The organism is Paraburkholderia sp. RHO2, assembly GCF_050955445.1.
In the GTDB taxonomy this organism is placed as follows: Bacteria; Actinomycetota; Actinomycetes; order Mycobacteriales; family Mycobacteriaceae; genus Prescottella; species Prescottella agglutinans_A.
Genome location: NZ_CP162617.1, coordinates 2058863 through 2116533 on the forward strand (window position 1 = coordinate 2058863; position 57671 = coordinate 2116533).

Consider the following 57671-nt stretch of genomic DNA (forward strand, 5'->3'; position numbering starts at 1 on the left):
ACGGTGCGATCGGATTCCAGCAGAAGAAGCAGTGGGCGTGGCAGGCGTGGTTCGAGCACATGCCGGTGCCGCGGTTCGGCGACGACCCGCTGCGCACCTACCGATCGCTGCGGGTGGGCCGGACGGTGGAGCTGTTCGCGCCCGACACCCGGCAGTACCGCGATCTGCAGGCCTGCGGTGACTCGCTCGATCACATCCTGTGCGCGGACGCCGATGCGCCGGGCCGCACGATGCTCGGTGACACGCAGAAGCGGTGGCTGCTCGACGGCATGACCCAGTCGGACGCGAGGTGGAAGGTGGTCGCGAACGCGAACATGATGATGGGCATGGTGGTGGCGGACAACGGCACCCGGGCGTACCTGGACACCTGGGACGGCTACGGCGCGGAGCGGACCGAGATCCTGTCCACCGCGGCCGAGTCCGTCGAGAACATGCTCCTGGTCACCGGCGACGACCACGACGGCTGGGCGGGCGAGTTGTGGGACACCGGATTCGCCCCGGGCACGTCGAGCGGTGAGCAGGTCAACGCGCCCGGCACCCGGCGGGCGGGCGTCGAGTTCGTGGTCCCGTCGGTCACGTCGACGAACACCGGGGACGGCGGGTACACCACCGGCAGCAGCAGCGACGACCCGGTCGGCGCCGCGCGGGCCGAGGAGACCAATCGGCGCGATCACAACCCGCACCTCAAGCACGCCGACATGGTGAGCCACGGCTACGGTCTGCTCGACGTCGACGCGGGGGAGGCGCGCTTCCGGTTCCGCGCGGTGGACAAGCTGGACCCGAACTCCGCTGTGACGACGTCGACGTCGTTCCGTGTCCCCTCCGGGCAGGCGGTGATCGAGCCGGCCTGACGGCGCCCGGCGCCCCAGAACAGCGAAGGCCCCGCACCTGTTCGGGTGCGGGGCCTTCGCCGTTGATCGTGGTAGCGCCTACCGGGGCTTGCGCCGCAGGATGATGTCGCGAACCAGGACCAGCACGATTGCTCCGGCGAAGCCGATGAGGAACAGATCCTCGACCTTGCCGCTGTGGTTACCGATCATCATCAGCAGCAGGAAGGCTGCGAAGAACCAGCCGGCGAAACGGAACAGTCGCGGAGCCTCGCCACTCCAGCCCCAAGCGGCCGAGGGGACCTCGGCGGTGTCGACGTGCGCGGCGACGACGGGGTCGTACGAAGTGGGGTCCAACTGGGTACCGGCCACGGCTCGATCCTCCTGATCTTACGAATGCGCTATCTCTGCATATCGTGGCATACGACCGAGTGTCGTACGAAGCGGGGTCCCGGCGTCGTCCGCGATACTGGAGTAATCCTGTGTGATCCTCTCAGCTTCGGTCAGGAACAATGGTTGCGTGGCTGACACCCAACCGACTCGCGTCCTGCTGCTGGGCAGCACCGGCTCCATCGGCACCCAGGCCCTCGAGGTCATCGCCGCCAACCCGGACAAGTTCGAGGTGGTCGGTCTGGCCGCCGGTGGCGGGAACATCGACCTGCTGGCGCGCCAGGTCCGCGAGACCGGGGTGACCCGGGTGGCGGTCGCCGATCCCGCCGCGGCCGCGCGGCTGGACCTGCCGGGTGTGCTGTCCGGTCCCGGCGCGGTCACCGATTTGGTTCGGGGGACCGAGGCCGACGTCGTACTCAACGCACTGGTCGGCTCGCTCGGCCTCGAGCCGACGCTCGCCGCGCTCGCATCCGGTGCCCGGCTCGCGCTGGCGAACAAGGAGTCCCTCGTGGCGGGTGGGCCGCTGGTGACCGCGGCCGCCGCGCCCGGGCAGATCGTGCCGGTGGACTCGGAACACTCGGCGTTGGCGCAGTGCCTGCGAGGCGGGCGCGCCGACGAGGTCGCGCGACTGGTCCTCACCGCGTCCGGTGGTCCGTTCCGTGGATGGACCGCCGCGGCCCTCGAGGACGTCACCCCGGAGCAGGCGGGCGCCCACCCGACGTGGTCGATGGGACCGATGAACACGCTCAACTCGGCGTCCCTGGTGAACAAGGGCCTCGAGCTGATCGAGACGCACCTGCTGTTCGGGATCGACTACGACCGTATCGACGTCACCGTGCACCCGCAGTCGATCGTCCATTCGATGGTGACGTTCGTCGACGGCTCGACGCTCGCGCAGGCCAGCCCACCGGACATGAAGCTGCCGATCGCGCTCGCCCTCGGCTGGCCGGACCGCGTCCCGGGTGCGGCGGCTGCATGCGACTTCTCGATGGCCTCGACGTGGACGTTCGAGCCGGTGGATGCGACCGTGTTCCCCGCCGTGGACCTGGCTCGCCAGGCCGGCAAGGCCGGCGGCTGCATGACCGCCGTCTACAACGCTGCCAACGAGGTCGCGGCCGAGGCGTTCTTGGGCGGCACGCTGCGATTCCCCGAGATCGTCCGCACCGTCGAGCGGGTTCTCGCGGCCGGAGGCGAATGGTCGGCCCCGCCCGCTACCGTGGACGACGTACTGGCGGCCGACGGTTGGGCACGCGCACGCGCGCGCGACCTCGTGAAGCAGGAGGGCTGAGCGGCATGGTCTTCGCGTTGGGTGTCCTGCTGTTCGCCCTCGGGATCGGCGCGTCCATCGCGCTGCACGAGGCCGGTCACATGTGGACCGCCAAGGCCCTCGGCATGAAGGTGCGGCGGTACTACATCGGCTTCGGACCGAAGATCTTCTCGTTCCGCCGGGGCGAGACCGAGTACGGACTCAAGGCGATCCCCGCGGGCGGTTTCTGCGACATCGCCGGCATGACCGCCGTCGACGAACTTGCACCCGACGAGGTCGACCGCGCGATGTACAAGCAGAAGGCGTGGAAGCGCATCGTCGTGATGTCGGGCGGCATCGTGATGAACTTCGTGCTCGGGATCGTGCTGGTGTTCATCCTCGCGGTCGGATGGGGACTGCCGAACACCGAGACCCGGGCCGTCGTCGCGGGGACCGTGTGCGTGTCGCCGTCGCAGGCCGGCAAGGACGGCGACTACGCGCTCTCCGGGTGTTCGGGCGTCGGCCCGGCCGAGGCCGCCGGTATCCGTGAGGGCGACGTGATCACCGCCGTCAACGGTGAGCCGACCCCGACGTTCACCGATCTGGTACGCAAGACGCAGCCGCTGACCGGAACTGCGGACTTCACAGTCGAGCGGGACGGGCAGACCCTGGTGATCCCGGTTCAGGTGCAGCAGGCGCAGCGGTACGTCAACGACCCCGACTCCACCGAGAGCGCGCCCAAGCCGCCCGTGTCTCAGAACGTCGGCGCGATCGGCATCCAGGCGCCCCCGCGCGTCGTGCAGTACTCGGCACTCGCGGCGGTGCCCGCGTCGTTCGTGTACACCGGCGACATCTTCGTGCAGACGGTGCACGCGCTCACCGAGATGCCGGGCAAGGTGGTCGATCTGTGGACCGCGGTGACCGGCGGCGAGCGCGCGCTGGACACCCCGATCAGTGTGGTCGGCGCCTCGGTGATCGGCGGCCAGGTCGCCGAGCAGGGACTGTGGGAGGTGTTCATCGGGCTTCTCGCGACGCTGAACTTCTTCCTCGGCATCTTCAACCTGCTGCCGCTGCTGCCCCTCGACGGCGGGCACATCGCCGTGACCGTCTACGAGAAGATCCGCAACTCGATCCGGCGGATGCGTGGCCTCGCGGCCGGCGGCCCCGTCGACTACATGAAACTGATGCCGATCACCTACGTGGTCGTGGTCATCGGCGGCGCGTACATGCTCCTGACCCTGACGGCCGACATCGTGAACCCGATCCAGCTGTTCCCGTGACCCGGTTCCGGCGAATGCTCGAACGATAGACTTGCCCCGTACCAACGAAAGAAGGCGAAACGTGACCAGCCCCGTCGGTTTGGGCATGCCCGAAGTTCCTGCGGTTCTCGCACCGCGACGCACGACCCGCCAGCTCATGGTCGGCAATGTGGGCGTCGGCAGCGACTACCCGGTGTCGGTGCAGTCGATGTGCACCACCAAGACCCACGACGTCAACGCGACCCTGCAGCAGATCGCCGAACTCACGGCGTCGGGCTGCGACATCGTCCGCGTCGCGTGCCCGCGTCAGGAGGACGCCGACGCGCTCGCCGCGATCGCGAAGAAGAGCCAGATCCCGGTGATCGCGGACATCCACTTCCAGCCGCGGTACATCTTCGCGGCGATCGACGCCGGTTGCGCGGCAGTCCGCGTCAACCCCGGCAACATCAAGGAGTTCGACGGCCGCGTCAAGGAGGTCGCCAAGGCGGCCGGCGACGCCGGCATCCCGATCCGGATCGGTGTCAACGCCGGTTCGCTCGATCCGCGGCTGATGCAGAAGTACGGCAAGGCCACCCCCGAAGCGCTCGTGGAGTCGGCGCTGTGGGAGGCGAGCCTGTTCGAGGAGCACGGCTTCGGCGACATCAAGATCTCCGTCAAGCACAACGACCCGGTCGTCATGGTCGAGGCGTACCGGCAGTTGGCCGCGCAGTGCGACTACCCGCTGCACCTGGGCGTCACCGAGGCCGGTCCGGCGTTCCAGGGCACGATCAAGTCGGCGGTCGCGTTCGGTGCGCTGCTCTCCGAGGGCATCGGCGATACGATCCGCGTCTCGCTGTCGGCGCCGCCGGCGGAGGAGATCAAGGTCGGCACGCAGATCCTGCAGTCGCTGAACCTGCGCCCCCGCAAGCTCGAGATCGTGTCCTGCCCTTCGTGCGGTCGTGCGCAGGTCGACGTGTACACCCTGGCGAACGAGGTGACCGCGGGCCTCGAGGGCATGGAGGTGCCGCTGCGCGTCGCGGTGATGGGCTGCGTCGTCAACGGTCCGGGTGAGGCGCGCGAGGCGGATCTCGGTGTCGCTTCCGGTAACGGCAAGGGGCAGATCTTCGTCAAGGGCAAGGTCATCAAGACCGTTCCCGAGGCCCAGATCGTCGAGACCCTCATCGAGGAAGCGATGCGTATCGCCGAGGAGATGGAAGGTGGGGAGGCGAGCGGCGCGCCGGTGGTCACCGTGAGCTGAAATCTGCCCACCCAGGCGCACCTTCATGGCAATGTGGTTCTCGAATCCGGCACTGACAGCCCGACGCTGACAGACATCACGCCGAACGGTCTCAACGACGAGACACGGGACGAAGGGGGTGTGTCGGTGCTCAAGCTCCTCGGAGCGCGACAGCTCAGTGGACGCGACACCGCCCAGGTGTTGCGCGTGCTCCAGTCCGATCCGGTCGCGGCGTGCATGGTCGCCGCCCGCATCCAGCAGTCGGGTCTCGATCCGCGCGCGCTCCAGGGCGAGATGTGGAGCCGTGGCGGGCCGACGGAGTCGCTGTGTTTCGCTGGGGCGAACCTGATTCCGTTGCTGGGCGACGTCGACGACCTCCGCTCTTTCGCCGACCGGGCCAGTCGGTTTCCACGGATGTGCTCGTCGCTCGTCGGACGCGCGGAGTTGACGTTGCCGCTGTGGGAGATGCTCGAGTCGGAGTGGGGCCCCGCGCGCGAGATCCGTTCGGAGCAGCCGTTGCTCGCGCTCGACGCCGAGCCCGGTGTGCGTCCGGATCCGCATGTGCGCCAGGTCCGGATGGACGAGATGGAGTCGTACCTACCGGCCGCAGTGGCGATGTTCATCGAAGAGGTGGGGATCGATCCCCGCGCCAACGACGGGGGACGCAGCTACCGGAGACGGGTCGCGAACCTCATCGCCTCCGGGCGGGCGTGGGCGCGTTTCGAGAACGGCGACGTGGTCTATAAGGCCGAGGTCGGGTCGATGTCGGCCGCCGTCGGACAGATCCAGGGCGTGTGGGTCGACCCGGCGCGCCGCGGCGAGGGGCTCGGGGCGGCAGGGACGGCCGCCGTCGCGGCGGCCGTCATGGCTCGCGGCCGCATCGCGAGCCTCTACGTCAACAGCTACAACGAGCGCGCCCGCCGGGCGTACGCGCGGGTCGGGTTCAGTCAGGTCGCGACGTTCGCGACCGTCCTGCTCGACTGATCAGGAGTAGACGTCCACCTTCGTGATCTCGAACGTCCGGCGGTTGAGATAGCAGAACAGGACCGCGTGGGCGCCGTCGACGGTGCAGGTGGCGGTGACGGTGTCGCCCGCGGCGATGATCTTGGTGACGTCGCGGACGGTCCGGCCGCCCAGCAGGGTCGACGCCCGCCGATCGCCGCGCTGGGCGTCGGAGACCAGTCGCCGCACCGACCGCTTGCCGCGTTCGCCGACGCTGCGCACCGCCAGACCGAACGCGAGCGATCCTCCGAGGCCCTGCAGTCGCAGCATGCGCGCACCCATCGCTGCCCCGACACCGAGCTTCGCGCGGTCGATCCCGGCGACCTGGGCGAACATCGGCGCGACCTCCCAGTGTGCGGCGATCCGGCGAATACGCGGGGCGCCGTCGTCGAGCGTCGTCTCGTACAGCAGGTGCATCGGGGCCTTCGCGACGACGCCGCCGCCCAGGCGGGTCTCGATGGTGACGTCCCGGATGACGTCGAGTCCGCACACGATGTCGTCGTTCTCGACGTGGAAGCGAATGTCGTTGGGGGCGATGAACGTGTCCCAGAACCGGGCGAGCGGTTCGCCGCCGCGCACCCGGCTGCGCCGGTCGTAGAGGCCGCCGAGGACGGGTCGCCCGCCGACCGGGTCCTCGACCACGTGCCGCTGCGAGAACAGCCCCAGCCAGGCATCTTTGTCGTGTACGGCGACGGCCGCCGGGGATCCGAGCACGACTTCGAGTAGTTCCCTCGCGGTGGCGGTGCGCGTCACGGTGGCCGATTCGAGCGGAGTCGCTGACATGGCCGCGAGTATGGCACAGCGGTGGAACGTGTTCCAGAAAATCGCGGGACTACGGCAGCAGTCCGAGCCGCCGGGCGGTGACCACCGCCTCCCGGCGCGAGCGGGCGTCGAGCTTGCTCATGGCGCTGCGCAGGTAGCTCTTGACGGTCTCGGGCTTCACCGAAAGCCGTTCGGCGATATCCGGATTGGTGCATCCGAGGGCCGCGTGGCTGAGGACGTCGATCTCGCGGGGCGAGAGAGTGATCGACGGCGCGGGGCGGGACGGCCCGTCGGGGGAGCCGACGGCTGCCAGCCGGCCGGACAGGGCCCGCAGTCGCTCCTGGAGTTCCGGCTGTTGCACCGTCTGCGCGATGCTCCGCAGTTCGGCGTAGACGTCACGGATCTCCTCGGTGTCCACCGCGTGCGCGCTGCGTTCGTCGGCTGCGGCGTCGAGCAACTGGACCCGGCGGTCCACCTCGTCGCGGATGGCGATCTCGTTCGCGAGCCGGCGCCCGGCCTGCATCATGACGTCGGCGATCCGGTCGCCCAACTGGACGCGTTCGCGGATCGCGGCGTACATGACGGCGCGCGAGTTCCCGCGGACGACCACGGGCACCGCGAGCACCGAGCAGAGTCCCTCGGCGAGGACGGGCCCGTCGTAGTGGTGGGTGATGGTCCGGGCGCGGCCGTAGTCGTGGACCGCGATGGGGTTCTTCCGCTCGATGACCCGTCCGCCCAGCCCCGAACTCTCGCGGACCGCGAGGCCGCGCAGACCGTCGGTGAAGGTGCCCACGAACTCGGCCAGGTGCAGCGTGCTGTTCTGGACTTCGCCGCCGAAGACGACGGGAACGACGCCGGTAGCGGCGATTCTGCGGAGTTCGGTGCGCAATGCGTCACGGTCACGTGGACGAAGAAGGGCCGCGGTGTCGATCGGCATCCTCTTCACCCCTTTCCGGGGGTAGTGGGTCGAGGCTGTGACTCGGATCATAGGGGGAACGAAGGCCCGATGGTGAGCTGGGCCCCGACGACGAGGAGTGACGATGACCGTCGACACCACCACCCGCGTGCGCGAGCTCTTGGCGCAGTACGACACCCCGCAGGCATGCGTCGCGGAGCTGCTGTGCGATCGGCATCCGGCCGACGCGGTGGCGTTCACGGTCGTCGAGAGCGACCTGTCGTCGACCGACCTGACGTACGGCTGGCTGCGCGAGCAGTCCATCCGTTTCGCTGCGGCGCTCGCCGACCTCGGCGTCGAACCCGGCGACTGTGTCGCGACGCTCATGGGCAAGTCCGCCGACGTCGTCGTCGCGCTCCTGGGCATCTGGCGCCGCGGTGCCGTGCACGTCCCGTTGTTCACCGCGTTCGCGCCCCCGGCGATCGCCTTCCGGCTCGACGCCAGCGGCGCCAAGGTCGTGATCGCCGACGCGAACCAGCTCGACAAGCTTGCGCCGGGCGAGGACATGCCCGCGAACCCGTCGTGGCGCGTCGTGGTGGCCGGCGGCGCCGCACCCGGCGCGTTCGCCTTCGAGGAGCTCGTCGCCCAGCACTCGGCGGACGACCCGCGCGGTGCGGCGGTGACGATGGGCGGCGACGCCCCGCTCGTTCGTTTGTTCACCAGCGGCACCACCGGCACCCCGAAGGGTGTTCCGGTGCCGATCCGCGCGCTCGCGTCGTTCCAGTCGTACATGGAGCTCGGTCTGGACGTGCGCGAGGACGACGTGTTCTGGAACGCCGCGGACCCGGGTTGGGCGTACGGGCTGTACTACGCGCTGCTCGGCCCCATGGCGTCCGGCATTCGCAGCATCCTCCTGCACGCCGGGTTCTCCGCTCCGCTGACGTGGCAGGTGATGGAGCGCTTCGGTGTCACCAACTTCGCGGCCGCGCCCACCGTCTACCGCAGCCTGCGCGCCGACGAGACGCCGGTGCCGGCGTCGGTGACGTTGCGCCGCGCGTCGTCGGCGGGTGAGCCGCTGACCCCCGACGTCATCGCGTGGTCGCAGGCGAACCTCGGCATCACGGTCCGCGACCACTACGGGCAGACCGAGCACGGCATGTTCATCATCAACGCGTGGGCCGACGACCTGCGTGAGGACGTCGTCGCCGGTTCGATGGGCCGCCCGCTGCCCGGCTGGAGCTGCGCGGTCCTGTCCGACGACGCCGACGAGATCGCCCCGCCGAATACCCCCGGCCGCGTGGTGATCGACACCACCGCCAGCCCGCTCATGTGGTTCACCGGCTACAGCGACGCCCCCGAGAAGACCGCGGCGCGCTTCACCCCGGACGGCCGCTGGTACATCACCGGCGACGCCGGCCAGGTGGACGAGCAGGGCCGGTTCTTCTTCTCGTCCCGCGACGACGACGTGATCATCATGGCCGGCTACCGCATCGGCCCGTTCGACGTCGAGAGCGTGCTGGTGATGCACGACGACGTCGTCGAGGCTGCCGTGGTGGGCATGCCGGACCAGCTGCGCGGCGAGGTGCTCGAGGCCTTCGTCGTGCTGCGCTCCGGTGCCGAGGGCACCGACGAGCTCGAGAAGGACCTGCAGCAGCTGGTCAAGAAGAAGTTCGCCGCGCACGCCTACCCGCGTACGGTGCACTTCGTGCCGCACCTGCCCAAGACCCCCAGCGGCAAGGTGCAGCGGTACATCCTGCGTCAGGGTCAGTGACGATCGGCCTGAGCGCCCATTTCTCGCCGGTTTCCGCGGTTTCCCCCTCCCGCGGTGGAGGACTGGGCGCTCAGGCTCACGTGTGTCACTTGTTCTAGGCTCGTCGCACCGTAGGAAGCAGAGGCGAAGGGGGCCCGACTGTGTTCAGTCGGTTCGTGGCGATCGGCGACAGCCAGAGCGAAGGACTCAACGACGGGGACGACCTGCGGGGCTACCGCGGTTGGGCGGACCGGCTCGCCGAGCGGCTCGCGGAGGTCAACCCGGACGTTTGTTACGCCAATCTCGCGATCCGCGGCCGGCTGGCCCGTCAGGTGCGGGAGGAGCAGTTGGCGCCGGCGTTGGCGCTGCGGCCCGATCTGGCATCCGTCGTCGCCGGCGTGAACGACCTGCTGCGACCGAAGTTCGAACCGGTCGCGATCGCAGCAGAACTGGAGATCGCGTTCGAGGCGCTGACCGCGTCGGGCGCGCGGGTGTTGACGATGGCGTTCCCCACGCTCGGCGCGGGGATGCCGGGCGGACGCGCAATCATGGCCCGGATCTCGGCGCTGAACACCGAGATCCGGACGGCCGCGGCACGACACGGCGTCGCAGTGATCGACCTCGAGGTGTACCCGGTCGCGACGGATCCCCGGCTGTGGAGCTGGGATCGATTGCACCTCAATGCGGATGGGCACGACCGTCTGGCCGCGGCCGCGGCCACGGTGCTCGGAGTCCCCGGCACCGACCTGAGCTGGCAGGACAGCCTGGGCCCGCTCCCACCCGTTACCGCACTCGGGCGCATTGGTGCGGACACCCGGTGGGCGGTCCGGTTTCTCGGGCCGTGGCTCGGGCGCCGTGTGCGCGGAACGTCGTCGGGCGCCGGCCGTGTCGCCAAGCGCCCCGAGCTCACGCCGGTCCGGCGCGAGGAGTCAGCGCGCCGCCCCGCGCCCTCGGATCCGCCCGAGGACCAGTAGGACCAGCAGCGCGATCTGGTGGCCGGCGGACCGCAGTTGGTGCGCGGCAACGGGTGTCGACGAGGAAGAGACATTGATCGTGTCCGTCGACCGGGCCCGGCTCGAGGCGGTGCACCGGGATCCCCGCCTGGAGACGCAGTTGTGCCCCCGCTGACGCCCGCCCTACCGTCGGCTCACGGCCGCATCAGCACCTTGATCGCGCGCCGCTCGTCCATTGCCCGATACGCCTGGGCCACCTGATCGAGCGGCAGCGTCAGGTCGAAGACCTTGCCCGGCTCCATCCCGCCGCTCAGCACCCGGCCGATCAGGTCGGGGAGGAAGCGGCGCACCGGCGCCGAACCGCCGCGCACCCCGATGTGGGTGTCGAACAGCTCCCGGGCAGGGAACTCGACGCCGTGCGGCACTCCCACGAACCCGACGTTGCCGCCGGGTCGCGTGCAGCGCAGCGCCTGGGCCATCGACTCCTTCGTGCCGACACACTCGAGCACCGACTCGGCCCCCACGCCGTCGGTGAGGTCGGCGATCCGGGCGATGCCGTCCGCGCCGCGCTCGGTGACGATGTCGGTGGCTCCGAACTCGAGGGCCAGCTTCTGCCGGTCCGGGTGCCTGCTCATCGCGATGATCCGCTCTGCGCCCAGTTCCTTGGCGGCGAGGACCCCGGACAGTCCGACGGCACCGTCACCGACGACGACGACCGTCGCGCCCGGGCGGACCTCGGCGGCCACCGCCGCGTACCAGCCCGTCCCCATGACATCGGAGAGTGCGAGCAGGCTCGGGACAAGTGCCTCGTCCGGACGGTCGGGAACCGTGACGAGGGTGCCGTCGGCCAGCGGGACACGGACGTACTCGGCCTGGCAGCCGTTGACGAATTCGCCTTGCCGACAGGAGGATTGATAGCCATAGTGGCAGTGCGGGCAGGTGTTGTCGGAGGCGAGGAACGATCCGATGACGAACTGTCCGGGCGTCACCGTGGTGACCGCGCCGCCGACCTCCTCGACGATGCCGACGTATTCGTGTCCGATCGGCCGAGGTTCCTCGACCGGGGTGATGCCGCGGTAGCGCCACAGGTCCGATCCGCACACGCACGTCGCGACGATTCGGATGATCGCGTCGGTGTCCGCGACGATCCGGGGGTCGGGCAGTTCCTCGAGCCGGATGTCGCGTGGTGCGTGGATGACGGTCCCTCGCATGGGCATGCTCCTCGGGTCGGGCAAACGGTGCGTCCACCCTATGCCCGGCGTGCTCACGCCGCGGCGGCGCGGCGGTCTACCCTGGACCCATGTCTGTTCGCACCGATCTCGTTCCCGGAACCGTCGCACCCGTCCTCGCTGTCCCGAAGGACATCGAGCGTCCCGAGTACGTGTGGAAGGCGACGGCTCGCGAGGGCAAGGAGCCGTGGGTCCAGACCCCGGAGACCATCGAGAAGATGCGGGTGGCCGGCAAGATCGCCGCCCAGGCGCTGCAGGAGGCGGGCAAGGCGGTCGCCCCCGGCGTCACCACCGACGAGCTGGACCGCATCGCGCACGAGTACATGTGCGACCACGGCGCCTACCCGTCCACGCTCGGCTACCGCGGATTCCCGAAGTCGTGCTGCACGTCGCTCAACGAGGTCATCTGCCACGGCATCCCCGACTCGACGGTGATCCAGGACGGCGACATCGTCAACATCGACGTCACCGCCTACATCGACGGTGTGCACGGCGACACCAACGCGACGTTCCTCGCCGGTGACGTGTCCGAGGAGAACCGCCTGCTGGTCGAGCGCACCCGCGAGGCCACGATGCGCGCGATCAAGGCCGTCAAGCCGGGCCGCGAGCTCAACGTCATCGGCCGCGTCATCGAGTCCTACGCCAACCGCTTCGGCTACGGCGTGGTGCGCGACTTCACCGGCCACGGCATCGGCGAGACGTTCCACAACGGCCTGGTGATCCTGCACTACGACCAGCCCAACGTCGACACCGTCATCGAGCCGGGCATGGTGTTCACGATCGAGCCGATGATCAACCTCGGCACCGTCGACTACGACATCTGGGAGGACGGCTGGACGGTCGTGACCAAGGACCGCAAGTGGACCGCCCAGTTCGAGCACACCATCGTGGTCACCGACGAGGGCAACGACATCCTCACGCTCCCGTGACGTCGGGTCCCGTCGCGGGCGGCGCGCTGCTGGTCGCCGGCACCACCTCCGACGCCGGCAAGAGCGTCCTCGTCGCGGGGTTGTGCCGGATGCTGGCGCGGCACGGGGTGCGCGTGGCGCCGTTCAAGGCGCAGAACATGTCGAACAACTCCGTCGTCACCCTCGACGGCGGGGAGATCGGCCGCGCCCAGGCGCTGCAGGCGCGGGCGTGCGGGCTCGAGCCCAGCGTGCGGTTCAACCCGGTGCTGCTCAAGCCCGGCGGCGACCGCACCTCGCAGCTCGTCGTCCGCGGCAAGGCCGTCACTACTGTCGGTGCCCGCGACTACATCACCCACCGGGAATGGCTGCGAGGGATCGTCGCCGACGATCTGGCGGGGCTGCGCGACGAGTTCGACGTGGTGATCTGTGAGGGCGCCGGCTCGCCCGCCGAGATCAACCTGCGGGCCACCGACCTGGCGAACATGGGGCTGGCGCAGGCTGCGCAGCTGCCGGTGATCGTGGTCGGCGACATCGACCGTGGGGGAGTGCTGGCGCACCTGTTCGGCACCGTCGCGGTGCTCTCGCCCGAGGATCAGGCGCTGATCGCCGGGTTCGTGATCAACAAGTTCCGCGGCGACGTGAATCTCCTCGAACCCGGGCTCGATCAGCTGGCGGCGCTCACCGGCCGCCCGACGCTCGGGGTGATCCCGTTCGCCGAGGGCCTGTGGCTCGACGCCGAGGACTCCCTCGGCGTCGTCGGCGACGCCCCCGTCGGCCGACCCGGCGCCCCGCTCGGGGACGAGTGGCTGCGGGTCGCGGCGATCCGGCTGCCCCGCATTTCCAACTCCACCGACGTCGAGGCACTCGCGTGCGAGCCGGGCGTCTCGGTGCACTGGGTGAGCGAGCCGTCGCGCCTGGCCGACGCCGACCTCGTTGTGGTGCCGGGCAGTAAGTCCACCGTGACCGACCTGGAGTGGTTGCGGCGCAGCGGCATTGCCGACGCCCTGACCCGCCGGGCCGCGAACGGCGGCGCGATCCTCGGGATCTGCGGCGGCTACCAGATGCTCGGCGGCGTGATCGACGACGGCGTCGAGTCCGGTGCCGGCGCGGTCCCGGGCCTGGGCCTGCTGGACCTCGAGATCGAGTTCGCCGCCGACAAGGTGCTCGCGCAGGTGGACGGCGACGTGGACGGAATCCCGGTGCGCGGCTACGAGATCCACCACGGTCGCGTCCGACGCAACGGCGACGCCCCTCTGCTGACGGCCGCCGACGGGGTCAAGGAGGGCAGTGTCCGGGGGAGCGTGCGCGGCACGCACTGGCACGGTCTGCTCGAGAACGACGAGTTCCGGCGTCGCTTCCTCGTCGAGGTGGCGGAGGCTGCCGGCCGGACCGGATTCGTCGTCGCGCCCGACACCGACGTCGCGCAGGTCCGGGAGGCGCAGCTGGACCTGCTCGCCGACCTCGTCGAACAGCACCTCGACGTTGACGCCGTCCTCGCGATCCTCGCGGGTGGAACGCCCGACGGGCTGCCGACGATCGCATCCCGCCTTCTCTGATTCGATCGACCGCGCAGGCCGGTCGTTGCGCCTAGTGTTCGTACCCGACGGCTTTCCGCCGACCGGGAGGAGACGACGTGCGTACTGCCCTGGGGAGAAACTCGACCGTCCGACTGCTCGGCGGCGCCGCGGTGGCCGCGCTCGTCATCGCGGGATGCTCGTCGAACGAGTCGCACGAGACCCACGAGTCCGGCACCGGGGCCACCACGTCGGTGACCACCGGCACCGCGACGACGACTGTGGCGTTGCAGAAGATCGACGCCACCACACTGAACGACATCGTGGCCGGCGTCGCGAAAGACCTCCAGATTCCGGGTGCCGTGGCGATTCTCAAGACCCCCGACGGCAACCAGACGGTCAAGTACGGCACCGGCGTCCGAGGGCAGGACAGCCCGGTCGACACGGTCGAACACATCCGCATCGGTTCCAACACCAAGACCATGACCGGCACGGTGATCCTGCAGCTCGCCCAGGAGGGCAAGCTGGCGCTGACCGATCCGGTGTCCAAGTACCGGCCGGACGTGCCGAACGGCGACAACATCACGATCGAGCAGCTGCTCGACATGCGCAGCGGCCTGTTCAACTACACCGAGACCGTCGAGCTCAACCAGACCCTCGACGACGACCCGCAGAAGCAGTGGAAGCCCGAGGAACTGCTGGCGCTCGGGTTCGCGAATCCGCCGTACTTCCCGCCGGGGCAGGGCTACCACTACTCCAACACCAACATCGTGCTGCTCGGCCTCATCGCCGAGAGCCTCGACGGCAAGCCGCTGGCGCAGATCTTCCGGTCGCGGCTCTTCGGTCCGCTGGGGCTGACCGGGACGTCGTTCCCCGACACCGCCGACAGCACGATCCCGGCACCCCACTCGCAGGGCTACGTGTACGGGACGAACATGGAGACGCTGACCGATCCGGCGCTGCCGCCCGCCATGCAGGCCGCCGCGAAGGACGGGTCCCTCCAGCCGAACGACGTCACCGACGTCAACCCGTCGTGGGCGTGGGCGGCCGGTGCCGGGATCTCGACCGCCGACGACCTCGTGACGTGGGTGCAGGCCCTCGTCGGAGGTCAGCTGCTCAACCCGGACCTGCAAGCCCGACGACTCGCCAGCGTGCAGCCCACGAGTCCGGACAGCGGTGCTGCTCAATACGGTTGGGGCATAGCGAAAATGGGGCCGATGTTCGGGCACACCGGCGAACTGCCCGGGTTCAACTCGTTCATGGGGCACGACCCGGTGAACAAGGTGACGTTGGTGGTGTGGGCCAATCTGGCGCCGGCCGCGAACGGTCAGGATCCGGCGACCACGATGGCCAAGGAGATCATCGGCAAGGTCTATCCCGGATAGGTGTCCGGTTTCGTGACGTGGATCGCGTACCGTTTTCAGCCATGGAGTCGACGAGCGTTGCGGTGGGAAGTGGGACCTTGACGGTCCGTATCGGGGGACCGGAGAGCCGGCACACGGTGCTGCTGTTGCCCGACGCCGGCGCTCCCGCCGACATCTTCGACGCCGTGTGCTCGCGGCTGCACGATTCGGACCTGCGGACTGTGGTGCCGGAGAGCATCGAGGGGCTCGACGAGCCGTCGGTGATCGCGATGCTCGACGAGCTGAAGCTGCCGTGGGTGAACCTCGTGGGCGCCGGGGCCGGCGCGGAACTCGCGTGGCGGCTGGCCGCCAAGACGTTCGGGCGCTTCGCGAGCCTCATCGTGGCCGACCGCGGACACCCGGCGGTGCCCGGCGCGGACGGGGCGGTGCTCGACGCCGCGTGTCCCGCCGTCGAGCTGCCGACCACGGTCGTCGTCGGCAGCTCGCTGGGCCGCCCGTGCGCCGACGCGAGCGGCCGGTACGCCTACTCCGAGTTCCGGATCGTCCAGCTGGACGGCATCGACGACGTCCCGGCGAAGGCGGCTGCGGAGCTGGCCAGCGAGATCGTTCTGCGGACCGGCTCCTGGTAGTCACGTCCGCGCACGCGTAATTGGGGGTCGGGGCGGATTCGTCTCTAGACTCCTGCGGTGCACGACACCGTCTCCACCCCGGCCGATGCCACCTCCGTCCGGGCTGCGTTCCGTTCTCCCCGCCGCCTGACGACCGAGATACTCGCGGGTCTGGTGACCTCGCTCGCGCTCATCCCCGAGGTGATTTCGTTCGCGGTGATCGCCGGCGTCGATCCCAAGGTGGCGCTGTACACCTCGTGCATCATGGCGATGACGATCGCGTTGGTCGGTGGCCGGCCCGCGATGGTGTCCGCGGCGGCGGGCGCGACCGCGCTGGTGGTGGCGCCGCTCGTTGCCGCACACGGCATCGACTACCTGATCGCGACGGTGTGGCTGGCCGGTGCGCTGCAGATCCTGTTCGCCGTCGCCGGCCTGGCGCGGTTGGTGCGGTTCATTCCGCGCTCGGTGATGATCGGATTCGTCAACGCACTCGCGATCCTCATCTTCAGCGCCCAGGTCCGGCACCTCGTCGACGTCCCGTGGCTGGTGTACCCGCTGGTCGCCGCGGGGCTCGTGATGGTGGTGTCCGTTCCGAGGCTGACGCGGGCGGTCCCGGCGCCGCTCATCGCGATCGTCGTGCTCACCGCGGTCGTCGCGCTGTTCCGCCTGGACGTGCCGGACGTCGCGGACCAGGGGGAGCTTCCGTCCGGTCTGCCGACGTGGATGATCCCGGACGTGCCGCTCACGTGGGAGACGCTGACGATCATCGCGCCGTTCGCGGTGGGGCTCGCGCTCGTCGGCCTGCTCGAGTCCCTGCTCACCGCCAAGCTCGTCGACGATCTCACCGACACCCCGTCGGACAAGACCCGCGAGGCGTGGGGCCAGGGAGTCGCGAACATGGCGGGCGCGGTCTTCGGCGGCATGGGCGGCTGCGCCATGATCGGCCAGACGATGATCAACGTGAAGGAGGGTCGGGCCCGCACCCGCATCTCCACCTTCCTCGCGGGCGCCTTCCTGCTGGTGCTGTGCGTGAGCGTCGGCGACGTCGTCGGGGCGATCCCGATGGCGGCGCTGGTCGCCGTGATGCTGGTGATCGCGGTGACGACCTTCGACTGGCGCAGCATCGCGCCCCGCACCCTGCGGTTGATGCCGCGCAGCGAAACGCTCGTCATGGTGGTCACCGTCGTCGGCACCCTCGCGACCCACAACCTGGCCGTCGGCGTCATCCTCGGCGTGCTCACCGCGATGGTCGCCTTCGCCCGACGCGTCGCCCACCTCACCCGAATCGACGTCACCGACGGCGAGCGTGACGGCTCCGCCGAGCGCACCTACCGGGTGTCCGGTGAGCTCTTCTGGGCGTCGAGCAACGACCTGGTCCACCGGTTCGACTACGTCGACGACCCGGACTCGGTGGTCATCGACCTGTCGGATGCCGACGTGTGGGACGCGTCCACCGTCGCGACACTGGACGCGGTGCAGCACCGGTACGCCGCCCGCGGGAAGACCGTCCGCGTCGTGGGCCTGGACGGGGCGAGCCTGGACCGGATCGAGAGGCTGTCCGGCCGGCTCGGCTGAGGGCAAGCCCGCGTCCCCTTGCCTGTCCGGACGTGGGGGAGCAGTCTGGGATTGCTCGGCACGACGGCGCCGTCCTCGACCGACCTCGGCTGTCGATCGTGACCGTGGCGGTGGAGGCTGTGATGGCTGAGGTGAATCCGCGGGCCTACAACAGTATGTGGCAGTTCCGGGCGGACTCGTGGTGCCGACTCGAGGGCGCGAGCGCGCACCTGGCCGGTGCGGTGGCCCGCGGGGCACCGATCGGCCCGCTGCTCGAACGAGTCGAGAGCCTGCTCGACCAGCTGCGACCACTGGAGCGATACTGGGCCTTCCCCGGGCCGCAGGTCTTCGCGCAGACCCAGCGGCTGTTCACGACCGGTGTGTACGACAAGTTCTCCCGCACCGTCGCGAGAATCAACCGGGCGCTGGTCACCGGCTCCTATCGCAGCGGCACGCCGGTCTCCCCGGTCGACGGTGACGTCGAGGCGGTCGCCGGGGACTCGCCCCGCCGGGAAGAAGGGGGCGCGGGCGGATCCCGTCCCCACTACTTCGAGGTGCTGGTGGTCGAGACCATGACCGAGGCGCAGGAGCGCGCGCTGCGCCAGGAAGTGCGCGCCTGGCGTAGGCCGGACGACCAGTTCATCTACGAACTCGTCGTCGTCGGCAGCGGCGACGACGCGGTCATCGCGGCGCGACTGAACGTGAATCTGCAGGCGTGCGTGATCCGCCGCCGCTTCTCCCACCAGTCCCGCAGGGATCTGTCGGCTCTCGCCAACTTCATCTACACGGACATCGCGGACAAGCTCGCCGGGCACACACCGGAGGAGCGGACGCGGATCCTGGCCGGCGAGCTCACCGACACCCGCCCGGAGCTCGACCTGTACCTGATGACCGAGATCGCGGTCGAGGATCTCGCCGGTGAGCTCGGTCAGTACTTCCGCCGGGTCTTCCACGCCGGGGAGGGATCGCTCGATCTGCACCTGAGCCTGCTCGAGGGGATCGCGGCGCGGTATCGCACCCCGTTCTTCAGTGCACTCCGCGAGTACAGCTACCGCCCGACCGGCGTGTTCCACGCGTTGCCGATCTCGCAGGGCAAGTCGATCGTCAACTCGCACTGGATCTCCGACATGGTCGACTTCTACGGCCTCGAGGTGTTCCTGGCCGAGACCTCGGCCACCTGTGGGGGACTGGACTCGCTGCTCGAGCCGACCGGTCCGCTGCGTGACTCCCAGCGACTGGCGGCCGAGACGTTCGGAGCGCGGCAGACCTACTTCGTGACGAATGGCACCTCGACGGCCAACAAGATCGTCGTCCAGGCGCTCGTCGCACCGGGCGACATCGTCCTGGTCGACCGCAACTGCCACCAGTCCCACCACTACGGCCTGATGCTCGCCGGCGCCCAGGTCACGTACCTCGACGCGTATCCGCTCAACGAGTATTCGATGTACGGCGCGGTGCCGCTGCGGGAGATCAAGTCGAAGCTGCTCGCGCTCCGAGAGGCCGGCAAGCTCGACCGGGTCAAGCTGCTGATGCTGACCAACTGCACCTTCGACGGTGTCATCTATGACGTCGAGCGGGTCGTCGAGGAATGCCTGGCGATCAAGCCGGACCTGGTCTTCCTGTGGGACGAGGCGTGGTTCGCCTTCGCCCGGTTCCATCCCGTCTATCGCACCCGTACCGCGATGCACGCGGCGCAGGCGGTGCGCGAGCGGTTGCGCGATCCCGGGTATCGGGCCGAGTACGCCGAGTACGCCGAGCAGGTGCGTGGCGCCGACGACGCGACGCTGCTCGACCGGCGGCTGATGCCCGACCCGGTCCGCGCCAAGGTGCGGGTCTACGCGACCCAGTCCACCCACAAGACGCTGACCTCGCTGCGCCAGGGCTCGATGATCCATGTCTTCGACCAGGAGTTCGATCAGAAGGTCGAGGAGACCTTCCATGAGGCCTATATGGCCCACACCTCCACCTCGCCCAACTATCAGATCCTCGCCTCGCTCGACATCGGCCGGCGGCAGGCCGACCTCGAGGGCGCCGAGTTGGTGCAGAAGCAGGTCGAGAACGCGATGCGGTTGCGTGACGCGGTCGACCACCATCCGCTGCTGAGCAAGTACATGCACTGCCTGTCGACGGCGGAGTTGATTCCCGAGCAGTTCCGCCCCTCACGCATCGACCAGCCGCTCCGCGGGGGCCTGCGCGCCATGGTCGCCGCCTGGCAGCGCGACGAGTTCGTCCTCGACCCGTCGCGGATCACGCTCTACATCGGATCGACCGGTATCGACGGAGACACCTTCAAACGGGCCGAGCTGATGGACCGCTACGGCGTGCAGATCAACAAGACCTCCCGCAACACGGTGCTGTTCATGACCAACATCGGCACCACCCGCAGCTCGGTCGCCTACCTCGTCGAGGTACTGGTCAAGTTCGCCCACGAGCTCGACGAGCGCCTCGCCGACATGAGCACCCTCGAACGCGGCTACCACGAGGCGGCGGTGATCCGGTTGACGAACCCGACGGCGCCGCTGCCGGACTTCAGCGGATTCCATCCGATCTTCCTCGAAAAAGATGGTGCTGCACCAACTCCCGACGGGGATGTGCGGCGGGCCTTCTTCCTCGCCTACGACGACACTCGGTGCGAGTACCTCACCGCGGACGAGGTCGAGGAGGCGACGGAGTCCGGGCGGCCGGTGGTCTCCGCCACCTTCGTCACCCCGTATCCGCCGGGCTTCCCGGTACTGGTCCCCGGGCAGGTGTTCAGCCGTCAGATCCTCTCGTTCATTCGCAGCCTCGACACCCCCGAGATCCACGGCTACCGCCCACATCGCGGCTACCGCGTCTTCACCACCAAGGCTCTCGAGATGGCCGATCCCTCGGACCGGCCGTGAACCGTCCGCGTCAGCGGGTCGAGTTCGGGGCCGGTCCTCGCAGGTCAGGCGAACAGTTCCGACCGTTCGTCTCGCAAATGTCGCCGTTCGTCGCCATGCGTATACGTACGATTTGAACTATTCACGGTGAGCGCGTTAGCCTCCTGTCACTGGCATGTCCGATCCGGCCTGCCGGTTCACGATCTCGATCGGGAAGGTCTCCGATGCGCGGCTCCGCAGCAACTGTCGCCTCCACGCGAATGCGTGGTGGTTGTTGTTGCATGCGTCGGCGCTGAGACGAGACAGCTTCGCGCGACGGCACTCGAAGGCCGTCCCGCATCCCCGTGCGAATTCCTCCCACCGGGCACCCACACGTCGCAGCGCCTGAAAGTCCTTCGGTGCCCGTGGGGAAAGGATCCTTCCATGTCCGCCCACTCGCTCCCCATCATCGATCTGGGGAACCTCGACGTCGACGCACTCCGCAAGGTGACGCACGAGATCGGCTTCTTCTACCTGACCGGTCACGGCATCGACCAGCAGCTCACCGACGACGTGATCGCGGCGGCCCGCGAGTTCTTCGCGCTGCCCGAGGCCGACAAGCTCGAGATCGAGAACAGCAACTCGCCGCACTTTCGGGGCTACACCCGGGTCGGCGGCGAGCGCACCCAGGGTTACATCGACTGGCGCGAGCAGCTGGACATCGGACCCGAGCGCGCGGCCGTTGACCCGATCGATCCGGATCGTCCGTGGGACGTGCTGCACGGGCCCAACCTGTGGCCGGCGCGCGTGCCGCGCCTGCGCGAGCTCGCACTCGAATGGTCGAGCCAGGCCCAGGCCGCCGGCCTGCGTCTGATCAGTGGCTGGGCGCGGTCGCTCGGCGCCCCGGCCGACTTCTTCGACACCGCGTTCGCCGACCCGGATCCGCTGCTGAAGATCGCTCGCTACCCGGGCCACGACGGCTCGGTCACCGACCAGGGCGTCGGCAGTCACAAGGACGTCGGTGCGCTCACGCTGCTCTACCCGGAACCCGACAGCACCGGCTTCCAGGTGGAGGCGGATGGCGGCTGGCTCGACGTCGCACCGATCCCGGGCCACCTGCTGGTCAACATCGGCGAGCTGCTCGAGGTCGCCACCGGTGGCTACCTCAAGGCCACGGTGCACCGGGTGTTGCCGCCGGCCGCCGGCACCGACCGGGTCTCGCTGCCGTTCTTCCTCAACCCCGGCTACGACCAGGCCCTGCCCACCGTCCCGCTCTCGCCCGAGCTCGCGGCGGAGGCCGCGGGCGTCGGTCCCGACCAGCACGGCGGCACCCTGCACGCCCGCTACGGACTCAACGCCCTCAAGTCGCGCCTGCGTGCGCACCCCAATGTCACCGAGCGGTACCACCGCGACCTGCTCGACCTGCCCGCCCTGCGCGGCTGACCGCCCCACCCACCGGAAGGTACCTCTCAATGTTCTTGCGCCGCACCGCTGTTCTGTCCGCCGCCGCCCTGCTCACCGCGGGCCTGGCCGCCTGCTCGTCGGGCAGCGACGGGGAGACACTGGTGATCTCCGCGTCCAGCACCCCGCACGTCGAGATCCTCGAGCACATCGCCGACTCGGGCGTCCTCGGTGACGTCAAGCTCGACATCAAGCCCGTCACCGGCGAGATCGACCCCAACGAGTTGCTGGTCGCCGGCGACGTCCAGGCCAACTACTTCCAGCACGCGCCCTACCTGGCCGACTGGCAGAAGCAGAAGGGCGTGAGCGACCTCGTCTCCGTCGCCGACGTGCACCTCGAGCCGATGGGCCTGTACTCGGAGAAGATCACCGCCGTCGACCAGCTCACGGACGGCTCGACCATCGCGCTGCCCAAGGACACCACCAACTTCGCACGCGGCCTCTACCTGCTCGAGTCGGCCGGACTGATCCAGATGGACAAGCCGTTCGCCGAGGCCGACCTGTCCGTCGTCACCCAGGCGAACATCAAGGCGAACCCGAAGAACCTGAAGTTCGTCGAGATCGAGCGCTCGCAGATCGCCCGCAACCTCGGCGACCCGCAGATCACCGCCGCGGTGATCAACTCCAACTACGCGATCGAAGCCGGTCTGACCCCGGCGAAGGACGCGCTGCTGTCGGAGAAGGTCGAGAACAACCCGTTCGCGAACCTGCTCGTCGTCCGTGCCGCCGACGAGAACGATCCCGGCGTCAAGGCGCTCGCCGCGGCGCTCGAGTCCCCGGAGACCGCCACCTGGATCCAGGAGAACTACTCCGGTTCCGTCGTCCCGGTCCACCCGGCCAGCTGATGATCAGCGTCGAGAATCTGGTCAAGACCTTCCCCGCCTCCGGCGGAGCGGGGGAGGTCTCGGCCCTGCGCGGCATCGACCTCGAGATCGCCGAGGGCGAGATCTTCGGCATCGTCGGCCCGTCCGGTGCGGGCAAGTCGACGCTGCTGCGGTGCCTGAATCTGCTCGAACAGCCCACCAGCGGGCGCATCGTGCTCCGCGGCGACGACCTGTCGCAGCTCTCCGGCGGCGGTCTGCGTCAGGCGCGGCGCCGCATCGGCACCGTCTTCCAGCAGTTCAACCTGCTGCACTCGCGGACGGTGCGGGCCAACGTAGAGTTCCCGCTCGAGCTGGCCGGGCTGGACCGCAAGCAGCGCCGGGCCCGCGCCGACGAGCTGATCCAACTCGTCGGGCTCGCCGGCAAGGAGAAGGCGTTCCCGTCGCAGCTGTCCGGAGGGCAACAGCAGCGCGTGGGCATCGCCCGCGCGCTGGCGTCCGAGCCGGACGTGCTGCTGTGCGACGAGGCGACCAGTGCTCTCGACCCCGCCACCACCGACCAGGTACTGGACCTGCTGGCCGAGCTCAATCGCTCGATCGGCGTCACCGTCGTGCTCATCACCCACGAACTGGGCGTGCTGCGCCGCATCTGCACGTCCGCGGCGCGCCTCGAGGGCGGCCGGATCGCCGAGTCCGGACGGATCATCGATCTCGTCGGCACACCCGGCTCGGTGCTGGGCGCGGCGATCGTCCCGGTAGGGGACGATCCGTCCGCCGGTGACGGCGCCGACACCGCGCTCGTCACCACGATCGGCGACGAGGCGCACGGACCGTGGCTCGCGCAGTTGGTCCGCAAGCTCGACGTCGACATCTCCGTGGTCGGCGGCAGCGTCGAACAGGTCGCCGGCGTCACCGTCGGGCGCCTGCGGCTACGGTTCGGTCCCGATGTGAACCGGGCCGACGTCGACGCGTTCGTCGCCGCCCAGCCGGGCACCACCCTGGCCTGGGGTGCAGGGCAGGAAACGACCGGCGCACTGGCGCAGGGGGTAATCGCGTGAACAAGCTGTCCTGGCAGGACTCGCTCCCCGAGGTGTGGGAGGCGACGCAGGAGACCCTCTACATGGTGGGAATCTCCTTCGTTCTCACCGTGATCGGCGGTGTGTTGCTCGGCGTGATCCTGCACGTGACCTCGCCGAGTGGGTTGTGGCCGCAGCGCGCCGTCAACGCCGTGCTCGGTGGGATCGTCAACGTCTTCCGGTCGCTGCCGTTCCTGATCCTGATGATCGCGCTGATCGGCGTGACCCGCTTGATCGTCGGCACCGCGATAGGCCCGACGGCCGCGATCGTGCCGCTGACGATCGGAGCGATCCCGTTCTACGCGCGGGTAGTCGAGTCGGCGCTGCGCGAGGTCCCCGTCGGCCGCGTCGAGGCCGCGCAGGCGATGGGTGCCAGCAACGGTCAGATCGTTCGGAAAGTCCTCCTGCCGGAATCGGTTTCGGCCCTGGTCGCGGGCGCGACGCTGACCGTGGTATTGCTGGTCGGCTACTCGGCGATGGCCGGCGTCATCGGCGGTGGCGGTCTCGGCGACTTCGCGATCGTCTACGGCTACCAGCGGTTCAACACGCCGGTGCTGCTGGTGGCGGTCGTCGTGCTCATCGTTCTGGTACAGATCCTGCAGTCGATCGGCGACGGCGTCGTCCGGGCGCTGCGGCACCGGAAGTAGTCGACCGCCGAATCGTGGAGGATTCCTCTCGCCGGGCGAGAGGAATCCTCCACGACCGGTTCGCGCGCCGCGCTCAGTTCGACCCGGCCAGCCCCAGCAGCCCGAGCGACCCGAGTAGCTCGAGCGATCCGGCCGACCCGAGTGACGCGAGCGACCCTCCGGAGGCCGGCCCACACTCGCGCTCGTCCAATCCCGGCTCGCACCGGAACACCTTCGCGACGAATTCGGCCGCGTCGGCCTCGCCGGCAAACATGCTGCCGATGTGATCGGCGGGATAGACCTTGAACTCCGGGAAGGTGCCGTCCAGGTTCATGTCCGCGACGAGTTTCAGCGTGAGGGGCAGCGGCACGGTCAGGTCCTCGGACCCCTGCTGGATCATCAGCGGCCGGTCGTATCCCGACGTCGGCACCTGGAGGTAGTCGCGCAGCGCGGCCAGCAGTGCCGGATTGTTCAGGGACCGCGAGAGCATCTGGGCCACAGAGACATTCGCGGCAAGTCGGGCGAACTCGGGATAGGGCAGCTCCGGTGCCGCGTCGACCAGCGTGCGGCCGATCGGCGTGAGGTAGCTGTTCACGTCGACCTCGGGGTGGGTGTCGCGGAGCCCGGCGATCACGAACGTCATGAAGTTGGTGAGCCCGGCGAGGCTCTGCGGCGGGAAATTCGGTCCGGCCAGCGGAGCCAACGTCTCGATGTTCGACGGCACGCCGGTCGCGACCGCGCCGCGATAGTCCAATTCGGGTGCGTACTCGGTGGCGACATGAGCGGTGAACACCGAGGCCTGCCCGCCCTCGGAAAGGCCGACCACCGCCCACTTCGGCGAGAGTCGACCGTCGACGGCACGGGCCGCACGCACCGAATCGATCACGCTGTGCGCCGCGGCCTTCCCGTCCAGATAGGGCGGGACGCCGGGGGTGCCCAGGCCGATGTAGTCAGTGGCCGCGACGGCGTAGCCGCGGGCCAGCCAGTTCGTCACATAGCCGCTGCTCTCCGAGTCGATCCCGTTGCGCGACGGGGCATCCGCGTCGGAATCGCCGATGGTTCCGTGCGCCCAGGCGACGATCGGCCAGCCGCCCGGCGGCGGCGTGCCCTCCGGGACGAACACCATGCCGGTGCAGGGAGTGCGGCCGTTGGGACCCGTGGTCACGTAGGTGATCCGGTACGCCGCCGCGGTGCCGGGCAGCCAGAACGACTGGGGGAGCGGGGAGGACTCGAGGACTGTCCCGGGATCGTCCTGCGCCCGCGTGACGACGGGGACGCCCTGGGCTGTCGGAGCGAGGATCTGCGGTGCGCCCGCGAGCAGCGCAACAGCGATCGCGGTGACGATACGGCGGCCGATCCGGTTACCGGTCATGCGCTGAATCTAGCTGAGCGCCAACGATCGTCGTTGTACTTCATCGGAACCGGTCCTGGGCGCCAGCTCAAGGCGGTGGGCTCTTGCTCTGATAGTGAAGGATTCCTCTCGGAATCCGGGAGGAATCCTTCACTGTTCCAGGAACGGAGAGTGTTTGCCCGGCTGTCCCTTTCGCGCCTTGTAGCGTCATCGTCGACGTCGGTCGAGAAGGGGAGGGCATGCTGAACGCGATCAGGGCCGGGTGGATCGTGCTGGCGTGGATCTGCGCCGGGCTGGGAGTCTTCGCCGCGACCAGTCCGATGCTCGAGATCACGTCGTGCGAGCTCGGATATCCCGACAGCGGCGTCATGCCCGGCGAGGAGTGCGAGGAGTCGATCGCACGGCACTACGGACCGTCGGTCGTCGCCGCGCTGGCCGTCCCGTCGCTGCTGTGTCTGCTCCCCGCGGCGATCCCGCGAAGGTGGCTCGCGGGAGTCGTCGCCACTGTCCTCGCCCTCGGCTCCTTCGGCGCGTTCCTCGAGCCCGCGCCACAGTTCGTGTACGGCTACTTCGTTCCGGTGGCGGTGCTCGCGGTGGTTCTGGCGGGATGGCAGGCCTGGCTGCCCGATCCCGCCGAGCGACGCTCGCCGATCGGGTGATCGGCGAGCGTGCGGACGACTACGTCAGATATCGAGACCGAGGAGCGCGTTCTCGACCACCTCAGGCAGGGCCGGATGGATCCAGTACTGGCCGGTGGCCATGTCCTGCGCCGACAGCCCGAAGCTCATCGCCTGGATCAGCGGCTGGATCACCGTCGGCGCCTGCGCACCGATGACGTGCGCGCCGAGGAGGCGTCCGGTGCCACGCTCGGCGATCACCTTGCAGAAGCCCTCGTCGTCCTCCATGGCCCAGCCGTAGGCGACGTCGCAGTAGTTCTGCATCTTCACGGTGATGTCCAGACCGGCCTCACGGGCCTGTTCCTCGGTCATCCCGACGCTCGCGATCTGCGGGTCGGTGAACACCGCGGCCGGCACGAACCGGTGGTCGGTGCGCCGCAGCCTCGCGATGGACTTCTCGGTGGCGCTCCAGGCGTTCTGCAGCAGATTGTGCTGCACGACGCGCATCTCGTGATTCGCGACGTGCTTGAGCTGGTAGGGCGACGACACATCACCGAGCGCGAACACCCCCTCCGCGGTGGTGCGCTGGTACTCGTCGACGATCACCCGTCCCGACTCGTCGACGGCGACACCGCCGAGCGCGGCGTCGAGTCGGTCGCCGTTCGGGGTGCGGCCGACCGCGACCAGCAATTCGTCGCCGGCGACGACGGTCCCGTCGGACAGCTCGATCTCGATGGAGCTGCCGACGGAGCGGGCCGCGACCACCGGGTTGCACAGGTGTACGTCCCACTTGCGCTTGGCCAGTTCGGTGAACCAGTCCGCGACGTCGCGGTCGAGGTGGCGCAGCAGGCGATCGCTGCGGCCGATGATCGACACCCGGACGCCGAGCGCCGAGAAGACGTGCGCGAACTCGGCTGCGACGAAACCGGATCCGAGAATGACGAGACGCTCGGGCAGCTCCGGCAGCCGCATGATGTCGTCGTTGGTGCGGTAATGAACACCACTGTCGCCGATTTCCTTCGGGATCGTCGGCCGCGAGCCGGCCGCGATCACCACCTGGTCCGCGGTGATCACCTCGCCGGTTCCGGTGTCGATGGTGCGTGGACCGACGAACCGGGCGTGACCGCGGAAGACCGTCACATCGGGGCAGTCGTCGGTGCGGTACCGCTCGCCGCCCGCCGAGATCGGGTCGATCCGGCCGAACACCCGCTTGACGATGTCGTGCCAGCGCACGTCGTCGAGTGTCGCGTCGATGCCGAGCTTCGACGCCTCGGTGATCGTGCGGGCCACCTCGGCGGTGTAGACGAACATCTTGGTGGGGATGCAGCCGACGTTGAGGCAGGTGCCGCCGAAGACGCCCTCCTCGAGAATCGCGACCTTCTTGCCGTCGTAACGCTGGTCGAGGATCGAGTTACCCGATCCGGTACCGATGATCGCGATGTCGAAGTGGGTCACGCGGGGGCTCCCGTCTCGGTGCCGGTGGTCGCCGCCGGCTCCGTGTCCGTCGAGGTGAGGTGGTGTGCGTCGAGCCAAGCCAACCACAGGTCCACCTCGTGGAACGCCGCCGCGAGCGGCTGCGCGGTGGACAGGAACACGTCGTGTCGCGCGCCCTCGATGGGGACGATCGTGGTGCGGTTACCGAGGCAACCGGCCCACTTGGCGATCTGGTCGACGTCGAGGACGGCGTCGGCCGCGTCCACGCTCGGGTTGTAGCGGGAGGCGAACACCGTGGCCTTCGAGCGCAGGACGAGGGACGGCACCCCGATGTCGAGCCCGCGGTGCAGCTGCGCGTGGCCACGCCGGATGGCGCGCAACCAGCCGAAGGTGATGGGGAATCCGGTGAGCGGCTTCCAGTCGAGGTTGTACTCCCACTCGCCGTTCGCGCCGACGTGCAGGCTCGAGCCGTAAGTGTCGAGCTTCTGCCCCGGAATCGGGGTCTTGCTCGACACCCGCCCCAGCGCGTCGATGGCGGCCGTGGTGCCGGCGCTGCGCAGCAGTGCCGGTCCCTGCAGGTCGAACCACGGACTGTTGAGGATGAGGCCCGCCACACCCGCGCCCGCGGATCCGCCCGGCCGGCGCTCGACGCGGTCGAGCCACAGCGGCACGATCAGCCCGCCGGTCGAGTGGGCCACCAGCAGGACCTGTCCGCCGCCGAGCTGCTCACGCACCAGGCGCAGCGCCTCGTCGAGTTCCCGGTCGTAGTACGTCAGGTCGGTCACGAAGTGCGGTGTCTGCCCGGGGCGCCGCGAGCGCCCGCATTTGCGCAGGTCGAGGGCGAAAAAGGCGTAGCCCTGCTCGGCGAAGTGTTCGGCGAGGTGCTGTTGGAAGAAGTAGTCGGTGAACCCGTGGACGTACAGCACCGCTCGGGTACCGGTCAATGCTCCGGGCTGGTAGCGGACCAGGGTCGCCTCCGCCTCGCCCTCCCCGTCGGGATCCGGACCCAAAGGGATTGTCAGCTGCTGGTATCCGTCGCCCAGGACGTCGGGAGCCCAAGTAGTCACGATCACACTCTATTGGCACAACAGAGTCGTTTGCGAGGGGCACAATTGGGGAAGGTGACGCACAGGTAACCTAAGCGCCACAGGCGCGCGAAATGCGGTCTGTGCACGTAATGTCTCGAATGGGTGCGGTCCGTGTCGGAAGGCCGGTGCCAGCGTGGGACCCGGGCAGGCGATGCGTGCAGAACAGATCGCGTGTAACAGACAAGGAAGTCGATTCTCCAGTGTCAGACCAGAACGTAGTGGCGAAGACCGATGTAGTGCTCGTGGGTGCGGGCATCATGAGCGCAACGCTCGGCGCGATCCTGCGTCAGCTGCAGCCCGACTGGTCGATCACCACCTTCGAGCGACTCGACGCGGCTGCGGCCGAGAGCAGCGACCCGTGGAACAACGCCGGCACCGGCCACTCCGCGCTCTGCGAGCTGAACTACACCCCGGCCAAGGGTGACGGCGTCGACATCAGCAAGGCGATCAACGTCAACGAGCAGTTCCAGGTCTCCCGGCAGTTCTGGGCCTACGCTGTCGACAACGGGATCCTCACCGATCCCAAGGAGTTCATCAACCCCATCCCGCACGTGAGCTTCGTGCACGGTGCCGACAACGTGAAGTACCTGCGCGCCCGCTACGACGCGCTCGCCGGCCATCCGCTGTTCGCCGGCATGGAGTACTCGGAGTCCGAGGACTTCTTCTCCGAGCGCCTGCCGCTCATGGCCAAGGGCCGCGACTTCTCCGATCCCGTCGCCCTCAACTGGACCGAGTCCGGCACGGACGTCGACTTCGGCGCCCTCACCAAGCAGCTGCTGGGCTACGTCGGCGCGTCCGGCGGCCAGGTGTTCTTCGGGCACGAGGTCCGCAACCTCACCAAGCAGTCCGACGGCAGCTGGCTGGTCAAGGTCGAGAACCTGCGCACCGGCGCGAAGAAGACCGTGAACGCCAAGTTCGTGTTCATCGGTGCCGGCGGCGGTGCCCTGCACCTGCTGCAGAAGTCCGGCATCAAGGAGGCCAAGGGATTCGGCGGCTTCCCGGTCAGCGGCCAGTTCCTGCGCTGCACCAACCCGGAGCTCATCGCGCAGCACCGCGCCAAGGTGTACGGCAAGGCCGCCGTCGGTGCGCCTCCGATGTCGGTTCCGCACCTCGACACCCGCGTCATCAACGGCCAGCAGGGCCTGCTGTTCGGCCCCTACGCCGGCTGGTCGCCCAAGTTCCTCAAGAACGGCAAGGTCACCGACCTGCCCGGCTCGGTCAAGCCCAACAACCTCGCGTCGATGCTCGGCGTCGGCCTCACCGAGATGGGGCTCACCAAGTACCTCATCGGTGAGCTCATGCAGGGGCCGGCCGACCGCATCCAGACGCTGCGTGAGTTCGTGCCGCGTGCCACCGGCGGCGACTGGGAGCTCATCACCGCCGGCCAGCGCGTGCAGGTCATCCGCAAGAAGGGCAAGGGCGGCGTCCTCGAGTTCGGCACCGCCGTCGTCAACTCCGAGGACGGCACCGTCGCCGGCCTGCTCGGTGCGTCCCCGGGCGCGTCGACCGCCGTTCCCGCGATGCTCGACGTCCTGCAGCGCTGCTTCCCGCGCGAGTTCGAGGCCTGGAAGCCGAAGCTGCAGCAGATGGTCCCGTCGCTGGGCCAGAAGCTGTCGGACAACCCGGCGCTGTTCGATCAGGTGTGGGACTGGAGCAACCGCGCGCTCGAGCTCGGTGACGCCGCCGACACCACGGTGCCCCAGGTCGACCGCCTCGCCGAGTCCGCTTCGGTCTGAGTTTCGTTCACACTGCCGCGGCCCGGGACCTGTCCCGGGCCGCGGCAGTGTGCTGTCGGGGTACTACAGGGTGCCTGAGCAGCACACTGCTGCGGCGCGGTAGGGTGCTGCAACTGAAGGAACGTCTGCGGGGAAGTCCTGTGAGAGTCAGGCGCGGTCCCGCCACTGTGACGGTTCGACCCGGTCGATCCGAAGCCAGAATGCCGCGACGTTTCGTACCGCCAAGCTCTCGGCGCGGAAACCGAGGAGTGAAGGGATTCGATCGTTGCGTCACAGTCACGAGGCAAGCTCCGGCCCGTCGGGGTTCCCGTTCAGTGCGGTCGTCGGGCAGGACCGGCTCCGCCTGGCGCTGATCCTCTGCGCCGTCCATCCCGGCATCGGCGGTGTCCTGGTGCGCGGCGAGAAGGGCACCGCGAAGTCGACAGTGGTGCGCGCGTTGGCCGCCCTGCTGCCCGACGTCGAGCATGCCGGCGAGCGCCGTCGCGCGCGGCTCGTCGAGCTGCCGGTGGGTGCGACCGAGGACCGCGTCGTCGGCTCGATCGACCTCGAGAGGGTGCTGCGGGACGGCGAGCGCGCCTTCCAGCCCGGACTCCTCGCCGACGCGCATCAGGGCGTGCTGTACGTCGACGAGGTCAACCTCCTGCACGACCACCTGGTCGACGTGCTGCTCGACGCCGCCGCCATGGGCCGCGTCCACATCGAGCGCGACGGGGTCTCACATTCGCATCCCGCCAAGTTCGTGCTGGTCGGCACCATGAACCCGGAGGAGGGCGAGCTGCGGCCGCAGCTGCTCGACCGGTTCGGCCTCGCCGTCGACGTCGCCGCGTCCCGCGACGTGGACGTCCGGATGCAGGTCGTGCGCCGCCGCCTCGACTACGAACGCGACCCCGACACCTTCGCCGCCCGATACGCCGAAGAGGACGCCGACCTGGCCCGCCGGATCGCCACAGCCCGCGCCGCCGTCGACGCGGTCGAGCTGTCCGACACCGAACTGCGGCGCATCGCGTCGGTGTGCGCCTCGTTCGACGTCGAGGGTATGCGCGCCGATCTGGTCCTGGCCCGCACGGCGAGCGCGCACGCCGCCTGGCGCGGCGCCGAGTCGGTCACCGAGGAGGATGTGCGGGTGGCCGCGGAACTGACGCTGCCGCACCGTCGTCGGCGCGATCCGTTCGACGAGCCCGGGCTCGATCCGGAGCAGCTCGACGACGCGATGGCCAAGGCCGACGCCGACATCCGCGCCGACGAGGAACCCGAGCCGGACCCGGACGGCCCCGGCGGCGGCGAGACGCCCGCCGAGTCGGATGCCCCCGCGGGCGACTCGAAAACGGAATCCACCGAGCAGAATTCGCCGAATTCGGGTGGGGGGGCGGAACGCCGGGTCGGCGCCCCCGGCTCCCAGTTCCGGGCGCGCCTGCTCGAGGTCCCCGGTGTCGGCGACGGCGCCCCCGGCCGACGCTCGCGGTCCCGCTCGACCCGCGGCCGCACCGTACGCCCCACCACCGAGCCGGGCGCCGGCCTGCATCTGGTCGGCACGCTGTTCGCGGCCGCTGAACACCAGACCGCCCGCGGTCGCATCGGCGGACCGATACGCCTGGCGCCCAGCGACATTCGCGGTGCGGTCCGGGAAGGTCGCGAAGGCAACCTGGTGCTGTTCGTCGTCGACGCATCCGGCTCCATGGCTGCGCGGGACCGACTGTCGGCGGTCACCGGCGCCGTCGTGTCGCTGCTGCGCGACGCCTACCAGCGCCGCGACAAGGTGGCCGTCGTCACCGTGCGGGGTCGGGACGCCGAACTGGTGCTCCCGCCGACGTCGTCGGTCGACGTCGCGGTGCGGCGCCTGCGCGCCATGAAGACCGGCGGCCGCACGCCGCTGGCCGAGGGATTCCTGCGGGCGCGCGACGTCGTGCTGCGGGAGCGGGTGCGCGACCCGCGGCGGCGGGCGCTGGTGGTGGCACTGACGGACGGCCGAGCCACCGGCGGCAAGGACGCCGTCGTGCGTGCCAAACGGGCCGCAGGAATGCTCGCCGACACCGGTGCCGCCGCGATCGTCGTGGACTGCGAGACCGGCATGGTCCGGCTGGGCCTGGCCGCCGAACTGGCGCGCGACCTGCGCGGCGGCTGCGTCCGCCTGGCCGAGTTGTCGGCCCAGCAGGTGGCCGGCGTCGTTCGCGCCGTCGCCTGACGAGTCGATCGAGAAGACAAGCCCGAGAAAGGGACTGCACATGCCTCAGGGCGTACCCGAGAACGTGCCCGCCGACGGGCTCACCACCCGACAGCGTCGCAACCTGCCGGTGTTGGCGGTCCACACCGGACCCGGCAAGGGGAAGTCGACCGCCGCGTTCGGTATGGCGCTGCGCGCCTGGAACCAGGGGTTCGACGTCGGCGTTTTCCAGTTCGTGAAGAGCGCCAAGTGGAAGGTGGGCGAGGAGGCCGCGTTCCGGGCACTCGGCGACCTGCACGAGACGAGCGGCGTCGGCGGCGCCGTCCAGTGGCACAAGATGGGCGAGGGCTGGTCGTGGTCGCGCAAGCACGGGACCGAGGAGGACCACGCCGCGGCCGCGCTCGAGGGCTGGCGTGAGATCGCCCGCCGCCTCGAGACCGAGACGCACCGCTTCTACGTCCTCGACGAGTTCACCTACCCGCTCAAGTGGGGCTGGGTGGACACGGAGGAAGTTGTCGAGGTGTTGCGATCACGCCCCGGCAACCAGCACGTCGTCGTCACCGGGCGAGACGCCCCGCAGGCACTGATCGACGCGGCGGACCTCGTCACCGAGATGACCAAGATCAAGCACCCGATGGATGCCGGTCGCAAGGGTCAACGCGGGATCGAGTGGTGAGCACTCCGGCCGTCGTGATCGCCGCACCCGCGTCGGGCAGCGGCAAGACGACGATCGCCACCGGTCTCGTCGGTGCGCTGCGTGCCGCCGGCGACCGGGTGGCGCCGTTCAAGGTGGGTCCCGACTACATCGACCCCGGCTACCACGCGCTCGCCGCCGGACGTCCGGGGCGCAACCTCGACACGGTGCTCGTCGGCGCCGGCCGGATCGGACCGCTGTTCTGCCACGGCAGCGACGGCTGCGACATCGCCGTCGTCGAGGGCGTGATGGGACTGTTCGACGGCCGGATCGATCCCGGATCGACGGAGCCGTCGGCCGAGGGTTCGACCGCACAGGTCGCCGCGGCCCTCGGTGCCCCGGTCGTTCTCGTCGTCGACGCGCGCGGCCACAGCCAGAGCCTCGCCGCCGTCCTGCACGGCTTCTCGACCTACGACGCGGCCGTCCGCATCGGCGGAGTGATCCTCAACCGCGTCGGCAGCGCCCGACACGAGCAGGTGCTGCGGCAGGCGTGCGAGCGGGTGGGGCTGCCGGTGCTCGGGGCGGTGCCCCGCCTGGCGGAACTCGAGGTGCCGTCGCGTCATCTCGGTCTGGTGCCCGCCGTCGAACACGGGCGAGCCGCGACCGACGCCGTCGCCGCGATGACGGAACTCGCTGCCGCGCACCTGGATCTGCCCGCGATCCGCGCGCTCGCGCGCTCGTCCGTCGACGCCGCCCCCTGGGATGCCATCGCCGAGGTCGGCCCCGCACCTGCGGGGCCGCGGCCGGTGATCGCGCTCGCCGGGGGCGTCGCCTTCACGTTCGGCTACGCCGAACACCGGGAACTACTCGACGCCGCGGGCGCCGACGTCGTCACCTTCGACCCGTTGCAGGACGAGTTGCCCTCCGGGACAGCAGGTCTGGTGCTGCCCGGGGGATTCCCGGAAGAACACGCGGTGGCGCTGTCGTCGAACACGGCTCTGCTGCAGCAGGTTCGCCGACTCGCCGCCGACGGCGCCCCGATCCACGCCGAGTGCGCGGGACTGCTGTACCTCACGCGCAGCCTCGACGGGCACCCGATGGCCGGGGTCGTGGACGTCGAGGCGCGGTTCGGATCGCGGCTGACCCTCGGATACCGGGACGCCGTCGCGATGACCGACTCGGTCCTGTTCGGCGCCGGAACCCGCGTGACGGGGCACGAGTTCCACCGCACCGCGCTCGTCGCCGACACCGCCGCCGGCCACGCACCCGCGTGGGGCTGGCGGTCCTGGGACGCCGGGGCGGTGCGGGAAGGCTTCGTGGGCGGGCCCGCCGGCTCGGTGCACGCGTCGTACCTGCACACCCACCCCGCCGGGAACCCGGAGTCCGTCCGCCGCTTCGTGCAGGCCGCCCGTGGGTGAGCTGTGCGTGGGCGTGGGCGCCGGCCGCGGGGTATGTGCCGCCGATATCGTCGCCGCCGTCCGCGAGGTGTGCGGCGACGCGCAGGTGGACGTCCTGGCGACCCTGGACCGGAAGGCGTCGCTGCCGCCGTTCGCAGACGCGGCCGCGACTCTCGGTGCGCGCTTGGTCGGGTACCCGCCGGAGCACCTGGCGGCGGTACCGGTGCCCAACCCGGCGGACGGGGTCGCCGACGCGGTCGGAACCCCCAGCGTCGCCGAGGCCGCAGCGATCCTCGCCGGCGGCGGGGGAGCACTGGCGGTGACCAAGCGCGTCACGAATGGCGTGACGGTCGCCGCCTCCATTGGCGGCACCGCCCCGGGCTCCATTGGCGGCACCGCCGCCGTCGCCCGTAGTGTTTCGAAATCTGTCGAGTGAACATCCGCATGGATAGGGAGAACGGGGAGACGAGTGTCTGCTTCCGCCGGTGACGAGACCAGCTACCTGGTCGGGCTCAACCTGACGGACCGTCGTGTCGTGGTGGTCGGTGGCGGCACCGTCGCCCAGCGCCGTCTCGGCCTGCTGGTCGCGTCCGGGGCCCGCGTCCACCTCATCGCCCGCGAGGTCACGCCCGCGGTCGAGGGCATGGCGACGTCTGGACAGATCACGCTGGATCTGCGCGACTACCGCGACGGCGACCTCGCCGGCGCCTGGTACGCGATGGCGTGCACCGATGAAGCCGCGACCAACGCGGCGATCGTCGCCGAGGCCGAGCGCAGCCGCATCTTCTGCGTCCGCGCCGACAGCGCCCGCGAGGGCACCGCGGTCACCCCGGCTACCGGCAGCTACGAGGGACTCAGCATCGGCGTGCTCGCCGGCGGCGCGCACCGCCGATCCGCGGCCGTGCGGACCGCATTGATCGAGGCCCTGCAGTCCGGCACGGTCTCGGACACCGATGAGGCGCCCGCACCCGGCGTCGCGCTCGTCGGCGGCGGACCGGGCGACCCGGACCTCATCACCGTCCGCGGCCGTCGCCTGCTCGCACGCGCCGACGTCGTCGTCGCCGACCGGCTCGCACCTCCGGAACTGCTGGCCGAGCTGGGCCCGCACGTCGAGGTGATCGACGCCGCGAAGATCCCGTACGGCCGCGCGATGGCGCAGGAGGCGATCAACTCGGCACTGATCGACGGCGCGAAGGCCGGCAAGTTCGTCGTCCGGCTCAAGGGCGGCGACCCGTACGTCTTCGGCCGCGGCTTCGAAGAGCTGGAGGCGTGCGCGGCGGCCGGTGTGCCCGTCACGGTCGTGCCCGGCATCACCAGCGCGATCTCGGTGCCGTCCGCGGCCGGGATCCCCGTCACGCACCGCGGCGTCACGCACGAGTTCGTTGTCGTCAGCGGTCACGTGGCGCCCGATCACCCGGACTCGCTGGTCGACTGGGCGGCGCTCGCGAAGCTGCGCGGGACGATCGTGCTGCTGATGGCCGTCGAACGCATCGAGCAGTTCGCGGCCGTCCTCGTCGACGGCGGCCGTGCGGCCGATACCCCGGTCACCGTGATCCAGGAGGGCACACTGCGCACGCAGCGGGTGCTGCGGGCCGACCTCGCGACCGTCGCGGCCCGGGTGCGCGAGGAGAACATTCGCCCGCCGGCGATCGTGGTGATCGGCACTGTGGCCGGATTTTCCACTGACGCTCGGTAACGTGAACTCTCGTGTCTGACTCCACCGCCGTGAAGTACCCCGTGACCACGCGGGCGTTCGGCCTCGCGATCATCGTCCTCAGCGGCATGCAGCTGATGATGGTGCTCGACGGCACCGTCGCCTCCCTCGCTCTCGCCAAGATCCAGGAGGACCTCGGTCTCAGCGATTCCGGGCGAAACTGGGTCATCACGTCGTACGCGCTCACGTATGGCGGATTGATGCTGCTCGGCGGCCGTCTCGGTGACGCGTTCGGCCGCAAACGGATCTTCATCGGTGGTGTCGCACTGTTCACGATCGCCTCGCTGCTGTGCGGACTCGCGGTCAACGAGGCCACCTTGGTTGCCGCGCGCGCCCTGCAGGGCGTCGGTGCGGCGATCGCCTCGCCGACGGCGCTGGCGCTCGTGGCAACGACGTTCGCGCCCGGGCCGGTGCGCAACCAGGCGATCGCGATCTTCGCGGCGATGACCGGCGTCGGCTCGGTGACCGGCCTGATCATCGGCGGCGCGCTCACCGAGGTGTCGTGGCGGTGGATCTTCCTCATCAATGTGCCGATCGGCCTGGTGATCCTGCTGCTCGCGTTCGGGGCGCTCGCGGAAACCGGTGGCGAGCGGCTGAAGCTCGACGTGCCGGGCGCGGTCCTCGCGACCCTCGGCTGCACCGGTGTCGTGTACGGGTTCACCGAGGGACCCGAGATGGGCTGGGGAAGTTGGCCGGTACTCGTCGGCCTGATCGGCGGACTGGTGCTGCTGGGCGTGTTCCTCGTCGTGGAGCGCCGCGCCGAGAACCCGCTGCTGCCGTTCTCGCTGTTCCGTGATCGCAGCCGTGTCGCGACGTTCATCGCGATTGCGCTCGTGGGCATGGTGATGTTCTCGCTGGCGCCGTTCGTCGCGCTGTTCGTCCAGGACATCCTCGGCTACACCCCGCTGCGCGCGGGCATGGCCTTCGTGCCGTTCGCATTCGGTCTCGGCGCCGCCGCGTTCGTCGCATCCAAGCTGGCAGTGAAGGTGCAGGCCCGATGGCTCGTCGTGGCCGGCACCATCCTGACCACCGCCGGGCTGCTGTACGGGTCGACACTCGATTCGTCGGCGACGTATGGCGGGAACCTGTTCATGCTCGTCGTCGCGGTCGGCTTCGGTGTCGGCCTCGCGGTCGTGCCACTGCCGCTGTGCGCCATCGCCGGCGTCGGGCCGCACGAGATCGGTCCGCTCGCGGCGATCGCCCAGGTGGCGCAGACTCTGTTCGGCCCGGTCGGCCTCGCGATCGTCGGCGCGATGGCCACGTCGAAGACGCTGTCGCTCGGTGGTGTTTCGGGTATAGCGGCCGCGCGTATGACGCCGGAGCAGTTGTCAGCGCTGAGCGAGGGCTACACGTTCGCGCTGCTGGGCTGCGCGATCCTCGCCGCGCTCGCGGCAGTGGCCGCACTGTTCGTGCGCTTCACCCCCGAGCAGGTCGCGCAGGCGCAGGCCGCGGAGAAGGCGGCGCAGGAGGCGTGAGCCGCGGCCGGCGCGCTGGCGAGCGGCCGCGTTTCAGTCCCGGTTGCGATCGACCACCCAGGCGGCGATCTGGGCGCGCGAGGTGAATCCGAGCTTGGCGAGGATGTGCTCGACGTGGCCCTCGGCGGTCCGCTGCGAGATGACCAGTTTGGCGGCGACGGCGCTGTTGGTCAGCCCCTCGGCCACGAGGCCGGCGACCTGCAGCTCGCGCCGTGTCAGTGTGGTCTTGTCCGCGGCGGCCGGAGGCCGAGGCGGTTCGGCGGACTCGGGAGATTCACCCAGCGCGTAGGCGACGGCCTGCGGGAAGCTCCCGGAGGCACCCTTCCGGTAGTTCGCGTCGTACGACTTGTCCCCGAGTGCCCGTCGGGTCCGCTCCGCGCACTCGTCGTGCTGCGCGCGCCAGCCGGCGATCGCGATACTCGACACGCCCCCGGTCTGCCGCATGGCCTGCGCGTAGCCGAGCAGCACCGCGGACCGCGTGTAATTCTTGTCGGCCGCGGCGATCCAGGCCAGGCACTCGAGGCACAGCGTGGAGCCGTACCCGTCATCGAAGGATCGGTAGATTCGCAACGCCTGTTCCGTCGCCGCGATCGCTCGCTGGGGATCGGTCGACCACACCGTCAGGCCGATCGTCCGCAGGGCCCACGCCCGGAACATGAGCTCGCCGCGCGGCTCGGTGACATCCAGCACCTGTTGCAGGCAGTCGGCCGCCCCGGCCGTGTGGCCGAGCATGCCGCGGGCCACGCCGAGGCCGATCAATATGAGGAGCCGCACGATGTCGTCCTCGGCCGGACAGGCTCCCAGTGCATCGGTGAAACATGTTGCTGCCGTGGAAACGTCGTTGGAACTGAGCGCCATGACGCCGGCGGCGAGGAGTGCGGCCGCCACGGCGTCCGGGTCACCCGATTCTTCCGCTGCCACGCGGAGCCGTCCGGCCCATTCGGCGCCGGTCGCGATGTCACCCCAAAATCCGATGAGTACCGCGCCGAGGCTCACGGCTCGCACCCAGCCCGCGTCACGATCGGCGCCCTCGACAGTCAACATTCTTTCGGTCCAGTGGGCGCCCTCGTCGATCTGCCCGGTGGCAAGCCAGAACGAGTACAGGGCACCGGTGATGCGCAGGCCCACCGCGACGCCGTCAGGCTCCACCATGCAGCCCTTCAACGCCTCACGGAAGTTCTGTTGGTCCAGTTTCAGGCGGGCGATCCAGTCGAGCTGGTGGGGTCCGATCCAGTCCGCCTCGGCCTGCAAGGCCAGGCGCTCGTACCAGTCCCGGTGGCGTCGTCGCATCAGCGCGTACTCGCTGGACTCGGCCAGCTTGTCGAGTCCGTACTCGCGGATGGTGTCGAGGAGCCCGTACCGGCCGGCGGTCGCGGATCCCTCGTGGATCAGGATCGATTTCTCCACCAGCGACGCGATCAGGTCGAGCAGTTCGCCCGGTGTCAGGTCGGTGCCGCACACGTGTTCCACAGCGGTGAGCTCGACGCTGCCGGCGAACACGGACAGGCGAGCCCACAGTTGCTGTTCCTGGGGCGTGCACAATTCGTAACTCCAGTCGACGCACAGCCGGAGGGTCTGCTGCCGCGTCGGGGCGGTGCGCCCGCCGCCGGTCAGGAGCGCGAAGCGGTCGGTCAGGCGTTGCAGGATCTGCTCGGGCGTCAGCGCCCGCAGGCGCCCGGCCGCCAGTTCGATCGGCAGCGGCAGCCCCTCGAGCCGGTGACAGATCCCCGCCACCGCGGCCATGTTGTCCTCGGTGACCTCGAATCCCGGAAGGACCGCGACGGCGCGCTCGGTGAACAGCGTGATCGCGTCGTAGCTCGGCAGGGCTGCCAGGTCGAGGCGATGGTCGGGGGCCGGTGCGCTGAGCGGCGGAACACGAAGTATCGCCTCCCCGCGGATCCCGAGTGCCTCGCGGCTGGTGGCGACGATACGCAGCCCGGGGCAGTGCTTGAGCAGCGTGTCGGCCAGCTCGGCGACCGCGTAGATCACCTGCTCGCAGTTGTCGAGCACCAGCAGGATCTGGCGCGGTTCGAGGAACTCCGCGAGCACAGTCGGTAGCGGCTCGCGGGAGAAGGACTTGAGCCCGAGGGCCGTGGCGACAAGGCCCGCCACCAGCGACTCGTCGTGCAGGTCGGCCAGCTCGACCAGCCACGCCCCGTCCCCGAACGCGCGCTGGACGCTGGTCGCGATCCGCAGCGCGAGGCGGGTCTTGCCGACACCACCGATTCCGGTGAGTGTCACCAGACGGGAGGACGAGAGCAGGTCCTTCGCCTCGGCCAGTTCGCTGCGGCGGTTGACGAAACTCGTCAGCTCCGCCGGCAGGTTCCCCTTCCGGCCCCGCGTCGAGGGCCCGGTCGGCGGCAGCCCGCCACCCGTCGCCGCCCGGCGATCGCCGCGCCGCGCATCGGCCGCGGGCTGCAGGGCCATCTCGTCGACCGGGAATTGGTGACGGAACTGGATCTCGCGCAGTTCGTCGCCGAGCTGTTCGGCGGTGGGGCGGGCGCCCGGATCCGCGGACATGGCGTGCTCGACGGCGGCGGCCACCTCGTCGGGAATCTCGTTCTCACGCAGGTCCGGCACGGGCTGGGAGGTGATGCGCAGGAACTGCGCGACGACCTGCTCGTCGGTGCGGCGTTCGAACGCCGCGTGGCCGGTCAGCGCGCAGAACAGCGTGGAACCGAGGCCGTAGACGTCCGCCGCGGCACTGGACGGATCCCCCCTCAGGACCTCGGGCGCGGTGAAGGCCGGGGTCGCTGTGAACGTGCCGGTGGTCGTCTCGAACCCGCCGGGAACGTGGGCGATGCCGAAGTCCGAGAGCGCCGGCTCGCCGTAGTCGGTGAGGAGCACGTTCGCCGGCTTGACGTCGCGATGCAGGATCCCGAACCGGTGCGCGGACTCCACCGCACCGGCCAGCTTCACCCCCAGTTGCAGCGCCTGTTCGAGCGGCAGCGGGCCGTGCTCACGGATCCGCACGTCGAGCGAACCCTGCGCGTGAAAGGGCATCACGATGAAGGGCAGGCCGCTCGCGGTGGTCCCGACCTGCAGGACCGTGACAATGTTGGGGTGCCCGGTGAGCCGGGCCATCGCCCGCTGTTCCCGCACGAACCGCGTCCGATTCTCCTCGTCGAGGTCGGCGGTGAGCACCTTCACCGCCACGGTCCGGTCCAGAGCGGCCTCCGTGGCGCGGTAGACGACACCGAAACCACCACGCCCGATCTCGGTCGCATCGGTGAACCCGGCGCACTCCAACTCGGAGGCCACCGAGGGAGCCGGACTGCGCTGCGTCGCGAACGGATCGTCACCGGTCATCGGTCATGCCGATCCCTCGCCGGTGTGGCGTCCTTCGATCCGGCACGGCACTCACCTCACAGACAGACCCCAGCGGCGTGGCCGACCGAGGTCACTGCCGGGCAGCTTCTGGAACCCCATCCTGCCATCCGGTTCCGCACGCGGACCACCGGGAAAAGGGTATCGACGCCAACCGGGCTGTTCCGGTTCCGCCGGGTTCGTTCCGAGTGCCTCTTGCGCCCAACCCTCAACAATTTTAAAGTCAGACTCAGATTTGCAGTCATGTTCAGAATTTGCTCGGACGATGGGATCTCGAGATGGCGAAATCGACGCGTGTGGCTGCGCTTCAGGTCGAGGCCGAGGTCGGCAACATCGATGCGAACCTCGGCATGTGCTCGGACCTGGCGGAGCGGGCGGTCCGGGAGGGGGCGCAGTGGATCGTGCTGCCGGAGTTCTTCTCCACGGGCGTGGCTAACCGGCCCGAGTTGGCGCAGAACGCCCCGGCTGCGGACGGTGCGCCCACCCGCCTGCTGCGGGCCCTCGCCCGAACGTACGGCGTCCACGTCGGAGGCTCGAGCCTTGTGCGCGACACTGACGGCCACGTCCGGAACGCCTTCTTCCTGGCCGGACCCGACGGCGACATCCTCGGCCGCCACGACAAGGACATGCCGACGATGTGGGAGAGCTCGTTGTACATCGGCGGCGGCGATCCGGGTCGAATCCGTGCCGGGGAGAACATGATCGGCACGGCAATGTGCTGGGAGCTGCTGCGCACCCAGACCGCCGAGCGCCTGGCCGGTCAGGTGGACCTCGTGCTGTCCGGGTCCGGCTGGTGGTCCATCCCGGCGTGGCCGCCCCGCCCGTTGACCCGGTGGCTGGAGCAGCGCAACAACGCCCGCGCCGTCGAGGCACCGTCGGTCTTCGCGACCTACTGCGGCGCTCCCGTCGTGCACGCCGCCCACTCCGGACCGCTGAACTGCCCGATGCCGCTCGTCGGGATGTCCTACGGTGGCCACTACCAGGGCGGAGCGTCGGTGACCGCCGCGGACGGCACGGTCCTGGCGCTCCGCCGGCGCGACGAGGGACCCGGGATCGCGGTCGCGGACATCGAGCTCGTCCGCTCGGCTCCTCGCCCGCTGCCCGACCGGTTCTGGCTGCAGAAACGCGGCGTTCTTCCGGCGCTGGCGTGGGCGTACCAGAACCCCTACGGTCGGGCCCAGTACGCCCGGACCCGCGGACATCAGACCCATCGACCCGCGGGGGCCCTCCGATGACCGGCAGGGCCGTCACTGCGGCGCCGTCGGCGCTCGTCGTCAGCGGGTTGACCGAGCTCGCCACCGGCGCGGTGTCGGGCTGGGTCGTCGCCGCGCTCCGGCGGAGGCCGGAGACGATGCGTGCGCTCGGTGTGCGTGCGCCGCAACGAATCCGGCAGTGGCACCTCGATCTGGCCATGCTCGGCGGGTTCACGGCGATCTGCGGGATGGCCGTGCCCGAGGCGCCGCGCCTGACGACGACGGCCCTCGCGGTCGGTGCCTGGACGAATGCGTTCGCGTTTCTCCCGCTCGCATTCAGGCCGGACCTCGAGGACCGGCCGGCCTACCTGGTCCCGGTCGTCGGATCCTTCGTCGCGACGTCGATCGGGTTCTGCGGCATCGCCCGAACTGCACACCGGCGTTACCGCGCGCGGTAGCGTCACCCAGAATTCAGGCATGGATTCCGAAGCGCCAGACACATCCGGCACTGCCCCCGGGCTCGGGGCCCGTCGTCCGGACCGCCGCCGTGCTCGGACTCGTCGGGCGATCATGGCGGCCGCCCGCCCGCTGTTCGCCGAGCGCGGCGTGCAGCGCACGACGATAGACGAGATCGCTGCGGCCGCTGATGTCTCGGTGGGTGCGGTGTACTTCCACTTCCAGTCCAAGGAGGGCCTCTATCTGGCGCTCGTCGACCAGGCGCTCGAGGTCAACACCGAGGCGATGGCCTCGGTGGACCGGGCACTCCCGCCGCTCGACCGCGTCCTCGCCGCCGGGCACGCGTACATGCGGTTTGCGCTCGATTACCCAGAACATTTCCGGATGGTCGCCTTGCGGGTCCTCGACCCTGTCACGGATCCGGCGCTGGCCGAGATCGAGGATCGCGTCGCCGCCCGCGTCGAGGCGCTCGTCGGGACCGTCGAGCAGGATCTGGTCGAGGCCATGGCGGACGGCAGTGTCCGCGCGGTGCCGCCGCGCGAGGTGATGCGGTTCCTCTGGGGGGCGTGGAACGGAGTGACCGCGTTGGGCTTCCGCCCGGATCGGCTTCGGCTGACGCCGGACGAGGTGCAGCGCACCCTCGAGGTCGGCCAGGGCATCCTCGAAAGCGCCCTACGGCGGCGCTGAGCCGTAAATGTCGTGATTGTCCCGGGTCGCCCTGATAGCGTCCGGACATGCTGCTCACGCTGACCGTGGAGGCCGGGGGGAACTGGTCCGACGCGTCCGATCTCGGATACGTGCTGCACAAGCACCCGGACAAGGTGCAGGACTTCGACCTGTCGGTCGGGACCGCGACAGTGCTGTACCCGGCGGTCGGCCCACAACGATGCACCGTCGCCCTGATGCTCGACGTCGATCCCGTCGAGCTGGCCCGCAGCCGGATGCGCAGGGGCAGGGACGGTTTCGCGCTGGGACAGTACGTCAACGATCGCCCGTACGCGGCATCGTCGATGCTCGCGGTCGCGCTCGGGAGGGTGTTTTCGACCGCACTCGCCGCGACCTGCCGGTCGCATCCCGAACTGGTCGACCGCCCTGCGCAGCTGACGGTGCGGGTCCCGGTACTGCCGTCGCGGGGCGGCCCGGACCTACCCGCCCGGCTGTTCGGGCCACTGGGGTGGACTGTGACAGCAGCGCCGATTCCCCTCGATGTGGAACTTCCCGACTGGGGTGCCTCCGAGTACGTCGACGTCACCATGTCGGCGACCCTGACGGTGTCGGAGGCGCTGCGACACCTGTACGTGCTGCTGCCGGTGCTCGACGACGTGAAGCACTACTGGGTCGGCCGGGAGGAGACCGAGAAGCTCGTCCGGACAGCCGGAGAGTGGCTGCCCGGGCATCCCGAGTCGGCGCTGATCAGTTCGCGTTACCTGGCACATCAGCGTGAACTCGTCCAGACCGTCGCGGATCTGCTGTCCGACGACGCCGGTGTCGAGCGGGACCGCCCGGTCCGCTCCCGCGATCCGCGACTCGCCGACCTCCGCGTCGACGCCGTTCTGGCCGCGCTCGCCGGGTCGGGCGCCGCACGCGTCGTCGATGTCGGATGCGGTGACGGCCGGTTGCTACGGGAACTGCTCGCGTCGCCACAGTTCACCCGGATCGTCGGCGTCGACGTCAGCGACGGGGAACTGCAGCGCGCTCGACGACGGCTGCGCACCGAGGAGTTCTCCGACGCGCAGCGTGAACGGCTCTCGCTGCTGCACTCGTCGGTCGTCTACCGCGACGGCCGTCTCGCCGGATTCGATGCGGCGGTCCTGATGGAGGTGATCGAGCACATCGATCCGCCCCGGCTTCCCGCCCTCGAGCGGTCGGTGTTCGGGGAGATGCGCCCCCGCACCGTCGTCGTGACGACACCGAACTGTGAGTACAACGCGCTGTATCCCTCGCTGGCTCCGGGGGAGTTCCGGCACCCCGACCACCGCTTCGAGTTCGATCGCGAGCAGTTCCGCGAGTGGGCCGAATCTGTTTCGGCCACTTACGGTTACGTCGCCGATCTCGGGGCCGTCGGACCCGCAGACGCGAGCGTCGGCGCGCCAACTCAGCTGGCGGTCTTCACCCTCGAAGGAGCGAACGCATGAGCGTGCTGGAGATACCGGACCCGAGTCTGGTCGTCCTGATCGGCGTCAGCGGATCGGGCAAGTCCACGTTCGCGGCCACCCACTTCGGGCCCTTCGAGACCATATCCAGCGATTTCTGCCGCGGACTGGTCAGCAACGATCCGAACTCGCAGGAATCCACCGCCGACGCGTTCGAGGTGCTGAACCTGGTGGTGAGCAAGCGGTTGGCCGCCGGCCGGCTCACCGTCGTCGACGCCACGAATGTGCAGCCGTCCGCGCGGAAGTCACTGATCGAACTGGCCCGACGGCACGACCAGCTGCCGGTCGCGATCGTGCTCGACCTACCCGAATCGGTGTGTGCCGAGCGCACTCTGGCGAGACCCGATCGCTCCTTCGGGCGCGACGTGGTGCGCCGTCAGCATCGGGCGCTGTCCCGTTCGATGAACGGCCTGTCCCGCGAGGGCTTCCGGTCGGTGCACGTGCTGCGCGGCGTCGAGGAGGTCGGTGCGGCCGTCATCGAACGGGTGCCGCTGCGGAGCGACCGCAGGGACCTGACCGGTCCGTTCGACGTGATCGGCGACATCCACGGCTGCCGTCGTGAACTCGAAACGCTGCTCGGCCGAATGGGTTACACGATCGATCGGGACGATCGGGGCCGGGCCGTCGACGCCCACCACCCCGACGGGCGGACGGTGGTGTTCCTCGGCGACTACGTCGACCGCGGACCCGACGCGCCGGGCGTGCTGCGACTCGTGATGGGCATGGTTGCCGCGGGTCACGCGCTGGCGGTCCCGGGCAACCACGAGAACAAGCTGGTGAAGGCGCTGCGCGGTCACAAGGTCACGCCGTCGCATGGTCTGGCCGAGACGCTCGACCAGTTGTCGGGGGAGAGCGACGAGTTCCGCAGACAGGTCGCGTCCTTCTGCGACGGCCTCGTGGCGCACCTCGTGCTCGACGGCGGACGCCTGGTCGTGGCGCATGCCGGGCTCACGGAGGAGTACCACAACCGGGCGTCGGGGCGGGTACGGTCGTTCGCGCTGTACGGCGAGACCACCGGGGAGACGGACGAATTCGGTCTGCCGGTCCGGTACCCGTGGGCGCAGGACTATCGGGGATCGGCGATGGTTCTCTACGGGCACACGCCCACGACGGAGCTGCGGTGGGTCAACAACACGTTGTGCCTGGACACGGGGTGCGTGTTCGGCGGTGAACTGTCCGCCCTCCGGTACCCGGAGAAGGAGACGGTCTCGGTCCGCGCCGAGCGGGTCTGGTACGAGCCGGCGGTGCCGTTGCATCGGCAGACCCCGGACCCGCACGGCCTCGACCTCGACGACGTCGTCGGGGTCGGCGGCGTGGAGACGGCGCTGCGGGGACGTGTGTCGATCCGCCCGGAGAACGCGGCGGGCGCGCTCGAGGTGATGAGCCGGTTCGCGGTGCCCCCGCAGTGGTTGTTCTATCTGCCGCCCACGATGGCGCCGTGCGCGACGTCCGCGTTGCCGGGACTGCTCGAGCATCCGGCCGCGGCGTTCGCCGAGTACCGCGGTGCCGGGATCGAGTTGGTCCTCTGCGAGGAGAAGCACATGGGTTCGCGCGCGGTGGCGCTCGTGTGCCGGGACGCGGATGCCGCGCAGCGGCGGTTCGGTGGCGGCGACGGACTCTCCGGGATCGTCTACACCCGGACTGGGCGCCGGGTGTTCGACGAGTCGCTCACCGAGAAGCTGGTGCGCGGGCTCGCGGACGCGGTCGACCGGGCCGGGCTGTGGGACGAACTCGGCACCGACTGGATCCTGCTCGACACCGAGCTGCTGCCGTGGTCGGCGAAGGCCGAACCCCTGTTGCGGGGGCAGTACGCGGCGGTGGGGGCGGCCGCGTCCGCGGACCTGTCGGCGCGGGCCGAGGTGCTGGCGGAGGCGGCCGGCCGCGGACTCGATGTGGCGGACGCGGAGCGGCGCACGGCGTCGAGGCGCGAAGACATCGACGGCTACGTCGCGGCCTACCGGCGGTACGTGTGGCCGACGGACGGCCTGGACGGGGTGCGAGTGGCGCCGTTCCAGGCCCTCGCCACCGAGGGGCGGACGTACGGGGACCGCGACCACGAATGGCACCTGACGGTGGCCGATCGTCTCGCGCAGGCGGCTCCGGAGCTGGTGACCACGACCCGGCGCCTGCAGGTCGATCTGAGCTCCGACGAATCGACGGCCGCGGCGACGGCGTGGTGGGAGGAGCTCACGGCGTCGGGCGGCGAGGGGATGGTCGTCAAGCCGGCGGGGAATCAGGTGCACGGCCAGAGTGGCGTCGACCGCCGCGTCCAGCCCGGTATCAAGGTGCGCGGGCGCGAGTACCTGCGGCTCATCTACGGACCGCACTACACCGAGCCCGCCAACCTCGAACGCCTGCGCGCGCGGTCGCTCGACCACAAGCGCACGATGGCCCTGCGCGAGTACGCGCTCGGCGTCGAAGCACTCGATCGCCTGGTGAGAGCGGAGCCGCTGTGGAAGATCCACCAGGCGGTGTTCGCGGTGCTGGCACTCGAATCCGAGCCCGTCGATCCCCGGCTGTAGGCCCTGGGGTGGGCACTGTCCACACCCAGGGTCGGTGGTGGCCGATTCGTCCGTCACGGAGGGTTGAAGGCGTTCACAGCGCGACGCCGGAGACGGCCGCGCCTCCCACGGAGAAAGAGTCACCGTGCACGCCACCTTCGTCGCCCACTTCCGCGCCCAGGCCGCGGTGTACGGGGGCGCCCGATCCTGCACCTACCACCGTGAAGTCGGCCTCGACCTCGTCGCCGAGACCGTCACCTACCGCGAACTCGACCGCCGGGCCCGAGCGATTGCGGCGTGGCTGGCCGCGCAACCCGAATCGCGTCGGCCGGTGCTGCTCCTGTACGCCGACGGCGCCGACTTCCTCCCGGCCTTCCTGGGCTGTCTGTACGCGGGCGTAGTCGCCGTTCCCGCCCCGGTGCCGCACGGCGCGCAGGGCACGCGGCGTGTCGCCGGCATCCTCGCCGACTCGGGGGCCCGCCTCGTGCTCACCGCCCCGGCACTCGTGCAGGCCGTCGGTGAGTGGATCCGCGACAGCGGGTGCCCGGGCACTGTGACGGTCGCGGGCACCGACGCCGACCTCGGCGACGAGGCCGCCTGGCGGACGCCGCGGATCGACGGGGGCACGGTGGCCTATCTCCAGTACACGTCAGGCTCCACCGGCAGCCCCAAGGGCGTGATCGTCACCCACGCCAACCTGATGCACAACGAGATGACGATCGCCGAGGCGGTCGGCTCCCACGACGGCGCGACGACGGTGCAGTGGCTGCCGCACTTCCACGACATGGGGCTGGTGGGGATGCTCCAGCCCCTGTTCGCGGGCGCGAACCTCGTCTTCATGTCGCCGACGGCGTTCCTCAAGCGACCCGTGCGGTGGCTCGAACTCATCTCGCGTCACCGTGCCGAGTTGACGGTGGCACCGAACTTCGCCTACGACCTGATCGCCCGCCGGGTGACCGAATCCGAGGCGGCCACGCTCGACCTGTCGTCGCTGCGGGTGGCGCTCAACGGTGCGGAGCCGATCCGGCCCCGCACCCTGACGGCGGTGATCGACCGCTTCGCGGCGGCCGGGCTCCGGGCGGACGCCCTCGTCACGGCCTACGGCATGGCGGAGACGACGCTGATGGTGACCGCCCACCCGGTCGGCTCCGCGCCCCGCCACCTGGACGTCGACCCGGTCGAACTCGAACGGCACCGCGCCGTCCCGGCCGGCGACGACGGCGCGGTGCAGTTGGTCAGCAGCGGCACACCGCGGAACTCGGAGGTCCTCGTCGTCGACCCGGACACCGGAGACGTCCTACCGGACAACCGGGTCGGCGAGATCTGGGTGCGCGGACGCAGCGTCGCGGTCGGATACTTCGGCCACGCACAGGAAACCGCTGCCAGGTTCGACGCGCGCGCCCACGGGATCGGCCCGTTTCTGCGGACCGGTGACCTCGGGCTGACGAACCGGGGGCACCTGTTCGTCACCGGACGGCTCGACGACCTGCTGATCGTGAACGGCCGCAACCTGTATCCGCAGGACATCGAGGACGTCGTGGGGCAGGTGCATCCGGCGCTCGCCGGCACCGCCGGGGTGGCCGTCGCCGTCGACTGCGACCACCGTGAGCGCCTGGTAGTGATCCAGGGCGTGCGGGACACCCTGCTGGACGGGCTCACCCTGGCGGAGCTCACCGTCCGGGTCCGCTCTGCGGTGGCGCGCGCCTTCGACCTGCCGGCCCCCGAGGTCGTGTTCGTCGAGCGACGCGGAATCCACCGCACCACCAGCGGCAAGGTGCAGCGTCGGTCGATGCGGAAATCATTCCTGGAGAACCGGATCCGTGTGCTTCACGAGTGCGTCGATCCGGCGGTGCAGCGCCTTCGGACCGCGTAGCGCCCACCACGAGACGAGGAGAGAGTAACCATGAACACCACCCCTACCCACGCGCAGGTTGCCCGCTGGCTCAGCAGCCGGGTGGCCACCTACCTCGACGTCCCGGCCGCCGCGATCGATCCGGAGATGCCGCTCGCCGAACTCGGGCTGGACTCGGTCTCCGCCGTCGGTCTGTGCGGCGACATCGAGCAGCGCTGGCGCATCCAGGCCGACCCGATCCTGGTCTACGACTACCCGACCATCGCCGAGATCGCCGGGCACGTCGTCGCCCGGCTCGTCGTCGAGGACGCGGGGACGCGATGACCGCCGTCGCGATCGTGGGGCTCGACTGCCGGTTTCCGCAGGCGCCCGACCCGGACGCGCTGTGGGCCCTGCTGACGGCCGGCGGGGACGGCATCACCGAGGTCCCCGAGCAGCGGTGGCGGGCCGACGAGATGTACGACCCCGACGGCGCCGCCGGCACCGTCAACAATCGGACCGGTGGATTCCTGTCCGACGCGGACGCGTTCGACGCCGAGTTCTTCGGAATCTCCCCGCACGAGGCGGCGGCGATGGACCCACAGCAGCGCCTGCTGCTGCAGTCCGCGTGGCGCGCCTTCGAGGACGCCGCGGTGGATCCGCGTGCCCAGGCCGGCTCGGACACCGGCGTGTTCATCGGCGTGATGGCGAACGAGTGGGCGCACCTGCACCTGCGGGACCCACGCCGGATCACGCCCCGACTGGGGGCCGGCAACGGCTATTTCATGACCGCGAACCGGATCTCCTACCACCTGGACCTGCACGGCCCGAGTGTCGCGATCGACACCGCGTGCTCGTCGTCGCTCGTCGCCGTCCACCAGGCGTGCTCGGCGCTGCGGTCCGGCGAGTGCGACCAGGCGTTGGCCGGGGGCGTCAACATCGCCCTCACCCCGACGCTCAACGTCTTCTACACGCAGGCCGGACTGTCCGCGCCGGACGGGCGGTGCAAGCCGTTCAGCGGGAACGCCGACGGCATCGGTCGCGGGGAGGGTGTCGCGGTGGTGGTCCTGCGCAGGCTCGACGACGCTGTGGCCGAGGGACTTCCGATCCACGCGGTGATCGTCGGCGGCGCCGTGAACTCCGACGGCCGCAGCAACGGGATCACCGCACCCAACCGCTGGGCGCAGCAGCGGGTCGTCGAGCAGGCCTACCGCCGGGCCGGAGTCGACGCGCACCAGATCGACTTCGTCGAGGCGCACGGCACCGGGACCGTGCTCGGCGACATGATCGAGATCAAGGCCCTCGGCCAGGTCCACGCCGTCCCGCGGCCCCGGCCCTGCGGGATCGGTTCGATCAAGGGCAACCTCGGCCATACCGAGGGCGCGGCGGGCGTCGCCGGGCTCATCAAGGTGGCGCTCAGCCTGCGCCATCGGGTGGTCCCGCCGAGCCGCTACGCCGACCAGGAGAACCTCCGGTTGCGACTGGCCGACCACGGACTCGCGCTGATCGCCGAACCCCTTGACCTGCCGGCGGACGCGGCGCACGGCGCGGTGAGCAGTTTCGGGATCGGCGGCACCAACGCCCACCTGGTGCTCAGGAGCGCGCCCGAGCGTCCGGACGCCCCCGGTGCCGCGGGACGAGGAGTGTTCACGGTGTCGTCGACGGACCGGGAAGGGCTGCGCCGCAATGCTGCCCGGGTCGCGGAGCGCATCGCCGAGCAGCCCGCCGACCGGCTGTCCCAGCTGTGCTGGTCCAGTAACGTGATCGAGGCGTCCGGTCGCCACCGTCTGGCGGTGCCGGCCACCGACCGTGACGGTGTCGTGGCTGCCCTGCGCGAACTTGCGTCGGACGAGCAGCGGTTCGCGGCAGCGACCGGGGTGGCCGCGCCGATCGACGCCGGATGGCTGTTCACCGGTCAGGGCTCGCAGTACCCCGGCATGGGTGCAGCGCTGCAGCAGTCGTCGGCCGACTTCCGCACGGCCCTCGACGAGGTGGACCGACAGATGGCACCCCACCTCGGGCATTCGGTGCGGGACGTGCTGTCCCGCAAGGATATCGATCGAACCGCACACGCGCAGCCGGCGATCTTCGCGGTCGAGTACGCGCTCGCCCGGGCGCTGCTGTCGGCCGGGGTGGAACCCGCCTGGCTGCTCGGGCACAGCGTGGGCGAGTACGCGGCCGCCGCGATCGCCGAGGTCTTCAGCGTCGCGGACGCGTGCCGACTGATCGTGGCGCGTGGGCGGCTCATGCAGTCGCTGCCCGGACGGGGTGCCATGCTCGCCGTCCGGGGGAGCGCCGACGAGGTGTCCGACCTGCTGGACGGGGAACCCCGGGTGTCGCTCGCCGCCGTGAACGGGCCGCGCGAAGTGGTCGTCTCGGGCGAGACCGCCGCGCTGGATCGGATCGAGGCGAGGCTCGCCCGGCACGGGCTGCGCGGCCGGCGTCTGGCGGTTTCGCACGCCTTCCACTCGCCGCTCATGGAGCCGATCGTCGACGCGTTCGCCGAGATTGCCGCATCGTGCTCGTTCGCGGCGCCGCGCACCCCGGTGTACTCGACGGTGCGGGGACGCCTCCTCGACGTCGACGAACCGATGGGTGCGGACTACTGGACCGAACACATCTGTGCCACAGTGCGATTCGCCGATTCGATGAACACGGCACTGGCCGCGGAGCCGACCCACCTGATCGAGGTCGGGCCGTCGAGGGTCCTCGGGCCGCTGGTCGCCCGCATCCGGCCCGGAACCGCCACCCTGTCACCGTGCCCCGGACCGGACGCGACCGGCCGGGAGCTGGCCGACGTCGTCGCGGCGCTGTACCGCGACGGCCTGGACCCGAACTGGGACACGCTGTACGAGCCGGGGCAGCGAGTGCGCCGACGACTCGGCGGCTACCGGTTCGACACCACCCAGCGCTTCTGGACGGCACCGCCCGATACCGCATCCGCATCCGCACCGGAGACAGTCTCGGCGCTCCCCGCGACCACCACCGACACCACCGGAACACCCACCATGGACAACCTGATCGCCCTCTTCCGCGAGCAGGCCGCGGTCCTCGCGGCCCACCTCGGTACGCACCCCACCGGGTCCGAGACACCCGCGCCGGACATGCCTGCACCCCCGAATCAGGCCGCTCCGGCCGCCGTCGAGACCGCTCCGGATCCGGGGGACGTCGCCGCGGTCGTCCGGCGTGAGACCGCCCGTGTCAGCGGGTATCCCGAGGATGCCGTGCGGACTACCCAGACCCTGTGCGACGACCTCGGTTTCGACTCGATCATGACCACCGACCTGTGCGCGGGTCTCGCCGCCGCATACCCCGGGCTGGTGCCCGACCGGGGATGGTTCGGCCCGGCCGGCACCGTCGGCAGCCTGATCGACCGGATCCTCGGGCACCTCGACGCCGACGACCCGGCACCGCCGAGTCCACCAGCGCCGCCTCCCGCCGATCCTGTCCCCGCCGAGCACTATCGGATCGAACAGTTCCCGGAGGTCCAGGCGCTCGCCGACCGGTTGCACACGAGCGAGGCGCTCGGCGTCACCAACCCGTACTTCCTCACCAACGACGGCGTCACCCGAGACACGTCGGTGATCGACGGGCAGGAGGTGATCAATTTCTCCAGCTACAACTACCTCGGCATGTCCGGCCACCCCGAGGTGGTGGCGTCCGTCCAGGACGCCGCCGCCCGGTACGGCAGTTCGTGCTCGGCGAGCCGGCTGTTGTCCGGGGAGAAGCCCGTGCACCGTGAACTCGAGATCGAACTCGCCGAACTGCTCGGCACCGAGGACGCCCTCGCGTTCGTCAGCGGGCACGCGACCAACGTGACCGTGATCGGGCACCTGCTCGGACCAGGTGACCTCGTCGTCCACGACAGCCTCGCGCACGACAGCATCCTGCAGGGCTGCAAGCTGTCGGGGGCCACCCGTCGGCCGTTCCCGCACAACGACGCCGCCGCACTCGACGCGATCCTCACCGACATCCGGCACCGGTACCGGCGGGTGCTCGTCGTCATCGAGGGCGTCTACAGCCAGGACGGCGACATCGCCGACCTGCCCGCGTTCATCGCGGTGAAGCGAAAGCACCGTGCGCTGTTGATGATCGACGAGGCCCACAGCATCGGCGTCCTCGGCGAGCGCGGCGGCGGAGTCGGCGAACACTTCGGTGTGGACCGCCGGGACGTCGAACTGTGGTCGGGCACGATGTCGAAGGCGCTCGCCGGGTGCGGCGGCTACGTGGCAGGTAGCCGGGCACTGATCCAGTTCCTCGGGTACACCGCCCCAGGGTTCGTCTACAGCGTGGGCATCTCGCCGCCCAACGCCGCCGCGTCGCTCGCCGCGATCCGGCAGTTGCGAACCGAACAGGACGTGCTCGGCCGCCTGCACCGCAACTCGGCCCTGTTCCTGCGGGCCGCAGTGGAGGCGGGGCTCGACACCGGTGACAGCCGTGGCACTCCGATCATCCCGTGCATCGTCGGCGACTCGCTCCGCACGCTCGAACTGTCCAACGCGCTGCTCCGGCGCGGCATCAACGTCAATCCCATCCTGTACCCGGCGGTGCCGGAGGACCGCGCTCGGCTGCGCTTCTTCGTCACCTCGTGCCACACCGAGGAGCAGATCCGTCGCGCCGTGCGGGTTACCGCCGAGGCACTCGCCCTCCTCGGATCCGGAGAGGTGGCGGCGTGACCGCCACCGGCCGCACCCCGTATCTCGACGCGCCGGCGACCGACGCGCCTCTGCGCCTGTTCTGCTTCCACCACGCCGGCGGCGCGGCGTCGGTCTACCGGCACTGGCACCGTGCGCTGAGCCCGCACGTCTCGGTGTGGCCGGTGCAGCTGCCCGGGCGGGGCCGCCGTGTCGGCGATCCGCGGTTCGTCGACCTGGATGCGCTGCTGGACGACCTGGAAGCCCATCTGTCCGAGTCGCTTTCGGTTCCGCACGCGTTCTTCGGGCACAGCATGGGAGCGCTCGTCGCGTATGGCCTGGCGCGTCGGCGGCAGGCGGCTGGGCACCCACTGCCGCGAGCGTTGCTGGTGTCGGCGTACTCGGCCCCGCATCTGGCGCCGCCGGTGCCCCCGGTCGGGGACCTCGACGATGCCGGCCTCGCCCGACTGCTCGTCGAGATCGGCGGCCTGCCCGAAGGGGCCCTCGACTGGCCGGGGTGGCTGACGCAGGCGCTCGCGGTGACCCGCGACGACCTGAACCTGTGCGCCGGTCCCCGCGACGGCGGTGAACCTCCGCTCGAGTGCCCGGTGCACGTCTACGGGGCCGACTCGGATCCCCTCGTCGGCGAACGCGACCTGCGCGCGTGGGATCGCCACACCATCGATCTGCGTGAGGTGCGGATTCTCCCCGGCGGCCACTTCTACCTCCATGACTCACCCGACGAGCTCCTGGCCCTGCTGCGATCCGCGCTGCACGCGTGCACGGCGGATCGGCCGGTGGGCGTCGGGTGAGAGCGGTCAGCGCCGCGCCGCGGCGGGCGGACGCTCCCGCACCGCACCGAACGCGAAGAAACGCGCCGGCAGTTGCGAGATGCCCGGCGTCGAGCTGATCCGCCGCAGTATCACCGACACGTCCGGGCGCGGCGCACCCGCGAGGGCGGGGGCGACGAACCGGGCGTGGGCGAGCCGTTGCAGCGCCTGCATGGCGGCCGCAGTCGGCCACCGACGCAGCTGGATCTTGCGCAGCGCCGATTCGGGTACGGCGTCGGCCGGAAGCCGGCCGGCGAGGTACCGCGCCGCTGCGACGGCGTCCTGCACCGCCAGGTTGATGCCGATCCCGAAGATCGGCGACATCGCATGCGCGGCGTCGCCGATGCACAGCAGGCCCGGCAGGTGCCAGCGCCGCAACCGGTCGAGCCGGACGTCGAGCAGCTTCACCTGGTCCCACGACTGCAGGGTGTGCACGCGGTCGCCGAGCCACGGCGCGGTCGTGAGGAACTCGCTCGCGAACCGATCGAGTCCGGCCGCGCGCCGCGTGGCGTCCGAACCCTTGGGAATGACTGCGCCGCACTGCCAGTAGTCGCCGCGGTCGATCATCACGGACAGGAAGCGGTCCCCGACGTTGCCGACCAACCCGGTCGGGTCCTCGGGCCGGCGAGGCAGCCGGAACCACCACGCGTCCATCGGACACGGGAACGTGCGCAGCCGCAGCGCCGGGATGTCGCGGGCGAGCGAGCCGCGGCCGTCGCACGCCACGGTGAGCGTCGCGCCGAGTGATCCGGTGCGGCCGTCGGGTGTCCGGTATCGGACACCCCCGATGCGTCCGTCGTCGTCGATGAACGACACCACCTCGGTGTTCATCCGAAGTTCGAACGTCGGTTCGGTACGGGCCTCGTCGGCCAGCAGGTCCAACAGGTCCCACTGCGGAACCATCGCGATGTAGTTGCGCTTGACCGGCAGCGCGTCGAGGTGGCCGACGGTCAGCGGGGCGCCACCCGGCCCCACCGGAAGTTGCACCGACACGACGTGTCGTTGCGGGAGCCGATCGAATCGTTCCCCGAGGCCCAGTTCGTCCAGCAGGGTGAGCGTGGACGGGTGGACGGTGTCGCCGCGGAAGTCGCGCAGGAAGTCCGCGTGCTTCTCGAGTACCGTCACCGGGACACCGCACCGCGCCAACAGCAGCCCGAGCGCCATTCCGGCCGGGCCGCCACCCACGATGCAGCACGACGTCCGTTCCATCGGCAGCGCTCCTCGTTCCTCAGTGTGCGCCCCCCGACCGGACTGTGCGAGCTACAGCCGCGGCACCACGTTCCGTTCGGACGCCGCGTCAGGTGAGGATGATCAACTCCGCGTCCGACGCGATCTCCACCCGCAGCCCCGCCTTGGAGGCGACGCGGGCGACGCCCTTGATGTCGGCGGGCTCGGCGCGGGTCACGGTCAGCGCTCGCGCGAGCAGCCCCTTGTCGTGTTTGTTGAAGTGGCTGACGACTTTTCGTGAACCGTCGGGTTGTTCGGTGAGGACGGTCGCGATCATCGCGCCCGGCACCGGGCCCAGTTGCTGGTAGGTGCCCGAGCGCAGGTCCACCACCAGGCCCCCGTCGGCCTCGGCGAGCAGCGCGTCGGACAGCTCCGGCTTCCACAGCGCCTGCAGGGTGCCGAAGCCGGGGAGCTTGGAGCCGCCGGAGAGCCGGTACGCGGGGATCGGGTCACCGGCCCGCACCGCGCCGAAAAGAGCCGAACCCATGGCGAGCCGGCGAAACGCCTTCTCCCGCTGCACCTTCGTGAACGATTTCGCGTCGAGGGCGTCGAAGAGCACGCCGGTGTACCGCTCGAGGGCGGGACGCGTGGGGGAGACCCACAGCTTGGCGTTGCGTTCGATCTCGTCGGCCTGCTTGGGGCCGAGCCCGAGGGCCAGGTTCGACGCCTCAGTGTCGGCCGACAGGTCGACGAGGGCCTGGACGAGCGTCTCACGGGTCTCGGACAGCTGCGGCATCGACAGCTCGCCCAGATCGAGCGGCGCCCCCTTGCCGCCGTCGGACTTCGTCTCGGAAGGGGGAAGCAGCACCAGCACGATGGATACCGTACCGGGGCCCAATTCTCATCGATTTGGTGCCGGAGGAACAGTTGACGCGCTGTGCGCAGCCACCGTGGGTCCACAATCGTGACGGCGATCGTGGATCCGAACCCGACACGGGGGCAGTAACAGTTGCTGGCCCGATCGAACTCGAGTGTGACAGTGATCCGGGACGGTGGTTCATCCCGATGCAGGCGTGTGGATCCGAGCGGCCAGCCACGGCAGCGCGTCGGCGAAAGCGTGCGCTGCGAACTGCCACGTGTGCCGGCCGTCCGAGGTGTGCGCGGTGCACTCGATCCCGGCCGATGTCGCCGTCGTGCACAAGCGCTCCGCGGCAGTCGCCTCGTCGGAGCCGCGGGCCACCTGGAACCACCCGGCGACCCCGACGTACCGGCCGTGCCGCGTCATGACCACAGTCGGATCGAACCGGTCCCGCAGCGCGGGGTCGCCGCCGTAGAGCCTGGCCAGCGTCTGTGCATCGGTGCCGGCGGTCGGTGCGGCATCGCCCGCGATGTCCTCGAACGTCGTGAAGAGGTCGGGGTGCATGACGGTGAGATCGACCGCGCACGTGCCGCCCATCGACCAGCCGACGACACCCCACCTCGAGGGGTCGGGCGAGGCTCCGAACGTGGACACGATGTACGGCCGAACGTCGTCGACTAGGTGGGACGCCGCTTTGCCGCGGAGTCCGTCCACGCACTCGGTGTCGTTGTCGAAGCTGCCGCCGGCGTCGACGAACACGAGGATCGGGGCCTGCCCGCCGTGCGACCGGGCGTAGGCGTCTGCGGTCTCGG

General features: G+C 70.0%; 45 protein-coding genes (2 of these 45 running past the window's edge). 34 read left to right on the top strand and 11 right to left on the bottom strand.

Annotation, left to right across the window (positions count from 1 at the left end; genetic code table 11):
• Positions 1 to 851, top strand: partial view of an alkaline phosphatase D family protein gene (locus ABTV10_RS09560; protein ID WP_499034276.1) — the 3' portion only. It extends 817 nt beyond the left edge of the window; the window shows 851 of its 1668 coding nt (coding positions 818-1668); its start codon lies off the left edge, out of view; its stop codon occupies positions 849 to 851.
• A gap of 78 nt (positions 852 to 929) precedes the next feature.
• Here ABTV10_RS09560 and ABTV10_RS09565 read toward each other — a convergent pair whose 3' ends face one another.
• A complete protein-coding gene (locus tag ABTV10_RS09565) occupies positions 930 to 1199 on the bottom strand; it encodes a DUF2631 domain-containing protein (protein ID WP_433612031.1) in 270 nt (89 codons plus the stop codon).
• 148 nt (positions 1200 to 1347) lie between these two features.
• Here ABTV10_RS09565 and dxr point away from each other — a divergent pair, with 148 nt between their 5' ends.
• From dxr to ABTV10_RS09585, 4 genes are all read left to right on the top strand, one after another.
• Positions 1348 to 2505: a 1-deoxy-D-xylulose-5-phosphate reductoisomerase gene (gene dxr / locus ABTV10_RS09570; protein ID WP_499034279.1), complete on the top strand. Its 1158-nt coding sequence runs from the start codon at positions 1348 to 1350 to the stop codon at positions 2503 to 2505.
• Between the two features lie 5 nt (positions 2506 to 2510).
• Positions 2511 to 3743 (top strand): M50 family metallopeptidase, encoded by a 1233-nt coding sequence (locus tag ABTV10_RS09575; RefSeq protein ID WP_499034282.1) that lies wholly within the window; start codon positions 2511 to 2513, stop codon positions 3741 to 3743.
• A gap of 61 nt (positions 3744 to 3804) precedes the next feature.
• The gene (gene ispG, locus ABTV10_RS09580; protein ID WP_499034285.1) at positions 3805 to 4959 is read left to right on the top strand and encodes a flavodoxin-dependent (E)-4-hydroxy-3-methylbut-2-enyl-diphosphate synthase; all 1155 of its coding nucleotides are present in this window, start codon (positions 3805 to 3807) and stop codon (positions 4957 to 4959) included.
• Between the two features lie 126 nt (positions 4960 to 5085).
• The gene (locus ABTV10_RS09585; RefSeq protein WP_499034286.1) at positions 5086 to 5922 is read left to right on the top strand and encodes a GNAT family N-acetyltransferase; all 837 of its coding nucleotides are present in this window, start codon (positions 5086 to 5088) and stop codon (positions 5920 to 5922) included.
• On the opposite strand, the gene ABTV10_RS09590 is transcribed toward ABTV10_RS09585, so the two are convergent.
• Both ABTV10_RS09590 and ABTV10_RS09595 read right to left on the bottom strand, forming a co-directional pair.
• Positions 5923 to 6723 (bottom strand): hypothetical protein, encoded by an 801-nt coding sequence (locus ABTV10_RS09590; RefSeq protein WP_499034288.1) that lies wholly within the window; start codon positions 6721 to 6723, stop codon positions 5923 to 5925.
• 49 nt (positions 6724 to 6772) lie between these two features.
• Positions 6773 to 7639: a helix-turn-helix transcriptional regulator gene (locus ABTV10_RS09595; RefSeq protein ID WP_499034290.1), complete on the bottom strand. Its 867-nt coding sequence runs from the start codon at positions 7637 to 7639 to the stop codon at positions 6773 to 6775.
• Between the two features lie 103 nt (positions 7640 to 7742).
• Here ABTV10_RS09595 and ABTV10_RS09600 point away from each other — a divergent pair, with 103 nt between their 5' ends.
• Both ABTV10_RS09600 and ABTV10_RS09605 read left to right on the top strand, forming a co-directional pair.
• Positions 7743 to 9368: an AMP-binding protein gene (locus ABTV10_RS09600; RefSeq protein WP_499034292.1), complete on the top strand. Its 1626-nt coding sequence runs from the start codon at positions 7743 to 7745 to the stop codon at positions 9366 to 9368.
• A 140-nt stretch (positions 9369 to 9508) separates the two neighbouring features.
• Positions 9509 to 10321 carry an SGNH/GDSL hydrolase family protein gene (locus tag ABTV10_RS09605; protein ID WP_499034295.1) on the top strand — a complete coding sequence of 271 codons (813 nt, stop codon included), beginning with the start codon at positions 9509 to 9511 and terminating at the stop codon, positions 10319 to 10321.
• A 173-nt stretch (positions 10322 to 10494) separates the two neighbouring features.
• Here ABTV10_RS09605 and ABTV10_RS09610 read toward each other — a convergent pair whose 3' ends face one another.
• Positions 10495 to 11511: a zinc-dependent alcohol dehydrogenase family protein gene (locus tag ABTV10_RS09610; protein ID WP_499034297.1), complete on the bottom strand. Its 1017-nt coding sequence runs from the start codon at positions 11509 to 11511 to the stop codon at positions 10495 to 10497.
• 89 nt (positions 11512 to 11600) lie between these two features.
• On the opposite strand from ABTV10_RS09610, the gene map reads away from it, so the two are divergent.
• The 10 genes from map (at position 11601) to ABTV10_RS09660 (ending at position 24322) form a co-directional block, all read left to right on the top strand.
• Positions 11601 to 12458, top strand: a complete 858-nt coding sequence (map, locus tag ABTV10_RS09615; protein WP_499034298.1) for a type I methionyl aminopeptidase — start codon at positions 11601 to 11603, stop codon at positions 12456 to 12458.
• A complete protein-coding gene (locus tag ABTV10_RS09620) occupies positions 12455 to 13993 on the top strand; it encodes a cobyric acid synthase (protein WP_499034301.1) in 1539 nt (512 codons plus the stop codon). Before map ends, ABTV10_RS09620 begins: the two co-directional genes overlap by 4 nt.
• 77 nt (positions 13994 to 14070) lie before the next feature.
• On the top strand, positions 14071 to 15336 hold the full coding sequence (locus ABTV10_RS09625) for a serine hydrolase domain-containing protein (protein ID WP_499034302.1): 1266 nt from the start codon (positions 14071 to 14073) through the stop codon (positions 15334 to 15336).
• Positions 15337 to 15377: 41 nt separating this feature from the next.
• Positions 15378 to 15944 (top strand): alpha/beta fold hydrolase, encoded by a 567-nt coding sequence (locus ABTV10_RS09630; protein ID WP_433612072.1) that lies wholly within the window; start codon positions 15378 to 15380, stop codon positions 15942 to 15944.
• A 126-nt stretch (positions 15945 to 16070) separates the two neighbouring features.
• Positions 16071 to 17498, top strand: coding sequence for a SulP family inorganic anion transporter (locus ABTV10_RS09635; RefSeq protein WP_499035156.1), 1428 nt, complete (start codon positions 16071 to 16073; stop codon positions 17496 to 17498).
• A 122-nt stretch (positions 17499 to 17620) separates the two neighbouring features.
• Complete coding sequence (locus ABTV10_RS09640; protein WP_499034304.1) at positions 17621 to 20359, top strand: aminotransferase class I/II-fold pyridoxal phosphate-dependent enzyme; 2739 nt, start codon at positions 17621 to 17623, stop codon at positions 20357 to 20359.
• Positions 20360 to 20761: 402 nt separating this feature from the next.
• On the top strand, positions 20762 to 21760 hold the full coding sequence (locus tag ABTV10_RS09645; protein WP_499034305.1) for an isopenicillin N synthase family dioxygenase: 999 nt from the start codon (positions 20762 to 20764) through the stop codon (positions 21758 to 21760).
• A gap of 29 nt (positions 21761 to 21789) precedes the next feature.
• Positions 21790 to 22623 (top strand): MetQ/NlpA family ABC transporter substrate-binding protein, encoded by an 834-nt coding sequence (locus ABTV10_RS09650; protein ID WP_433612078.1) that lies wholly within the window; start codon positions 21790 to 21792, stop codon positions 22621 to 22623.
• A complete protein-coding gene (locus ABTV10_RS09655; protein ID WP_499034306.1) occupies positions 22623 to 23657 on the top strand; it encodes a methionine ABC transporter ATP-binding protein in 1035 nt (344 codons plus the stop codon). Before ABTV10_RS09650 ends, ABTV10_RS09655 begins: the two co-directional genes overlap by 1 nt.
• A 62-nt stretch (positions 23658 to 23719) precedes the next feature.
• Complete coding sequence (locus ABTV10_RS09660) at positions 23720 to 24322, top strand: methionine ABC transporter permease (RefSeq protein ID WP_499035157.1); 603 nt, start codon at positions 23720 to 23722, stop codon at positions 24320 to 24322.
• A gap of 73 nt (positions 24323 to 24395) precedes the next feature.
• Here the strand turns inward: ABTV10_RS09660 and ABTV10_RS09665 are convergent, their stop codons facing one another.
• A complete protein-coding gene (locus tag ABTV10_RS09665) occupies positions 24396 to 25673 on the bottom strand; it encodes an alpha/beta hydrolase (RefSeq protein WP_499034307.1) in 1278 nt (425 codons plus the stop codon).
• Positions 25674 to 25891: 218 nt separating this feature from the next.
• Between ABTV10_RS09665 and ABTV10_RS09670 the strand changes: the two genes are divergently transcribed.
• On the top strand, positions 25892 to 26311 hold the full coding sequence (locus tag ABTV10_RS09670; RefSeq protein ID WP_433612087.1) for a hypothetical protein: 420 nt from the start codon (positions 25892 to 25894) through the stop codon (positions 26309 to 26311).
• Between the two features lie 24 nt (positions 26312 to 26335).
• Here ABTV10_RS09670 and mtr read toward each other — a convergent pair whose 3' ends face one another.
• Both mtr and ABTV10_RS09680 read right to left on the bottom strand, forming a co-directional pair.
• The gene (gene mtr / locus ABTV10_RS09675; protein WP_499034309.1) at positions 26336 to 27724 is read right to left on the bottom strand and encodes a mycothione reductase; all 1389 of its coding nucleotides are present in this window, start codon (positions 27722 to 27724) and stop codon (positions 26336 to 26338) included.
• The gene (locus ABTV10_RS09680) at positions 27721 to 28770 is read right to left on the bottom strand and encodes an alpha/beta hydrolase (RefSeq protein ID WP_499034310.1); all 1050 of its coding nucleotides are present in this window, start codon (positions 28768 to 28770) and stop codon (positions 27721 to 27723) included. The genes mtr and ABTV10_RS09680 overlap by 4 nt, the downstream gene beginning before the upstream one ends.
• Positions 28771 to 28991: 221 nt before the next feature.
• Here ABTV10_RS09680 and mqo point away from each other — a divergent pair, with 221 nt between their 5' ends.
• From mqo to ABTV10_RS09715, 7 genes are all read left to right on the top strand, one after another.
• Positions 28992 to 30527 (top strand): malate dehydrogenase (quinone), encoded by a 1536-nt coding sequence (gene mqo / locus ABTV10_RS09685; RefSeq protein ID WP_499034311.1) that lies wholly within the window; start codon positions 28992 to 28994, stop codon positions 30525 to 30527.
• Between the two features lie 265 nt (positions 30528 to 30792).
• Positions 30793 to 32709: a magnesium chelatase subunit D family protein gene (locus ABTV10_RS09690; protein WP_499034313.1), complete on the top strand. Its 1917-nt coding sequence runs from the start codon at positions 30793 to 30795 to the stop codon at positions 32707 to 32709.
• A gap of 40 nt (positions 32710 to 32749) precedes the next feature.
• Positions 32750 to 33364: a cob(I)yrinic acid a,c-diamide adenosyltransferase gene (cobO, locus tag ABTV10_RS09695; protein ID WP_499034316.1), complete on the top strand. Its 615-nt coding sequence runs from the start codon at positions 32750 to 32752 to the stop codon at positions 33362 to 33364.
• On the top strand, positions 33361 to 34740 hold the full coding sequence (locus ABTV10_RS09700; protein ID WP_499034319.1) for a cobyrinic acid a,c-diamide synthase CobB: 1380 nt from the start codon (positions 33361 to 33363) through the stop codon (positions 34738 to 34740). Before cobO ends, ABTV10_RS09700 begins: the two co-directional genes overlap by 4 nt.
• Positions 34733 to 35155, top strand: a complete 423-nt coding sequence (locus ABTV10_RS09705; protein ID WP_499034321.1) for a cobalamin biosynthesis protein — start codon at positions 34733 to 34735, stop codon at positions 35153 to 35155. The genes ABTV10_RS09700 and ABTV10_RS09705 overlap by 8 nt, the downstream gene beginning before the upstream one ends.
• 33 nt (positions 35156 to 35188) lie before the next feature.
• Entirely contained in the window at positions 35189 to 36415 is a 1227-nt protein-coding gene (cobA, locus tag ABTV10_RS09710; RefSeq protein ID WP_499034323.1) for a uroporphyrinogen-III C-methyltransferase, read from the top strand.
• Positions 36416 to 36426: 11 nt separating this feature from the next.
• On the top strand, positions 36427 to 37908 hold the full coding sequence (locus ABTV10_RS09715) for an MFS transporter (RefSeq protein WP_499034324.1): 1482 nt from the start codon (positions 36427 to 36429) through the stop codon (positions 37906 to 37908).
• A 33-nt stretch (positions 37909 to 37941) separates the two neighbouring features.
• Here ABTV10_RS09715 and ABTV10_RS09720 read toward each other — a convergent pair whose 3' ends face one another.
• Positions 37942 to 41217, bottom strand: coding sequence for a protein kinase domain-containing protein (locus tag ABTV10_RS09720; protein WP_499034326.1), 3276 nt, complete (start codon positions 41215 to 41217; stop codon positions 37942 to 37944).
• 296 nt (positions 41218 to 41513) lie between these two features.
• Here ABTV10_RS09720 and ABTV10_RS09725 point away from each other — a divergent pair, with 296 nt between their 5' ends.
• The 9 genes from ABTV10_RS09725 to ABTV10_RS09765 all read left to right on the top strand — a co-directional run bounded on the left by ABTV10_RS09725 (position 41514) and on the right by ABTV10_RS09765 (position 54815).
• The gene (locus ABTV10_RS09725) at positions 41514 to 42470 is read left to right on the top strand and encodes a carbon-nitrogen hydrolase family protein (RefSeq protein WP_499034328.1); all 957 of its coding nucleotides are present in this window, start codon (positions 41514 to 41516) and stop codon (positions 42468 to 42470) included.
• A complete protein-coding gene (locus tag ABTV10_RS09730) occupies positions 42467 to 42886 on the top strand; it encodes a hypothetical protein (protein WP_499034330.1) in 420 nt (139 codons plus the stop codon). The genes ABTV10_RS09725 and ABTV10_RS09730 overlap by 4 nt, the downstream gene beginning before the upstream one ends.
• Positions 42887 to 42905: 19 nt before the next feature.
• Positions 42906 to 43571, top strand: a complete 666-nt coding sequence (locus ABTV10_RS09735) for a TetR/AcrR family transcriptional regulator (RefSeq protein WP_499034332.1) — start codon at positions 42906 to 42908, stop codon at positions 43569 to 43571.
• A gap of 47 nt (positions 43572 to 43618) precedes the next feature.
• Positions 43619 to 45019 carry a 3' terminal RNA ribose 2'-O-methyltransferase Hen1 gene (locus ABTV10_RS09740; protein WP_499034334.1) on the top strand — a complete coding sequence of 467 codons (1401 nt, stop codon included), beginning with the start codon at positions 43619 to 43621 and terminating at the stop codon, positions 45017 to 45019.
• Complete coding sequence (locus tag ABTV10_RS09745; RefSeq protein WP_499034337.1) at positions 45016 to 47559, top strand: polynucleotide kinase-phosphatase; 2544 nt, start codon at positions 45016 to 45018, stop codon at positions 47557 to 47559. The genes ABTV10_RS09740 and ABTV10_RS09745 overlap by 4 nt, the downstream gene beginning before the upstream one ends.
• Before the next feature lie 124 nt (positions 47560 to 47683).
• Entirely contained in the window at positions 47684 to 49411 is a 1728-nt protein-coding gene (locus ABTV10_RS09750; protein ID WP_499034339.1) for a fatty acyl-AMP ligase, read from the top strand.
• A 30-nt stretch (positions 49412 to 49441) separates the two neighbouring features.
• A complete protein-coding gene (locus tag ABTV10_RS09755) occupies positions 49442 to 49714 on the top strand; it encodes an acyl carrier protein (protein ID WP_499034340.1) in 273 nt (90 codons plus the stop codon).
• Positions 49711 to 54045, top strand: coding sequence for a type I polyketide synthase (locus tag ABTV10_RS09760; RefSeq protein ID WP_499034341.1), 4335 nt, complete (start codon positions 49711 to 49713; stop codon positions 54043 to 54045). Before ABTV10_RS09755 ends, ABTV10_RS09760 begins: the two co-directional genes overlap by 4 nt.
• Positions 54042 to 54815: a thioesterase II family protein gene (locus ABTV10_RS09765; protein WP_499034342.1), complete on the top strand. Its 774-nt coding sequence runs from the start codon at positions 54042 to 54044 to the stop codon at positions 54813 to 54815. The genes ABTV10_RS09760 and ABTV10_RS09765 overlap by 4 nt, the downstream gene beginning before the upstream one ends.
• A 6-nt stretch (positions 54816 to 54821) precedes the next feature.
• Here the strand turns inward: ABTV10_RS09765 and ABTV10_RS09770 are convergent, their stop codons facing one another.
• The 3 genes from ABTV10_RS09770 to ABTV10_RS09780 all read right to left on the bottom strand — a co-directional run.
• Positions 54822 to 56042, bottom strand: coding sequence for an FAD-dependent oxidoreductase (locus ABTV10_RS09770; RefSeq protein ID WP_499034345.1), 1221 nt, complete (start codon positions 56040 to 56042; stop codon positions 54822 to 54824).
• A gap of 88 nt (positions 56043 to 56130) precedes the next feature.
• Positions 56131 to 56874, bottom strand: coding sequence for a peroxide stress protein YaaA (gene yaaA, locus ABTV10_RS09775; protein WP_499034346.1), 744 nt, complete (start codon positions 56872 to 56874; stop codon positions 56131 to 56133).
• 183 nt (positions 56875 to 57057) lie between these two features.
• Positions 57058 to 57671, bottom strand: partial view of an alpha/beta hydrolase gene (locus ABTV10_RS09780; RefSeq protein ID WP_499034348.1) — the final stretch only. The gene runs 649 nt beyond the window's last position; only the last 614 of its 1263 coding nucleotides appear in the window; its start codon lies beyond the right edge, outside the window — the gene reads right to left on this strand; it ends in the stop codon at positions 57058 to 57060.

Excerpts from the sequence above, each read along its gene's own strand:
- ABTV10_RS09575 (WP_499034282.1), top strand. The coding sequence starts at position 2,511 with ATGGTCTTCGCGTTGGGTGTCCTGCTGTTCGCCCTCGGGATCGGCGCG.
- ABTV10_RS09590 (WP_499034288.1), bottom strand. The coding sequence starts at position 6,723 with ATGTCAGCGACTCCGCTCGAATCGGCCACCGTGACGCGCACCGCCACC.
- ABTV10_RS09595 (WP_499034290.1), bottom strand. The coding sequence starts at position 7,639 with ATGCCGATCGACACCGCGGCCCTTCTTCGTCCACGTGACCGTGACGCA.
- ABTV10_RS09600 (WP_499034292.1), top strand. The coding sequence starts at position 7,743 with ATGACCGTCGACACCACCACCCGCGTGCGCGAGCTCTTGGCGCAGTAC.
- ABTV10_RS09610 (WP_499034297.1), bottom strand. The coding sequence starts at position 11,511 with ATGCGAGGGACCGTCATCCACGCACCACGCGACATCCGGCTCGAGGAA.
- map (WP_499034298.1), top strand. The coding sequence starts at position 11,601 with ATGTCTGTTCGCACCGATCTCGTTCCCGGAACCGTCGCACCCGTCCTC.
- ABTV10_RS09630 (WP_433612072.1), top strand. The coding sequence starts at position 15,378 with ATGGAGTCGACGAGCGTTGCGGTGGGAAGTGGGACCTTGACGGTCCGT.
- ABTV10_RS09640 (WP_499034304.1), top strand. The coding sequence starts at position 17,621 with ATGGCTGAGGTGAATCCGCGGGCCTACAACAGTATGTGGCAGTTCCGG.
- ABTV10_RS09645 (WP_499034305.1), top strand. The coding sequence starts at position 20,762 with ATGTCCGCCCACTCGCTCCCCATCATCGATCTGGGGAACCTCGACGTC.
- ABTV10_RS09650 (WP_433612078.1), top strand. The coding sequence starts at position 21,790 with ATGTTCTTGCGCCGCACCGCTGTTCTGTCCGCCGCCGCCCTGCTCACC.
- ABTV10_RS09655 (WP_499034306.1), top strand. The coding sequence starts at position 22,623 with ATGATCAGCGTCGAGAATCTGGTCAAGACCTTCCCCGCCTCCGGCGGA.
- ABTV10_RS09660 (WP_499035157.1), top strand. The coding sequence starts at position 23,720 with ATGGTGGGAATCTCCTTCGTTCTCACCGTGATCGGCGGTGTGTTGCTC.
- ABTV10_RS09665 (WP_499034307.1), bottom strand. The coding sequence starts at position 25,673 with ATGACCGGTAACCGGATCGGCCGCCGTATCGTCACCGCGATCGCTGTT.
- ABTV10_RS09670 (WP_433612087.1), top strand. The coding sequence starts at position 25,892 with ATGCTGAACGCGATCAGGGCCGGGTGGATCGTGCTGGCGTGGATCTGC.
- cobO (WP_499034316.1), top strand. The coding sequence starts at position 32,750 with ATGCCTCAGGGCGTACCCGAGAACGTGCCCGCCGACGGGCTCACCACC.
- ABTV10_RS09720 (WP_499034326.1), bottom strand. The coding sequence starts at position 41,217 with ATGACCGGTGACGATCCGTTCGCGACGCAGCGCAGTCCGGCTCCCTCG.
- ABTV10_RS09725 (WP_499034328.1), top strand. The coding sequence starts at position 41,514 with ATGGCGAAATCGACGCGTGTGGCTGCGCTTCAGGTCGAGGCCGAGGTC.
- ABTV10_RS09730 (WP_499034330.1), top strand. The coding sequence starts at position 42,467 with ATGACCGGCAGGGCCGTCACTGCGGCGCCGTCGGCGCTCGTCGTCAGC.
- ABTV10_RS09735 (WP_499034332.1), top strand. The coding sequence starts at position 42,906 with ATGGATTCCGAAGCGCCAGACACATCCGGCACTGCCCCCGGGCTCGGG.
- ABTV10_RS09740 (WP_499034334.1), top strand. The coding sequence starts at position 43,619 with ATGCTGCTCACGCTGACCGTGGAGGCCGGGGGGAACTGGTCCGACGCG.
- ABTV10_RS09745 (WP_499034337.1), top strand. The coding sequence starts at position 45,016 with ATGAGCGTGCTGGAGATACCGGACCCGAGTCTGGTCGTCCTGATCGGC.
- ABTV10_RS09755 (WP_499034340.1), top strand. The coding sequence starts at position 49,442 with ATGAACACCACCCCTACCCACGCGCAGGTTGCCCGCTGGCTCAGCAGC.
- ABTV10_RS09760 (WP_499034341.1), top strand. The coding sequence starts at position 49,711 with ATGACCGCCGTCGCGATCGTGGGGCTCGACTGCCGGTTTCCGCAGGCG.
- ABTV10_RS09770 (WP_499034345.1), bottom strand. The coding sequence starts at position 56,042 with ATGGAACGGACGTCGTGCTGCATCGTGGGTGGCGGCCCGGCCGGAATG.